The following is a 57,671-nucleotide window of genomic DNA, read 5'->3' on the forward strand; positions in this document are numbered from 1 at the left end:
CACGAGCACCGGTGGGATGAGGAATTCCTCAAGGCTATCGGCCTTTGCGAACTCGCGAAAGACGATTTTGCGCGAATTGGCAGGACGGTTGACGAAATCGGGGCGCCCATCGCCGAGGGCTTGCTTACCGAGGCGGCCGAGGACCTTGGCATCCTGCCAGGCACGCCGGTTGGCCTTTCCGCAATCGATGCCCATGCCGGCGGCATCGGCACAATAGCGGCCCCATCTTTGGCGGACGGTGATGACCTTAGGACCCGGCTTGCGCTGATCATGGGCACGTCCGCCTGCGCCATGACGGTTTCCGCCGAGCCCACATTCATCAACGGCATTTGGGGACCCTACAGCAGCGCCATGCTGCCCGGAGTTTGGCTCAACGAAGGTGGCCAGTCTGCATTTGGTGCCGCACTTGCCTACATCGTTGCGATGCACCCGGCCGCGCACGCAGCACAAGACCAAGCTTCAGCGGAGGGATTAGACCTTCTCGTCATGCTGGAGCGCCTTTCGACAGAAAAGGCAGGCGGCGTTGCTGAGGCGGCACGCCTTGCCAGAAGCATTCATGTCGTCCCGGAACTGCTCGGCAACCGCTCACCGGAGGCTGATCCGTTCGCTACGGCAATCATCGCAGGGCTACGGCTCGACAACAGCATCGATAACCTCGTTGAGCTTTATGTCGCCACGCTCTGCGGACTTTGTTACGGAACCTGCGACATAGTTGATGCTCTTATCGCAAAGGGTCTTCCTCTTCAGTCGATCGTGGTTTCGGGAGGCGCTGCTCGAAGCCCTCTGTTTCGCCAGATCCTTGCAGACAGCACCTTACTGACAGTGCAGCTACCAGAAACCAGCGAACCTGTGCTTCTAGGAGCAGCGATTATTGGCGGCTGTGCGGACAAGCGCGTATCTCTCGCCGATCTTGCTGCCAAGATGAGCAAGATGAAGGAGGCAATCTCTCCTCAACACGGGAAAATCAGCGACTTCCACAAGAAGAAACGCCAAGCTCATCGTGACCTTCGGGATACAAACAAGCACATCCGTCAGATTATGAGCCAATGCTTGGCTTGACGGATCGGTGTTCGCAAACTGACCACTCATTTGGTCGTATATGACAATATCTTACATCAAAATTTTCCAGTTCCGCCCGAGTTCCTCTGTCAGCAGACCATAATCATGAGCGCCCCGGCTGGCGGGTGCATACTCGAAAACAGACTGATGAAAAGCAAAGGCCTCTGCAAGTTTGATGTCGGTACGGATCGGACCCGTCAGACGCCCGGCACCGAATTGAAGGCGCAGTGCTTCGATCGTGCTCTTGTGAATAACCATGTTGGGGTTGGCCTGGACCGGCGTCAGTGCGACAAATTTCAAGGCAGGATTTTCCGAAAGCCTCACACTGAAAAAGACCTTGGCAAATTGGTGAACCCCTTCTGCGGATAGGGGATGCGGGAGAAAGGGTATGACGACGCCATGCGCCGAAGCCAAAGCGTTGACCAGCAGCGCATCAAGAGAAGGCGGCGTATCGATTACGATAACCCCGTAGTTTCGTTTCTCATCAAGCAATGCAATCGCTTTTGCCAACAGCCCCGGGGAAACTCCCTCGCCGGGGTGGAACATTTGCAAATACGCGGGTGCAATGTCGAGACGAGTATCGGATGTGGAGCGGATAGCCTTATCGAGCGCTTCGGGACCGTGCGTAAAGATATCATGGGCGCTTGGTTCGGTTTTAGCCGCGACAACCCCTAGACCGATACCGGCATGGCCTTGTGTGTCGAGATCGATCAACAGCGTTTTGACACCGCGTTTGGCAAAGCCAACCGCCAAATTTACGGCAGTCGTCGTTTTGCCAGTTCCCCCCTTCCGGTTTGCGATAGCGATAACGAACGGAGGCACCTGAAAACACCTGTTTAAACGGAATGGCAAAAAGCGTTGAGCGGTTAGGATCTAAGCTCCAGGCAGCACACGTCTAATGACTTTCAACAGATCCTCCGGATTGACAGGCTTGGTCAGCCAACCGGTTGCGCCGAGTTTTTTGGCCTCGTCGCGCTTGCTAGCCTGACTTTCTGTCGAAACAACCAAAATCGGCGTAAAGCGCAGCATAGGTCGCACGTTCTGGATCAGGGCCAGCCCGTCCATGTTTGGCATATTCAGGTCGGTGATAATCAAATCGGGCTTTAAACCCCCGGTGATCAATTCGATGGCTTTCACACCGTCCTCAGCCATCTCGACTTTGAAGCCTTCGCCCTCAAGCGCGGTTTTCATAACCCAGCGTATCAAATCGGAGTCATCAACAACAAGTATCGTTTTCATGGGAATATCCTAGCTTTATGCAGATCTGACTTGGCGCATACATTCGGCGGCAAAAGAGTCTCGCGGCATCGCGCTAATTTTGTTTTGCGTGATCATGAGGGTTTGCAGTATTGCGGCGTGAAAATGCGTCACCCCGGCAAGGTGAAGTTCGCCTTTCGGCGTTTTTCGCAGCCATTCGAATATCGTCTCGGCTTCTTCCACGGTGCATTCTCCAGAAAACTCGGCTTTCGTCCTCGTAAACTTGACTGGCATCAGATCAACTCCTTGATGTTGAGAACCAACAGAACGCTACCGTCTCCAAGAAGGGCGCTGCCGGCAAAACCCGCAAGCCCTGCAAGCGCACCCTCCAGAGGCTTCAGAATGACGTCGATCGTCTGGGCGAATCCATCGACCACGATGCCGACCGTTTCACCGTGCACGCGCGCCACCAGAACGGCATATTCGCCATCGGCATTAGGCTTTGGGGGATTGTGTGACGCCAGCAGTTCATCGGTGCTGTAGAGCGGTACGATGCGCCCGCGCAGCACGGCGGTACGCCTCTGTTTGAAAATATGGATATCGCTCTGCTTGATCCGCACGGTCTCGACCACGACGTCGATCGGCACGCCGAAATTCTGCCCGCCGATATCGACCATCATGACGTTGGAAACGCTCATCGACAAAGGCAGGGACAGGATGATCTTCGTTCCCTTGCCCTTCTCACTCGTCAACCGAACCTGGCCCCCCACCTTTTCAAGACTGCTTCTGACGACATCCATGCCGACACCGCGACCCGAAAGATTGGAGACGGTTTCTGCGGTCGAAAAACCCGCGGCGAAAACAAGTTGCACGGCATCCGCGTCCGAAATCGTATCCAGACGTTGTTCGTCTATAAGACCCTTTTCGAAGGCCTTGCGTTTGATGACGGCGGGATCGATCCCCTTGCCATCGTCCTCGATCTCGATCAGAACGCGGTCGCCCTCCTGGCTGGCACGAACGCTCAACCTGCCCTCTTCAGCCTTTCCGTCGGCTGCTCGCACCTCCGGCATTTCGATGCCGTGGTCGAGGCTGTTACGAAGGATATGAATCATCGGATCGCCCAGAGATTCGATGATGTTCTTGTCGGCTTCGGTATCTTCGCCCTCGATGACCAGGCGAACCTTCTTGCCCAGCTGCTTGGCAACATCGCGCACCAAACGCGGAAATCGCTGGAAAATCGCATCGACTGGCAGCATCCGGACCTGCATGATCCCGTCTTGCATTTCTTCAGCGATGCGATTGATGATCGCATATTGCGACTTGATCTCGCGCCCGAGTTCCCGTGATCCGAAGACGTCCTCGGCGCGCGCGGCAAGATAGGGAAGCGCATTCTTGGCGACGACCATTTCGCCGATCAGATCCATCAGCCGGTCGACCTTTTCCTGCGGCACCTTGAGAGTCCGAACAGCTTTGTCTGCGGATACTTCGGCAGCACGGCGGGTACTTTCTATAGCGCCTTCGCCAGCGCGACGATCCTGTCTGATCTGACGTTCAGCGGCCAGTTCTACCACCATGGGCACGACCGTCTCCTCTGCGACGATGGCCAGCGGTTCGTCATTACACACGGCAATCGGCCCGTAACCATCCAAAAATTCCAGCAAAGGGGCAAAGCTCTTTTCCTGCTCTGACGTTTCTGCCGCATCCTCAAGCGCCGCCAGCGCCTGGACGTCACCCTTCGCCCTCAGCAGGCCAGTCAACGTATTGTAGACCGAAGCAAGCCGCCCGCCCCATTGGGCCGATGCCGATGGGATTGCAAGGAATTGGCGTTGTGTTTCAAAAATCCGGTCCCAAAGGGCAAGCTCCATGTCGCTCAGAGTGCCAGCGGGCAACTTTGGGTCTTCAACAGCGATTGGTGCTGCCTGCTTGTCAGGGGCATTCAAGGAAGCTGACTGCGTTCGGTTGAACAGAAACCAGTCCGGAATTTTATGGTCGGCTGTGGCTTCCAAGTGGAAGGCCAGCACGGAGGTATCAAATCCCATATCTTGAAGACACAGGCACCAGCGGAGTGCCGACGCCATCCAAAGCGTTGGATTGATCATATCGAGCATGGCATCGACGGCAACACGCAAGCCATCCATATCGCTTCGGCCCAGGCAATCCCTCGCCCTGTCAAAGAAATCCGCATATACACCAGGAACTTCGCTTGCATCGCCGGTTGGCACCGCAAGAGCGAAACGGGGAAGCTGGTAGACAGCAATTTGTTCGGGCACGTAACGCAGGTGCTCGTCCAATTCGGCGCGATCCGCCATGCTCAACGCGTCTATCGCCAGGTTCGCCGTGTAGATGTCCAGTTCATCCAACGGAGACCACGGTTGGGCTGCGCGAATGGAAAATCCGGCGAGGCCGGGCACGTGCTTCAAAAGCAGCAACGGGTCTTCGCCTTTGAAGAAGCATTGCGGCTCGGGCAGGTAAAACAAAGCCCAGATGGCTTGATCGGCAGGGGTTTGCGCGAGTGCCTGCACCCGCTGCTCTTCCGTCAATCGGGAAAGCCAGGACCAGTCCGTTGGCGCGGGCATCGTCTCTTCTGCGCCCTCCTCGTCTTCATGGACGTCACGCTCTGGCAAAAGGCTGCGCAGACGGTCGACCAGCTTCGTCGCGTCGGGCAGATAGGTATCCGGAATAGTGCCACCGTCCTCGATCTCGTCCAGCAATTGCACGACAAAATCCATTGCGGAAAGAAGATCGTCCGTCAGTTCGGATGTGACAGTCAATTCGTGGTCGCGAACGCGGTCGAGCAGATCTTCTGCGGCGTGGACCACACGCGTCAGGATCGGCAGATCGAATAACCCTGAATTGCCCTTGAGCGTATGGACGAACCGGAAAAGCTCGCCGACCACTGCCTCGTTATTGGGCGTCTCTTCCAATATCAGAAGCTTCTGGCCAATCTGCTCAATAAAGTCACGGCCTTCGCTGAGAAACTGTTGCAGCAACGGGTTCATGATGCGGATCCCGTCAACAGTCTTGCAGCGCTTGAGAGTTCGCCGGGCTTGGTTGGCTTGACCAGATAAAAATTGGCGCCTGCCTGCAGCGCAGCCTGCCGGTCCCTTTCTTCGGCCTCCGTCGAAACCATGATTGCCGGCGCTTGGTAGACCTCGGCCTTCGATCGGATTTCCTGCAGAAATGCATATCCGTTCATTTTCGGCATATTGACGTCAACGACGAGCAACTCATACTTTTTCGACAGTATTTTCTCGATTGCCTCGATCCCGTTGATGGCCTCGTCGACGCCAAAGCCGGCTTCCTCCAAAATCTGGCGGTGATACATCCGTACGGTGGCTGCATCGTCTATGATCAGAACCTGTTTCATGCCTGACCTCTCAGGGGTTTTTGATACACGATGGCGTCCTTGAACTTGCGCACGGAAAACAGGCTCGACATCCGGCTCATGGACTCGGAGTGTCCGAGGCAAATGAAGGCGCCTGGGCTCATGGCCTGGTAAAAGGTCTTGGCTGCGGCTTGACGCGAAATATCGTCGAAATAGATGAGCAGGTTGCGGCAGAAGATGACATCGATCCGGCTGAAGCGGCGCGTGTCACCCGCCTCGATCAGATTGACGCGAGAAAAGTCCACCGAATCCCGGATGTCGTCGGATATCTGCCAGTTGCCGCCCGGGAGCTTTCTGAAGTATTTCTTCAATAGCTCCTGGCTCACATTCTGGACGGAACGCGACGTGAAAATACCGCGTCGGGCTGTTTCCAGGATGGCCGTATCAATGTCGGAGGCCAGTATCTCCACATCGTACTGATTGAGCTTTGCCCAGTGCTCAAGGAGATAAATCACGATCGAATAAGGCTCCTCCCCGGAGGAAGACGGTATCGACCAGATGCGGATCGTTTCGCCCGGCTGCTTGTATTGGACGACTTCCTCCAGCATCGAATTGACAAGACAGTCGAACTGATAAGCTTCCCTAAAGAAATAGGTTTCATTGACCGTCATCAAATTGGTCAATATCTGGGTTTCGGCTCCGGATGCCTGAAAGCGCAACATGCTGAAATAGGCTTTGAAATTTGTGCTGCTTGTCGCGGCGATCCGTTCCATCAGCCGTTTATCGACAAAATAGCGCTTCGACTCTTCGAATGAAATGCCGGTTTTACGGTAAAAGAATTCGCTGAATTTAATGAAATCTTCCGCGCTGATCGCATTTTCCGCCATCATCCCGCACTCTGGATTTGCTTCAGAGCATTGTTGACCGCAAATGCAATAAAGGGTTCATCGGGAAACCTTGTGGTGACGCCGCCCAGGGCCGGCAATGCCGCATCAGTACCGACCTCTCTCAGCAGGTCGAGCGCAGTCGCGACGACATTGACATGGGCATCGACGCTGATCACAGCAATCAGCCAATCTTCGACTTTTGGATGCCGCAGCGATTCCAGAACATTGACGACCAAGATGCGCACGTCCGAATCGGGATTGTCGAGCAAGGCCTCCATATGAGGAGCAACCTCGGCCGGCAATTCCTTGAGAATCCCGATGACACTGTTGCGCAGCGTTGCATTGTCGGACCGCAGCAATGGCAGCAGACCTTCCACAGTCTGGGCACCGCCCATTCTGCTCAAGACGACGGCGATCATGTCACGGGTGGCCGCATCCTGCTCCGACTCAAATTGTCGACACAGAACGGCAGCAGCCTCGGGGTATTCTACCAGCCCACTGAGGGCAGATTGCCTTACTTCGGGCAACTCACTACCGAGCATCGACAGGAGATCGGCAATGGGAAGGCTATCGCTTGCCGTGACGTCAGGTGTGTCGGTTCTTTTGACAGGTTTGATCAGCGGCACTTCGGATTTCCTATCTCAACCAACGGTCGATTTGGCTGGCGATCTTGCCAGATGGAAGAATAGTCGTGGCGCCGCCACGGCCGATCAGCTCTTTTGGCATCCCAAAGATGACTGCCGTATCTTCGCTTTCGGCGATCGTTCGCCCTCCCCGCCGTTTCAACTCCGCCATCGTCTCGGCGCCGTCATAGCCCATGCCGGTCAGTTGAACGCCGATCAGCCTGTCTGCTGAAACGTGGTCAAGCGCTGATGCCACCAGCACATCGACAGATGGATGCCACAGGTATTTCGACGATTCCGGCTTGCTGGTGATGATGAGCCGGCCTGCCCGTTCGCTTACGGCCATGTCCGAGCCGCCGCGGGCGATGTAAATCGTGCCCGGCTGAATGTCCTCGATAGCAGCGGCTTCCTTTACATGGAGCCGGCACAGCGAGTTCATGCGAACGGCGAACGGCGCCGTGAACGAGGCTGGCATATGCTGGACCACCAGCACCGGCCATGAAAAGTCTGCAGGCAGAAGCGGCAGGATCTCCTCAAGGGTTCTCGGACCACCCGTCGAGACCCCGATCAGCACCAGGCCGAACGAATTTGAGGCATGCTTCCGGGCATCGGGAATGCGGTTGAGAGCAGGCTTCCGCTGCACCGGCGGCGCCGTAACCTGTGTCCGCGAGCGCAAGCCCTTTACCTGCGCCGTAGCCGCTGCCTTGACCTTGGCAACCAGGCTGTCGGCGATGGTGTCGATCGACAGGGAGATCGTGCCGCCAGGTTTAGCGACATAATCTACGGCGCCCATCGCCAACGCTTCCAGTGTAGCAAGGGCGCCCTTGTTGGTGAGCGATGAAACCATGACAGTCGGTGTTGGTCGCGCCGTCATGATTTGCGATAGCGCGGTCAGTCCATCCATCTCCGGCATGTTAATGTCGAGCGTCACAACATCCGGATTCGATGCGAGGACCATTTCCACCGCTTCCTGCCCGTTACGAGCAAGGATGACGTCGAAACCGGCATCCTTCAGCAGGCTGCCGATATGTTTGCGCATCAGTGCCGAGTCATCGACGACGAGGACTTTCTTGGCCATGCTCAAGGTCACTCGATCGCCGAGATTTTGGCCACTTCGGTATCTGACAGCAGAGCCATTGGATCGAGAAGCATGATCATGCGCTTCTGGTTTTCCAGGTTGGCGATCCGGCCAAGAATGCGTTGCTGTTCTCCCGAAAGGCTTGGAGTCCTCTCTATGGCATTCTTCGGTATCTTCAGCACTTCCGTGACGGCATCCACGATAAACCCGGTGCGCGTATTGTTGAAGGCATAGACCATGATGCGCTGGCGGTCGTTCCGCTCCAGATCGGCCAAGCCGAGACGGCGACGCTGATCGATAACGGGAAGCACCGCGCCGCGCAGATTGATCACGCCTTCCACGAAATGCGGGGCTTTTGGAACGTGCGTGAGTTTTTCAGGAACCCGCACGATCTCGTGAACGGCGGCAATCGGCACGCCGAATTCCTCCTCGCCCAGACGGAAGACGACGACCTGTTCGTCATCCTCGATGCTGTCCAGGTCTTCGTTGTCCTGTTCCTCTGAATCGCTCACTTTACTCTCCGGGCGGGCCGCTTGAGCAAGCACCGATTTCAATGCGGCATTGTCGAACATGCGAGCGGTGTCGAGCACCGATACGAGGCGTTTGCCACCATCAAGACGACAAACCGATGATACCTCTTCAAGCTCGCCGCTCTTCGACAGCAGTGATGGCATCCTCTCCACTTCGTTGTGGGGTATGCGCAGAACCTCATCGACAGAATCCGCGACAACGCCCACGGTCTGGCCGCCGGCAAGCCCCAAAACGACGATGCGCTGGGTTTCATCCACGGTCATGCGCGGCAAGCCGAGCATGACACGCAACGACACCAGCGGCAGCAGTCGCTCGCGCAGCGTCATCAAACCCAGGACATGACCGGGCATGTTGGGAACAAGAACTGTACGGGCCGGCACCTGGACGATTTCCTGAACCGAGGCGATTTCTGCCGCGTATTCCTGGCCATCCACGGTGAAGGATACGAGTTGAAGTTCGTCGCTTGCTTCTTCTTCTGCTTCGTCGGCATTGTGCATCGCTTGTTCGACACCAGCGCCCCCAGCACCTTTCGATCCAGCAACGGCAGACGCAAACTCACCAGCGACCAGTCGGCCGAAATCGAGGATCATGACCATCTCGCCATCGGCGTTCTTGACGACGCCGGTCAGAAGGTCCGTATCGATGGACGAGGAGATGCCCGCCACAGATTCGATCGTCTCCTCATCGACCGCGATCACGCTGGCGACCCGATCGACGACAAAGCCCATTGGGGTGCCTAGATTGATCACCAGCGCGCGCGTCGAATCGGTGTTGGCTATATCCGGTAGGCCGAATATCCGGCGCAGATTGACAATCGGCAAAACGCGGCCGCGCAGATTGGAGAGGCCGAGCAAGCTGGCAGGTGCCAAGGGAACGCGTGCCAGTTCCGGCACCCGGATGATTTCCTGAACGGGTGCCATGGGTGCTGCGAACAGTTCGCCTTCGACCGAGAAGGTGACGAACTGGTTGTCACTTTTTTCGGCCGAGATCGCATCGTCGTTTTCGACGACCGCGTCTTCATAGGACATTGCGATTTCCTTCGATCAGGCTGCGGTTTGCAATTCGTCGGCAAGGGACGCAATTTCCTCGACGGCGCTGGCAAGCTCTTCGGAACTCTGCGTCTGTTGGCGCGCGGCAGTGGCAGCTTCGCTCGCTGCTTTTTCCGCCTGTTCAGAAGCAGTCGCGATCTGCTCCACGCCCTTTTTTGCCTGTGTGATGGCAACCGCTATTTCACTGGCGCTGGTCAGTATGACCTGAGCGCCGCTTTCGACATCGCTGACATCACGCTCGATCGAAACGAGGTTGTCCGTCGTCGCTTTCGCCTTTTCGGCTTCGTTGATCGCCGATTCCACAATCTCGTCGAGATCTCGGCTCACCGTCTGAATTTGATCCTGGACGGCCTTCACAAGGTCCTTGATGCGGTCGGCATTTTCAGCCGAGTCACGCGCCAGATTGCGGATATCTGTGGCCACGACCGCAAAACCCTTACCGAATTCACCGGCGCGAGCTGCTTCGATCGAGCCGTTCACGGCCAGCATGTTGGTCTGGATCGAGACATTGGAAATCGCCTCGACGATCTTGTCGATCCGCCGCGACACGACCGCGAGATCCTTGACCTGCCTGATGCTGCTGCGTGTGCTGTCGGCGGACGTGAAGATTCCCGCAATCATGTCATCTACGGCGATCTTGTTTACCCCAAGCAGACTTTTCATCGATGTCAATTTTTCAAGGCTGCTGGTGGCACGGTTCTGGCCAATTTCGACGCCCCGCTCGATCTGACCCATAGCCGCCGCCGATTCCCCGGTGGCCGCTGCTGCCGTCTGCGATCCCTTTCGAATTTCTTCGAGCGCAGTCATAATCTGGCTGCTCGACCGATTGATTTCCTGAATGGCCGAAGAAAGCTCTTCGGCGGCGGAAGCCACCTCTTCGGCACTTTTAGCAACATCCGTCGAATTTTTGAGATCTTCCGTCAATTCGTTCAACGCTTGTGCTGTCTGCTCGCACTGCGACAAGGCTGTCGCCTGCTCTTCCACCGTCTTTGCGGATTCTTCCGCCGCCGCCGACTGCTCCTGAGCCGCCGCCGCAATATCTTCAGAGCCCTTGAGCGCCTGCACAGCGGCTGCATTAGACTGGATGGCGCCAGTTGCGATTTCGCTCACACCCGTCACGATATCGATCGCATCGAGCCTGATCTGCTCAAGCTGCTTTGTAATCTCCTGCCCACACACGACCTGGGCCTCGACCGCTTTGGCCGACGAATTGATGCTGTCCGTAATGGCCGTCACATCGACCTGGATTTGCCCCACGAGATCGGCGATCTGCTTGGCGCTTTTTTCCGACGTTTCGGCCAGCGTTCGGACTTCGTCGGCGACAACGGCAAACCCCTTGCCATGCTTGCCGGCGCGAGCGGCCTCGATGGCTGCGTTCAGCGCCAGCAAATTGGTCTGGTCGGCAATGCGCCCCACGGCTTTGACGATATCACCGATATTGGCGGCCTGTTTCTCAAGTTCGGAAATCAGTTGAACGGAGCCTGCCTGGCGTTGCGCAGCAACGCTCACCTTGGAGATCAGACTGCCGATATCACCTGCTGTCCGCTGAACCAAAGCCTGCGTTGCCTCCATCTTCGTCCGGCTGAGTTCCGAAGCCTTAAGCTGCTGGGTGAGAGAATCCATGACCTGACGACAGGCCACCAGCGATTCCTGGGCCGCACCGGCGGATTCTTCGGCGCCTGCCGCGATCTGGTCGGCAGCGCGCTTCAATTCTTCTGAGGCCGAAGCGGATTCGTTGATACCGGAGGCGATTTCTGACGTTGCCGCCGCAATCCGTTCTGCCGCCTGCTGCTGTTTTGCCAGCGTCCGCGCCCGCTTGCGTTGAACCTCGGCATCACGCACCGTCCCACCGCTCAGTCGTGATGGGGATGTAAAAGAAACTCGAGCCTCACTCGAAGTAATTCTATTCTTTTTAACAATAGCCATAAAGTTAAGTCCCCGCTCGCCTTGACTTAGAGCACGGCGTCGTACTCGCGCCAACGTTGCAAGAAGGTGGTGGAATTGGTTAGCAAGAAGTTAACAAGGCTCGGACGCCACTACGGCTTGGCTGCGCCGAAATGTCCGTGTCCAGCGTATTGGCTTCAATGTTTGACGTTAGGACAGATTTTAGCTTGGTAGGGCTATACAAATTTTATGCAAATTCTTTTGCACTGGTGAAAATCACAGACGGAATCTATTGGTTCGAAAACGATGGGTTTGCAGCCTAGCTAACCAAAATCGGCGAGAAGAAATTCCTCAAAATCACTTACCGAATCAAAGAATAGAACGCCGGGAAAGGCCTCGCGTTTTAGACGAGCGGAAGACCTTCCCCCTACGAGCAGTCTGGCGCCCTTTGGAACTGCCGTCCGCATTTCATTGACTTGTGCTGCAAGCTCTTCGGGATCATCGATGGAGCTTGCCACGACAAGCAGTTTCGCCTGGGTCGCTTCAACGACATGAAAGAGCTGCGGTACAGGCATCTGGGCACCGAGATAAGTCGCTTTTATTCCACAGTTCTGAGCGACCAATGCGGAAGTTAGAAGTCCCAGCTCATGGAGCTCCCCTTCTGGTGTGGCAAAGACGGCGGCGGCTTTGATGGCCCGCGGGCGGCTCAAGCGAAGCGCTGTAGACAAGATAGATTTTGTAGAAGCCGTGATTATATGTTCCGCGGCGATGGCATCGGGTTCATCTCGCCAACGGTGACCAATCTCCAACATCAAAGGAGAGAGCGCCTGATCCGCGAAAGCTGCGGGACCTAGGCTCATCAACGCCAGCCCAATTTTGGTATCGAGTTCATCGTGTTCCAGCGCCAATGCGTGATGCAATAGAATGCTCTGTTTCGCCGGCCGCTCACGTTCAGATTCCAGCAGGTCTTTGAGGCTTGCCTCGCTCATTCCAGCAATCGTGCCGATGCGGCTACCCTGGTCGACACAGGCTTTCAGCAACTTCAGTCGGAGCAGGTCTGCACGCGTGTATGTACGGCGCCCTGTGCTGGTTCTTGTCGGGACCAGGGCTTTATACCGACGCTCCCAGGCGTAGATTGTTTGACTGGGAATATGAGCAAGTTCAGAAATCTGGGAAAGAGTATACCGGGCCTCAGGCAACTTTGCTCACCTTCACGTCGAATTGGTGGTTTCCCAAGAACATGGAGAATGAAGCGGCGTAGGCCCCTTCGTCACTCCACACTCTGACGATTATAAAAACGAGAAGGAGATGTAGCTATCGTTCCTTTAAAAAAAATGACGATTATCAATTTTATAACCCACTCAAGCAAAGAGGATCAAGCCGTCCTGAAAAGCTGGATCGCTACACCGTCATAGGGTCCTAATCCACCTTCAGCGGTTGGCCCGTCGTTGCGTCAAACAGATGAAGACGGGATTCATCGAACGAATACATAACCTGTCGCCAGCCTTCGGGTTGGATGATGCCATTACCAATGCACCGATTTCCTTTCTGAAACATTTGAAGCTGACAAGTGCGTCATTGCCATGGAATTCGATCCGGTCGGCGATGCCGGCAAGCGTGTTCCTGCCCCTTCGCTCGTAGGAACAAGATCGGGTGGACGAATGCCGAGCGCGGCTTTCTGGCCCTGCCTCAGGTTAAAGCTGCCTCGCGCAGCATTCACCTCGCCTCCTCCGGCGCGAAGGAGCCAACCATTTCATAGCTGTCGACTGTGACGTCGATGAGATTCATGTTCGGCGTGCCGATAAAGCCGGCCACGGACAGCGTTGCCGGCTTCTCGTAGATCTCCACCGGTGTTCCCACAGCGCGTAGTTCTAGAAAACCATGGCAACCCCGCGCTCCCCTGGCTCGAGATCATTGACCGTCGTTCCACCGATCGAGACAGTGCCACCGGAAATCTCCTCAAGCCCGGCGATCATGCGAAGCAGGGTGGACTTGCCGCATCCTGAGGGCCCCAGAAAGACGATGAACTTCTGGTCGGCCACATCCAGATTGAAGTCTTTGATAACATTGATCGCTCCATAACTCTTGTCGACGCTGGAGCAGACGATGTTGGACATGATTATTCTCCCCCGCTTTCCATGAGGATCTGCAGCTTCACATCCGTTGGCCGGGCCGAGGCAGCGCGCTCAAATGCCTTGATGCTGTCCTTGAAATTGAAGGTCTCGGTAATGAGGGGTTTCAGATCGACCTTGCCGGACGCGATGAGCTGCAAGGCGCGGTCGAAGATGTTTGCGTAGCGAAAAACGGTTTCTATGCGCACTTCCTTGGAAATGGCGCCAGACACGTCGAAACTGACCGGCTCGACCGGGAGGCCGACCATAACCATGGTGCCGCCCGGCCGAACAAGATCGAAAAGACCTTGGTAGGCTTTCGCGCTTCCACTTGCCTCGAACACCACATCGGCGCCCCAGCCTTCCGTCTCCGCGTGGAGCACGTCATTCAGAGAGCGCGCGCCTATATTGACAGGAATGATCCCCTGGAACTGACCAGCAATGGCGAGCTTCTCGGCGCTGAAATCCGAAACGTAGACGCGGCTACAACCACCGGCAAGCGCCGCCAGTGCGACCATGATTCCGATCGGGCCACAGCCGACCACAGCTGCAACATCACCTGGTGCGATACGCGCGCGTGCGGCTGCTTGCATGCCGATCGCGAACGGCTCGACCATTGCACCTTCCGCGAAGCTGACATTATCGGGCAGCTTGTAGGTAAAAGCGGCGGGATGAACGACATAAGGCGTCAGGACGCCATGGATGGGCGGGGTCGCCCAGAACCGCACGCTTGGATCGACGTTGTAGAGGCCAAGCTTGGAGGCCCGGGAAGAAAGATCCGGTATACCCGGCTCCATGCAGACCCGGTCACCTAGCGACAGGTTCTTCACATTGGAGCCAATTTCAACCACAGTGCCAGCCGCCTCGTGACCGAGCACCATGGGTTCGCGCAGCACGAAGGGTCCGATAGCACCATGAGTATAGTAGTGTACGTCGCTGCCGCAGACCCCGACCGTATGGATCTTGATCTTGACGTCGTCCGGGCCAAGTTCGAGCGGCAGGTCGATATCTCTCAGGGACAGCTTACCCTTTTCCTCGAGAACGAGAGCTTGCATACGGTTATTCCTCTTTTTCTAAGATGACTTGCGCCTGAAGGCGCTGTTGAGCATCCCGCTCAGCACTCCGATGAAGAGAAGCGGGGGAATGGGCAGAAGGACCACCGAGGCGTTCAGAATACCCCACGGAACATCGCGCGCCATGGCCGTAACCGCCGCCGGTAAGCGGCGACGACTTCTTATCGAGCGCCATGCCGACTAGCGGTATGGATTCAATCAGCATGGCCACCCGCCCGGATGTGAAGGCGCCGATGGCCTCGTCCCAACCGCCCGTCTGACTGCCTGGCGCGGAGGCCCACCAATGAGGCGCTTTTCGCTCCCAACGCACGCTTGGAGGCAGACGGTTTATTGAACCTAAGCATTCGCGGCGGACTCCACAGGGGCGTGAAATGATGACGCCCTCAGACAGATGATATTTTCCACATTATAATGTTACCGCATAGGTGAGAGGCAACGGTGAAATGGCGCTGAAGCCATTCGGAATTTAAAGCAATGCTCTCTGCCCCGCTGGCGTTGGGCTCGAAAGCAGCCTATGCGCTTGAGATGATGAAGTTCGACGGAGCAAAGGAATTTTATACCAGTTCTGGAAGCCGAATGCCTGCCTACTTTACAACGGAATGAGCCTCGGGTGTTTTCAAAACTGAATATTGCAATATGCGCCGAATCTAATTCAATCTCGCTATTGATTGATTAGGACCAATTCCGGCAAGCGCTTAAGCGTATTCTCTGCCGTAGCACGTGAAGGCATGCCCCTCCTTCCCCCGAAGACTTCGCACTTGAGGGCGGCGGTCACGGAGCCGAGACGAATGGCCTGATCAATGCCAAGTTCCTCTGCTACAGCAAGCGCGAAGGCTCCATGAAAGGCGTCGCCGGCTGCCAGGGTATCGACGGGAGTGATCGCCAGCGCAGGCTGATGAAAAACCGTCGTACTTCCCTGTGGAGCCCAGTAGGCTCCGCCCGCGCCGAAGGTCACACAGACCATGGCCTCAGGGAAACGGCCGGACAGCTCCAGAACAAGTTCGTCCTCCTGTTCCGCGGTACTCAATAAACGAGCGGCTGGCTCGGAGAAAATGATGTGGTCGGCCATCCGCGCGAGGGTCTCTAGGATTTCGGGCGGGGCGACATCACCGTCTAGGATTGCCGGGACGCCCACGCGCCGCGCCTCCGCCAGAACACGTCCGGCCAGTGTGGGCCAGCGAACGTCCACCAGAACCGCGTGAAAACCACCGATTTGCTCTGCCGTGAAGGCGGGCGGATCTGCATGCAGCCTTGCATCGTAGAATGGCACGATCAGACGATCGCCACGATCGTCCACGAGAATGGTGGAGAGTGCGGATGGAGCACCCACCACCCTGGTCATCTCGCTGATGTCAATGCCGTCACCGCCAAGCTCGCGGCATATGCGCTCGCCCGTCTCATCGGCTCCCACCGCTCCCCACAGCGTGGCATCTCCGCCAAGACGGACCACGGCGTAGGCGGCGCTGGAGGCCATGCCCTCGGCAATCTGTACCATCTCGTAGGGAAGGATCTTTCCTTCACCCTTCGGCAACTCGCGAACCCGGAAGATGGTGTCCAGGACCGCGGCGCCGACACAAAGAACCCGTTTCTTCATGATGGGATCAGATGCGGCGGCCGGTCTGTTTATCGAAGAGATGTGCCTTGGTCGGATCGATCTCGGCAAAAACCGTGTCGCCGAAACCGATATCCAGTCGCTCCCGGAAAAGGCAGGCAATGTCCTCCCCCTTGGCATCGAGACGGACAAACAATTCGGAGCCGGTTCCCTCTACTAGGATCGCGCGTCCTTCTATGCCTTGAGTGGATGCACGAATATGCTCGGGCCGGATGCCGTAGACGAGATCTCTGCCGCCGGGAATCGAAGGCAAGGTCTGCGGCAATGGAAGGATCAACCCCTTCGACGTACGGAACGCTCCCTCCTCGATCCGCCCATCAATGAAGTTCATGGCCGGAGAGCCGATGAACCCAGCTACGAAGATGTTGGCGGGACGGTCGTAAAGGTCCAGCGGCGCCCCGATCTGCTCGATATGACCATCATGAAGAACGACGATCTTGTCGGCCATGGTCATGGCCTCCACCTGATCGTGCGTGACATAGATCGTGGTGGTGCCAATGCGCTGGTGCATGGTCTTGATCTCGCCGCGCATCTGCACGCGCAGCTTGGCGTCCAGATTGGAAAGCGGCTCGTCGAACAGGAAGACGGCGGGATCACGCACGATCGCACGTCCCATGGCGACGCGTTGGCGCTGGCCGCCCGACAACTGCTTGGGGTAACGGTCGAGAAGCTTTTCCAGGCCGAGAATGGCGGCGGCGCGGCCGACCTTTGATTTGATCTCCGCGACGTCGGCCTTTTTCAGCTTCAGGGCAAAGCCCATATTCTCTTCCACGGTCATGTGCGGATAGAGGGCGTAATTCTGGAAGACCATAGCAATGTCACGATCGCGGGCAGGTATATGCGACACCTCGCGCGGGCCTATGCGAATTTCTCCGCCACTGACCTCCTCGAGCCCGGCGATCATGCGCAGGAGCGTGGATTTCCCGCAGCCGGACGGGCCGACGAGGGCCACGAATTCTCCGTCGGAGATATCGATGTCGATGCCGTGAATGACCTTCACCGCGCCGTAGTTCTTTTGGATGTTCTGAATGTTGACGGTTGCCATGGGATAATCCTGAATTCGATGGGGTCCTTGAGAGTTGAGGGCGTGAGCCTCAGCCTCCCTTGACGGCGCCGGCGGTCAGGCCAGCCACGATCTGTCTCTGCGCGAACATGGTAAGCAACAGGACCGGCAGTGTGACGATGAGGGCGGCGGCGGCCAGTGGCCCCCAACTGACCTGCTCGAAGGAGAGCATGTTGTAGACAGCGACCGGCAGGGTCCTTGTTTCACGATTGGCGAGCACGATACCGAAAACGAAGTTGTTCCAGGAAAATATCAGCGCCAGGATGAAGGACACGACGATGCCGGGCTTGGCGATCGGCAGGGCGACCAGCCGGAATACCTGCCACGGCGTTGCGCCGTCTATGCTTGCCGCTTCCTCCAGCTCGATCGGTGTAGTCTCGAAATAGCCGATCATGATCCAGACGACGATGGGTACGGTCACGACCAGATGGATGATGATCTGCGGCCACAGGGTTCCGATCAGGCTCAGCCACTGGAAAACCAGGAACAGTGGGATGAGGAAGGAAAGCCCTGGGGTCATTCGGGCGATCATGATGATCACCGCCGATTTCTCTGCCTTCAGGCGCGCAATCCCATAGCCCGCCGGCACGCCGATGACGAGAGCCAGAAGCGTAGCGGTGCCTGTCACCAGGATTGAGTTCCAGAAGTAGAGCAGGAAGTTGTTTTCCTCGAACACCTTCAGGTAGTTCGACCAGGCGAAATTTTCCGGGATCAGGATCGGCGGATAAGCGCCGTTGTCGATCTCGTATTTCAGCGAAAGCGAAATCATCCAGAGAAAAAACAGGATGACCGGTGACACCATGACGAAGGCGACAAAGAACAGGCCGAGGCTGTCGAGCGTCTTCCTGCGAATGAGGCGGCTTGCCATCAGCGATCCTCCATATCAGACCAGTTGGCGCGCTGCCTGACCATCAAAAGAACGAAGGAAAGCGCGATGATGATGAGAAAGAACACCACTGCCATGGCAGACCCATACCCGATATCGTAATAGGCGAAGGCGGTGTTGTAGAGATAGATATTGATCGTTTCCGAAGCCGTGCCCGGGCCGCCCTGGGTCATCGCGTAGATGATGTCGAAGCTCTTGATCGCGTCGATGGAGCGGATGATGACGGCAATCATCAGAAAAGGTGCGATCATCGGCATGGTCAGGTAGCGGAATTTCTGCCAGGCATTGGCGCCGTCGATTTCCGCGCTCTCATAGGGTTCGCGCGGCACGGCAGCCAGGCCTCCCAGCACGATCAGCATGACGAGCGGCGTCCATTGCCAGGTCTCGACGATAACCAGCGAGGGAATGACGGCCGACTGGTTGTAGATCCATTCCTGCGGGCCGATACCAACCAGAGAAAGCAGGTAGTTCAGGACGCCGAGCTGGGGATGGAACATCATCGTCCAGACAAGCGCGACAGCCACAGGCGTGGCCATCATCGGCATGACGAAGACACCGCGGAGAAAGCCCCGAAACGGAAACTTCGCATCGAACACGAGAGCCGCCAGCGTGCCGAAGAAGAGCGGCAGGACCACCGAGAGCGCCGTGTAGGTGGTCGTATGCCACAGCGATTCCCAGAACCTCATATCCTGCACCAGCCGCACGTAATTGGCGAAACCAATAAAGGTGCGGGGCTGCCCCAGGGTCCAGCTGTTAAGGCTCATCCACAGGGTGAACAGCCACGGGAAGACGATGACGGCCGAGACGACCAGCAGGGCCGGCAGGACGAACGGCCAGTAGTTGGGAACAAGCCGCGGGGGCTTGCTCCCAATCTGCTCGGCATCCGTCATCGGGTTGTCGATGCTCACGGATGCCATTACCCCTCGCTTCGCGCCAGAACCGGTTCAAATTGGGCGGCGGCCTTCTTGAGTTCAGCTTCAGGATCAGCGCCGCCGATCATGTTGGTCAGGGCGACGCCATAGATGTCGCGAAACTCGGTGACCGGGATGACCACAGGCAAAGCGAGCTTGGAGATCTTTCCGGAGCCGGCGACCGCATCCAGCCACTCGGCTGGCATTTTGACGCCTTCACGAACCTTGGCATCCGTCAGGATCGACTGGCGGAACGGCACGCCGGCACCTGCCTGCAGTAGGCGCGCACCCATGTCGTGGGATATTGCCCACTGGCAGAACAAGTAGGCGGCTTCCTTCTTGGTCGAGGCTTCAGTGACGCCGAGCCCGTCGCCGAACGTCCCGGCTGCCTGCGCTGCCGGCCCTTTCGGCATAACGCCGTAGCCGGCCTTTCCGACCATTCGTGACTTTTGGGGGTCCTCGATCGGCGGTGCAAACCCCACGCCATCGAACCACATGCCGATCTTGCCCTGCAGGAATGCTGACTGCGCTTCGGCCCAGTTGAAGCCTGACACGCCGGGAGGTGCGGACGTGGTCATGAGCCGCTGGTAGAGCTTTGCGGCCTCGATGGCTTCCTTGGACGAGGTATCGACCTTGCCTTGAGCATCGATCGGTGCTGCGCCATAACCCAGCATCAGCGATGTCCAGACCGGAGTGTTGGCGTTCTTGAGGCCGCGAGCCACGAAGCCGTAGGTATTCGAAGAGGGATCAGTGATCTTTTCGGCGGCTGCCACCAGATCTTCAAAAGTTTTGGGATAGGAGAGCCCCTTCTTCTCGAAGAGCTCCTTGTTCCAATACAGAATCCAATAATCGACCGAGAAGGGCAGCGAACGCAGAGTGCCGGCCGCGTCCTTAGCGAACAGCAAACCCGCTTCCGCGAAATCCTTTTCGGTCAACGACGGATCGGTGAGCGACGGATCCTTCACAAAGCCGCTGATGTCGGCCAGCCAGCTGCCCTTTTCAAACTGCCGCTTTTGCACATGATAGCTTAGATGCACCACATCGAAGCTTGGCTTACCAGTGCTCAGCTCGATTACGGTCTTTTGCCGTTGCTGCTGCTCCGGCGTTGCTTCGGCATTGACCTTGATGCCGGTCAGGCTTTCGAACTCGGAGAGATATTTGATCAGTGTTTCGCTGCGCGGGCTCTTGATCAGGTTTACATCCAGGGTCGTGCCGGAAAAGCGTTTCCAGTCAACCGCGGCTGAAGCAGGTCTCCCGCCCAGCATGGCCGCACCACCGAGTGCCGCACTGGCCGCCAGAAAGGTCCGGCGGCTGGGCTTCATGATAGAAGTCGTCATATTGTCCTCCCGTTTGAAACGACCGCATCTCCTCAGAGCGGCCACTGATGAATTCAGATGGCTAGGGCGCGGTCCCTTGCATTGCCGATATGCGCTACCAGGCGCTGAATCGCGTCTTCTACCGAGCGGCTTTCTATGGCTTCGAGAACCGCAAGATGCTCCTTCATCACCGGCGCGACCCGGCCTTCGATGCGGATGCGCTCTTGATTGATGAGGCGCATCTTGATGGCATTCACCCGGTAGGCATTGGAGATGATCGAGTTGCCCATCGCATCGACGAAGGCGTTGTGCATCCCCCAGTCGGTCGCCTGCGCATGATGTTCTAGTTCGGGGGAAGGGCCACTGCTTTCGATCCTGCGCACGATATCCCGGTGCTGACCTAAAAACCGCTGAACCTCCTGATCGCTGGCCAGTTTCGTGAACAGTGCGACAGCCTCCTTCTCCAGAACGATCCGGAACTGGAAGGCCTCCCTGATGAGGCTGAGATCGATATGGGCGATCTGGAGCCCGCGCTGCGGTACAGTTTTGATGAGACCTTCGGTCTCCAGGCGCGGAATCAGCTCACGGATTGCGCCGAGGGTCAGACCCGTGAGCTCGACAAGCTGCCGTTGCGAGATGAACTGACCGGGACGAACGTCTCGAGCAAGGAGATGTCGCGTGAAGCTTTCATACGCCTTTTCCCGCAAACTAACTTGCTCGCCCGCTTCGTCCATGGACGTTCCCCTTTACCGCCAGATCACGCTGCTTTCGTCGCAAAGGTCCGATCGAATGCCTGACTGATCCGTCCCCGATCTTCCGGCGCCACCGTCACCAGCGGCGGCCTGACATTCAACCATATTGGGTTGCCGGTGGTGTGCGCAACCAAGACCTTGACTGCCGGCGTCACAGGGTAATTGAGAATGATGTTGACCAGATCAGTCACACGGCTATCCTCTCTTCCATCGACGGCCATGGCACGAACTTCCTTACCAAGAAGGTTGGCCATCCCCGAGATTGCCCCCTGCCCGCCCAATCTTGTCCCTTGCGCCAGATGACGCTCGTCGCCGATCATGATGGCCAGGTCACCATGCTCCTTCAGCAATCGCTCTGTATGAGTCCAGTCGCCTCCCGAATCTTTTACGCCAGTGACTACCAAAGGAAACGCCTTACGCAGGCGCGCTATCAGTTCGACGGATATCTTGACCATTGTCACCGACGGGATGTTGTAGACGATCACATCACGCGCCTTTGTGCCAAGCTGCCGGATGACAGCCGAAAACCAGTTGAATAGGCCATCGTCCGAGACGTTTTTAAAGTAGGAAGGAGGCGCAAGCAGGATGTTGCGCGCGCCCGCATCGAGCGCCTGAGCCATCTGGTCCGCCGCATCCGCAATGGAATCGACAAGCACCCCTGCCACGATTTGTTCGCCTATGATTCCCGCCGACGCCAGTGCGCTCAGAACCTCGCCCCTTTCGCGAACCCCTATCGAACTTCCTTCGCCAGTCGTCCCGAAAGCCGTGACGCTATCGCAGCCGTTGGCGAGACAGAACTTCGCATGGTCAGCAATGTCGGAAAGCAAGATATTTCCTGCCGTGTCGTACGGTGTTGTCAATGCTGCCGACAAGCCAAACTTCTTCACCAATGCCATCCTTTTCCGAGCTAACATCAATCTATTATGCACGTAACATGTTAGCTGTAAAGTGAGGATGATGCGAATGCGTATTCAAACTTCGTGGATGTTCAGCAACGATAGGAGCCAGCCAAAGATCACTCGAGTATGTCAGGACGTTTGCAGTGGATAGAGACGACCCGCAACGAGATTGAAATCGAGAGGGGCGAAGGGATCATGATCGTTCGTTCCACCTGTGAGACGGCGCATCCAAATTAACGATCTATCGGGTCATCAATGAACCATCCATATTCCGGGTGTCAAGCAAACACACACGGAGTAAAACTCATGACCATTCTCGTTACCGGGGCCACCGGCAATATCGGCGGCCAAGTCATCCAGCACCTTGTCGACCGCGGCGCCGATGTGCGCGCCCTCGTCCGCGATCCTTCAAAGGCCAACTTTCCGGCAGGCGTGACCGTCGCAAAAGGTGACTTCCTCGACGTCGACTCGCTGTGCGCTGCCGTCGACGGTGTCTCTACGCTCTTCCTGCTGAACGCCGTCGCACCAGACGAATTCACCCAGGCTTTGATCACGCTGAATGTCGCCCGTGCGGCGGGCATCGACCGGATCGTCTATCTCTCAGTCATCCACCCGGACATCTACGTGAACGTACCGCACTTTGCCGGCAAGTTCGGCGTCGAGCGGATGATAGAACACATGGGCTTCAATGCCACCATCCTGCGTCCGGCCTACTTCATCCAGAACGATCTGACCATCAAGGACGTCATCACTGGCTACGGCGTCTATCCCATGCCCGTCGGGACCAAGGGCCTTGCCATGATCGACGTCCGTGATATCGCGGAGATCGCCGCCCTCGAGCTTCTGCGCCGTGAACAGGCCGCACAGCCGCTCCCGCTCACGCGCATCAACCTGGTCGGTCCCGACACCCTTACCGGGACTGACATTGCCGCCATTTGGTCGGACGTGCTCGCTCGCCAAATCAACTATGGCGGTGGCGATACTGCAGCCTTCGAGCAGAACCTCAGGCAATTCATGCCGACCTGGATGGCTTACGACATGCGCATGATGGGCGAGCGATTTTTGACCGATGGCATGCTGCCCGAGGGAGGCGATGTCGAGCGCCTGACCACGCTTCTCGGCCGTCCGCTGCGCTCCTATCGCGACTTCGCCTCGCAAACCGTGGCCGCTGCCTGAGGCGCTGACACAATTTCAAACAAGGACCATCATTATGATCTATTCGACCGCAACAGTCCCGGTGAATCCGGACGGCGAAACAAAACTCACCCGGGAGCAGGTCTGGAAGGGCCTGGAGCTGAAGGCGCGCGACGCGCGCCTGTTTCTCCCATCCGGCCTTTGCACGCGCTGCGACGTCGTCGAGGAAAGCACGACCCACTTCGTGCGCGAAGCAACCATTGCTGGCTCCGACATCAGGGAAATCATCACCCTTGAGCCGCAGAGCAAGGTCACCTTCTTCCAGGCCACCGGCCCACGCGAGGGGGCCATCATCAACGAGTTGTTCGAGGACGAAGCTGGCACGCTGCAGCTAAAGTTCTACTGCTATCTGGGCTTGCGCGGCAAGCAGCCGAATGGCCCGGAAGAACAGGCAGAACAGGCCCAGTTCGACGGCGACAAGGGCTACAAATCGGCCCTCCTGTCGACCCTGGAGCGGACCCGCGAACTGCTCGCCGAGGGCCGGCTCTGACTTCTGTGGCGAACAGGCGACTGCCTTCCATTCGAGGCAGTCGCGCTGGCCAATCGCTAAGACTGTCGTCACGACAGCGGCTGCTCAAGGTCGCGCCACACTCGCTTCATGGCTGGTCGCAACGTCAATTTTGAAAGCCGACATCCTCGGCCCGCTGCTCTGCCTGAAAACGAACATTGAGGACGGCCGCAACCCTGGCCCGGGAAGCGGCGTCGCACTCGCAGCTGCGTATCGTCAGAACACGCGAGGAATGACATCCGTTCGCCTCTCCAGTCCATTATCCTGTGCTTAAGCGAACCGGCAATGTGGATGACAATGCGCTTAAGCATCAGGTAGGCCCCATACCCTCTGCATCGTGCCGCCGGTCATCGCGAGGGTGCGAGCTCCGAGACGCAGAATGCCACTGGCACCGGGCTTTTCGGGGGAATGATCTCCGCCACCCTGTTTGCGATGCTGTTCGTTCCGGTCTTTTATGCGATCGTGATTGACGATCCCAAGTCCAAGGCAAAAGCGTTGAAGCAATCGCGTGCTAGTAGCCAATCGATCGGCACAGCGCCAATCGATATAAAATTTTTACCACCTCTGCGTACGAAGACATGATCGACTGTCGTAATTTAATGAAGAAAGAGTCTCGTATGACGAAGTCGGCACGTGCTGGGCAGGTGGAAGAGGATTATGATACGGAGAAGGCACAGGCGCTTGTCCGCATCATAATTGTCGCGGCCGCGATTATTTACGTGGTGCCAATGACAATACTTGGCGCAGCGCGAATTGAATTGCGAGAGCCCGTTCTGTTCATCTGCGGCTATTTCTTCCCGTTTTCGCTCGCTGCGTATTGGTGGATAATCAAGCGTCCCGGGGTAAACCGGCTGCGCCGCACTATAACGATCACACACGACCTTGGGGCGTTGACGTACACAATTGCACTCGGCGGTCCGGCCCTCCTGCCGCTCTTTGCCATCATATTGTGGGTGACGGTCGGAAACGGCCTTCGCTTTGGGCCTGCTTACCTGAAAGCATCTACCGCGACGTCGTTAGCCGGCATCGCCGCGATTACCTATTTCAATCCTTATTGGCGCGCAAACCCATTCATGGTCCTCACATTCGCGGCGACGACCCTCTTGGTACCCGCCTATATCTACGTGTTGCTGGGCCGGCTTCGTAAAGCCTACGAGGCGGCGCAGGAGGCGAGCTTGTCGAAGTCTCGGTTCCTCGCACAAGCGAGCCATGATCTACGCCAGCCGATCCATGCCATCAGCCTGTTCACTGCCTGCCTGCGTGATGCCAACTTGCAGCCCAAGGAACTGCAGATGGTTGAAAACATCGACCGGTCGCTGCAGAGCGTGTCGCGACTATTCAAATCGCTGCTGGATATTTCGACGCTCGACAGCGGTAGAGTCACGCCGAAGTACGAGAAGATCGCGATCGCGGAAGTGATTGAGGATGTGCTGCGCCAGAACTACGAAACCGCCCAGCTGAGCGGCGTTGAATTGCGCGTCGTAACCTGTAGCGCTATCGTTGAGGTAGACCGGGCTCTGTTTACTACGATGCTGCAAAACATCGTCAATAACGCCATCAAGTATGCCGCCGGCCGTATCATCCTCGTCGGCTGCCGGCGCCGCTTTGGGCGCCTTGCTGTCCAAGTCTACGATCAAGGCCCCGGTATTCCCGTCGAGCACCAAACGAAGGTATTCGAGGAGTTCTACCAGGTTCGCGAACGTGGTGACAAAGACGTTGAGGGCGTGGGTCTCGGCCTGCCAATCGTTCGGCGGCTGGGGCGCTTGCTCGATATTGAGGTGGATATGCGTTCGGTGCCAGGCAAAGGAACCTGCATGACGCTGGGGAACTTGCCGATCGTACGCAAGCAGGCCCGCTCCGAAATGAAAACGCTTGCAGGGCAGTCAACGACAGTCAGCGGGCTGCGGGTGCTTCTGGTGGAAGACGACGAGGCCGTGTTAGCCGCAACTGCCAGCCTGCTGCGCAAGTGGGGATGCGAGGTGCAGGCCGAACTGGCCATACCCGAAGAACTGGAGGAGTGCGATTTATTGATAACCGACTTCGATCTGGGCGGCGGCATCACCGGGACGGACTGCATTCGATCTATCCGCGAGCGGAGTGGCAAGGACGTCCCAGTTGTGGTTATGAGCGGCCATGATGAAGCGCGCGTCAGAGAAGACTTAGGCTCGGCAGACATCCCTATCCTGTCGAAGCCGGTCAGGCCGGCCGAGCTTCGATCGATCATCGTGGTCAAAGCGCTGGAAGCTCGCAAGATAATGGTAAACTGAGATTATCCGTGATCGGTGGGTCTGTTTTGATCACGCAGCGCAGCAAACCAGCCAGCCAGACGGCCCGATTAGCGCAGCTTCCCTGTGGCCGTAGCAGCGCCTGCCGCGAAAGCGCCGATAGTACATGTGAGCTAGTTCCTCTTATCGGCGCCAAGGGATACACGAACCTAGAACCATTCATGGGGTATCTGCTCGGATTTAAATTCGGAAAATATTGAGACGTTCAGTTCGATCGCCGGCATGTCGTTGTCTGCGTAAACGCTAATGCTGACGCCAATCTGACCGGACTAATCTCAAAAATGCCAGCCAGTATTTGCGTGCCTGGCAAGACGCCCGAGGAAGAAGTGCGTCACGCTCAAATAAGCCGTCGCCGAACATGTCGGAAGTTTGCCTTGAAAAAACAGGCGTAGTCAGGAAGTGGATTATGCAATGAACTGGCACTTGTTGAACAAATAACTTAATGACGTCAAGGCTGTAAGGCTGCCACATTGGTGGCGCTGCAGGCCGGCGACAATTGCGCAATATGATATTTAGCTTTACCGGATATGGCGCCCGAAAGGACAAATTCCTTGGGAACTGAGTGCATTATTATTGCAGACGATCACCCCGTATTTCGCGACGGCCTGTGCTCCCTGATTGAACGCCTTGTACCGGACGCTACTGTATTGGGTGTGGATTCCTACGAGGCAGCAGTGACGTTAGCGCGGGCAGAGCCCAAGCAACCCAGCATGTTCATACTCGATCTGTTTTTCTCGCGCACGAATATTCGCGAGGAACTTGAAGCTCTCAGGTATGAGTTCGATCGTTCCGCGATCGTCGTCGTTACTATGGCAGAGGATCGCGCAACGGTGCAGACGATCCTTGCCTATGGCATCAACGGGTTTATCAACAAGTCCGTCTCGCCGCAGGAGTTGACCGACGCGCTCCTAGCGGTGCGCCAGGGAGAAGTGGTCGTCCGCCTGCCCGCCAATGATTACGCCGGCAATGGCAAAGTGATTCAACTAAGCGAGCGTCAGGCCGAAGTCCTGAATCTCGTCGCGGCCGGAAAGACGAATAAAGAAATTGCTGCGGCTCTGTCTATATCGCCGTTCACCGTCCGCATCCATGTCTCGGCAATGATGCGGGCACTTGGTGTTTCTTCGCGTGCCGCAGCTGTGACCAAAGGCATTAGTGAGGGCTTGGTCAATGTTGACCTTGGGCAGCTAGAATAGGCGCTGTCCGAGTATCTACACCTAACGCAGGGTATGCCTATGGCACCCGGAGCAGGCTAGTGCATGCGGCGCTCAATAGCGCCCTCATCCCTTTTTAGCTCGCATCCGCTCCGCTTGTACCCGACATCTATCCTCACCCCAAGGCGGGTCACAGCCGGACGCAATTTACAATTCAGCAGAATATTAGACGATCCTCATAACAATTCCCGTTGTAGTTATGCGGCAAACGCAATGCGCGCATAGCACACCTGCACTAATGGCCTCGTTATGGCATATGTGCTTAATGCGACATGGAAAATGCCAAAACGCAAAAAGGGCGGTATCGTTATTTATTATAACTGTATTGCCCTTGCAACTGTTAATGCAATACGGGGCTATACAATGATCAAGAATTCCAGCGATAAGCTTAAGATTTCAAGTTCAAAAAATCCAACTTTAACATATGATTTTTTCTCAAGATTGTCTAAGTCGCTGGTATTTCGGTCTATCACTGTAACGGCAGTTGTTTCATGTGGCGATGTCAGCTTAGCTCAGGACGTAGTGTTAGATAGCGGGCAAACAACATGGACAAACGATACGCTTATCAATGACGATCTTTATGTCGGCTACAGCAACAAGGACGTTGGGCTGACCATTGCCGATGGCGCCAAAGTGTATAGCACAAACGGCTACTTAGGCTATAGGAATGGCAGCTCGGGGACGGTCACTGTTACTGGCCCAGGTTCTTCCTGGATCATTCCGCGAGCCAATTATGTGCTTGCCAATAATATTTATATTAGTCGCGACGGAGCGCTCAATATTGAGAATGGCGGTTCTGTCGACTCAAAATATTTCACCTTCAGCGGCGCGACGTCTTTGAAGGTCACTGGAAATGGGTCCACGCTTACAGGTGATGATGTTTCTGGTCCGGTCAACGTTACCATCGACAATGGCGGTACGGTTAAAACAGTAGACGCAACACTCGACGCTGTTGCGTTTGGCTCAAATGACAGCATTTCTACCCTTGTCATCCGCGGTGCCGGTTCGAAGTGGACAAGCACCGGCACCTTTACAGTCGGATCCAACGCGAGCATCGAAGATGGCGGAGCTATTGTAGCGCAGGATGCGGAAATCGGCATCAGCGGGAGCTTTCAAAATTTTGTCGTTACGGGTTCCAATTCCCGTATGGATGTCAATGGCACATTGACGATTGGCGGTAGCGCTTCCAACGCAAATGTGTCTGTTGCCGATGGCGCAAATCTGAATGTGCAAAATGGCATCATCATGGAGTCCGGCGGTAATCTGACCATTGGTGGAAAAATTGATAGCTGGAATTTAAATCACGTTCCCACCGGTCAGGCTCCGGCAGCGGCCGGCACTGTCAATTCCAGCGCGGTGATTTCTTTTGGGAAATCGGAAGGCGCATATCTGAATTTCAACCATACGCAGTCTGGATATGTATTTGGCGCCACTTTGACCGGCGACGGCAATATCAAGTCGATGTCGGGCGAGACGATTCTAACAGGCGACCTGAGCAAGTTTGACGCTACCGACAATCTTGGCGGAATCATTGTTGATGGTGGCAGTACACTTGTCTTGGCCAGCAATTTAGGCACGGGCGTTACAAATTACGACAATGTCTTCGCATGGGAGACAAATATTCAGGTCCAGAACGGCACCTTTAACGTCAAGGCGGACACAGGCGCTATCCGGAAGAACTTCCTTGGAAGCGAATATTTTTCGTCAAACATTGACGTTTGGGGAGATCGTAATGTTGGCAACGCGTTCGGACGGCTGATCGGATCTGGAGCGGTCGGCGACGTCACGCTTGAAAAGGGCGCGCTGATTTCACCCGGAAACTCTGACAATGCTATTGGCACGTTCACGGTCAACGGGGACCTTATTTTAGGAGAAGGCTCCGCTTATGATGTCGATATCGCCGGAAGCGGCGCCAGCGACAAAATCATCGTAAAAACCTTGAAGACAAGGACCGGGACCGATGCCCAGAACAATCCCACTTATGTCGATGCCGCTGGCAGAACTTTCATAGATAATAACGTGTCCGTACAGGTCACGGCTCTCGATGCTGCGACCAGCTACCAGAACGGCCAGACCTATACGATCCTGTCATCGGCGGGTGGGATCCAGGGGCAATTCGCTCAAGCGATTTCGAAGTCGGCCTTTCTGGATGTCGCATTGGCCCAAACGTCGAATCAAGTTGATCTGACAATCGCAGTCAAGGATACAGGCACGCCCAACCCTGGAACCCCCAATCCGGGCAATCCTGATCCAGGCACCCCCAATCCCGGCAACCCCGATCCAGGCACCCCGAACCCGGGCAACCCTGATCCGGGCACGCCGAATCCAGGCAACCCAGATCCTGGAACACCCAATCCCGGCAACCCTGATCCGGGCACACCATCGACGGGGCTCTTCGATTCGGTCGCCGTCACCAAGAACCAACGAAATGTTGCCCGGGCTTTGAATACATTGGAGCAAAGCGGCCAATCGCTTGCCCTCTATAACAGCCTGCTGCCTTTGAGTGCAGAAGAAGCACGTCATGCGTTCGAGTCGCTTTCAGGCGAAGTGCATGCCTCTGCGATGAACGCATTGATGACAAGCAGCACGCTTGTGCGTGATGCGGTCAACGACCGGATTCGCGCATCGTTCGACACTGTCGGCGCGCGCCCGGTTTCTGTCCTGGCCTATGCGGAGGGTGACGAAAGATTCGGCACCAAAGGCGATGACATCCCACTGTACACGGCCTGGGGACAAGGCTTTGGCCGATGGAACGACATCGATGGCAATGACAACACTGCCGACTTGAATTCATCGACCGGTGGTTTCGTTGGAGGCTTCGATGTTCCCGTCTCCGCGGACTGGAGGCTGGGTATCCTCGGGGGCTACAGCCGATCCAGCTTCGATTCGAACGATCGCTCATCCTCGGGCAATAGCGATAACTATCATCTCGGCATGTATGCTGGCGCACAGTACGGTGAGTTGTCCTTCCGGTCGGGCTTGACCTACACTTGGCATCAGGTATCGACCAGCAGGTCGGTTGCGTTCCCTGGCTTTACGGACCAACTCAAGGCGGACTACGACGCTCAAAGCTTCCAGGCTTTTGGCGAACTCGGCTACCGTATCGATGTCAGTTCAATTGCTTTCGAGCCGTTTGCCAACCTCACGCACGTCAACATCCAGAGAGACGGCTTCAATGAGCGAGGTGGCATCGCGGCCCTGACGAGCTCAAGCGAAAGCCTGGACACGACGTTGACCACACTCGGCCTTCGTGCGTCCTCCGATTTCATGTTGGGCGGCTACATTGCACGGGCCCGAGGAATGCTCGGTTGGCAGCATGCCTTTGGCGACACCGACCCGTCCGCTCGATTGGGATTTGCCGGCAGCGAGAGCTATGTCGTTTCCGGCACTTCGCTAACAAAGGATGCGGCTGTTGTTGAGCTCGGGCTTGATGTTGCGATTAGCGATACAGCCACAATCGGGATTGGTTATTCCGGCGAATTTGGCAACAACGAAACCGCAAATAGCGTCAACGCAAAGCTGGACGTCCGTTTCTGATGAAAAGCGTGATGGTTCTTGCAATCATGGTGGCCGCGAATTTCGCGTCCACCATGGCTTTCTCCCAGGACAGCAACAATGCGTCCAGCACTCCGTCTTCGCTTTCGGAAACCTATGAAGACTGGACGGTTGCTTGCTCAAAGCGCAACGAAAAACGCACCTGCTCTATCTATCAGCGGCAAGTGCAACAAAACGGGCAGCAGGTTCTTGGTATTGAACTCACACCAACAGCTGACAGAGCAATAAAGGGCTCTCTCATTCTGCCATTCGGGCTCAATCTGGATAAGGGAGTCGCATTTGCGATTGACGATACCCCACCCGGCAAGTCTTCGCGGTTCAGCACATGCCTTCCGGTCGGATGCCTGGTATCCCTCGCATTTGCGGACAAGGCAGCTATGGCAATCAGAAGCGGTAAATCCTTGAAACTTGTTGCTTATGCCTATGATGGCGGCGCGGAAGTTCCATTTACCGTATCTTTGAAGGGGTTGGCAGGCGGACTGGACAGAATCGAGGTGCTGCTAAAGTGAGGGCAGCGCAGTAAAATGACATAGCTCGAAGGGATTATCCTCACGGTAGCCGGCGCATCTAAGATAGTCGGCGACCTCGGCCAATTGTCACGGATGCATACAACCAAATCGGGAATAGTTGGAAATTCTGGTCAGAGGAAGAGACGGCTTCCGCTGGGCCGATTGGTATGTCTTCGGACACAATTGACGCCGATAGACAAAATGCCCAACCCATTATTTTCACACAATAATATTTTGGCAATCCGCCCATATTTCGATGCAATTTCGCCACAGTTCGCATCTTTCTGATGATCGTCTTTGAATGAAGATTGCGCAGATAAGCACTATTAATGCAAAACCTTAGATAGAAATAACTTTAACCGCGTTGCGATTCGTCGGGCAATTTTCTCTGAGGCATTGGCATGGCTTTTCAATCTGTCCGGAAAGTCTCCGAGGTCGCTCGATACGTTCAATACGCAATTGCTGTAGCGTTTCTGTATCTGCTGATCCCAGCATTCGGGGTTCAGGCGGCAACTTCGCCTTATTGTACGAATTTGAGCGCGAATGTTACCCAGGGTAGCTCTGTGGTCATCGACGTTTCGAACTGCGACGGCCCAATCGGTCTGGGTATCGGCTGGAACGGTGCTCAGCCAGCGCATGGTACGATCGTGATTGGCAATCAGACGGGGCCGCAGGGCATGCAATCCGTCACCTACACCCCAAACTCCAACAATACCGCTACTAGCGACAGCTTCCCGCTGGAGGATGAGAACGGTGATGTCTTTACTGTCAACATAACCATCACCCCGGCGACATCGGCCAGCATCGCGGTTTCTCCGTCCAGCGCGAACGAAGACAGCGGCGCGACCTTTACCTATACGGTGACGCTCAGCCAGACCAGCAATTCGGCGACCACGGTGAACCTCACCCGCAGCGGCACCGCCACCAGCGGCACGGACTACACCGGCGCGGTCAGCAGCATCGTGGTGCCCGCCAACACCACTACCGCCAGCTTCGTCGTCACCCCGGTCGCCGACGCTGCGGTGGAGGCGGACGAGACCGTGGTCATCAGCGTGGCCAGCGGCAGCGGCTACTCTATCGGCAATCCATCCAGCGCGACTGCGACCATCCTCAACGACGATGCACCCAGCGCCTCAATCGCGGTGTCTCCATCCAGCGTGGCCGAGGATGGCGCCACCAACCTGATTTACACCGTCACCCTGAGCCAGGCGCCGGTGACGGCGGTGTCGGTCGCCTTCAACGTGGGCGGCACCGCCACCTCGGGTAGCGACTACGCAGCGGTGAGTTCGCCGCTGGTGATCGCCGCCGGCCAGACCAGCGGCACCATCACCATCAATCCGACCGCCGATTCCGCCGTCGAAGCGGATGAAACCGTGATATTGACCCTCGCGGCGGGCAGCGGTTACAGTGTGGGTTCACCGAACAGCGCGACCGGCACCATTCTCAACGACGACCAACCGTCACTGACGATCAACGACGTGAGCATCACCGAAGGCAATGCCGGCACCAGTACCGCCACCTTTACCGTCTCGCTCAACCAGCCGGCCGGCGCCGGCGGAGTTAGCTTCGATATCGCCACCGCCGACGGCACCGCGACGGCGGGCGTGGACTATGTGGCTTCGAGCCTCAGCAGGACCATCGCCGCCGGCAGCAGCAGCGCGACCTTCACCGTGCTGATCAACGGCGACACGCTCAACGAGCCGAACGAAACCTTCTTCGTCAACGTCAGCAACGTCACCGGCGCGACCGTGGCCGATGCACAGGGCCAGGGCACGATCGTCAACGACGACAGCGCGCCCTCGCTGGCGATCGACGACGTCAGCGTCAACGAAGGCAATAGCGGCACCACCACGGCCACCTTCACGGTAAGCCTGAGCGCGGCCAGCGGCCAGACCGTCTCGGTCAGCTACGCCACTGTCGACGGCACCGCCTCCGCCGGCAGCGACTATGTCGCGCGCTCCGGTACGCTGACCTTCGCGCCGGGCATCACCGCGCAAGGCGTGGCGGTGACCGTCAATGGCGACACTTCGGTCGAACCAAACGAGACCTTCAGCGTCGGTCTGTCCGGCGCCAGCAATGCGAGCATCGCCACCGGCACCGGCACCGGCACCGGCACCGGCACCGGCACCGGCACAATCAATAACGACGATGCCGTGGTCACGGTCGGTCCGACAACGCTGCCATCGGCGACCGCAGCCAGCGCCTACAACCAGACCCTGACCGCCAGCGGCGGCACCTCGCCTTACGCCTTCCTAGTCAGCGCAGGTGCGTTGCCGTCCGGCTTGACCTTGAGCTCAGCCGGCGTGCTGTCCGGTACTCCTACCGCCAGCGGCAGCTTCAACTTCACCGCGACCGCCACCGACAGCGGCGGCAGCCCTACCAGCGGCAGCCGCGCCTACACACTTGCCGTGGCTGGACCGACAGTTGACCTCCCCGCCACCACCTTGACCGGAGGCGTCACAGGCCAGGCTTATGCGGCCTCCATCAATCCGGCGACCGGCGGCATCGCGCCATATACCTACACACTCGGCAACGGCGCATTGCCGGCCGGTATCGTGGTCGACAGCGCCAGCGGCGCGCTCAGTGGTACGCCGACGGCGGCGGGCACATTTAATTTCACACTGACCGCGACGGACAGCACTGCCGGCACCCCGTCGCAGGCAAGCCGCAGTTACTCCCTGACGGTCGGCCAGCCTAGCCTTTCCATCTCTCCGCCGACACTGGATGCCGCCGTCATCGGAAGCCCCTACAGCAAGGTACTGGTAGGCAGCGGCGGCACGGCGCCTTACAGCTTCGTGCTCGGCAGTGGTGCTCTTCCGGCCGGCTTGACACTGGCAGGTAACGGAACGCTATCCGGGACGCCCACCGCAAACGGCAACTTTTCCTTTGATGCGACCGTCACGGACGCATACGGCGCCACGGCATCGAAAAGCTATACGCTTGCAGTCAACGCCCTGCCCTCTCTGAGTATCGGGGATATTTCGGTCAACGAGGGCAGCAGCGGCACCTCTATTGCAAACCTCACGGTCGAGTTAAGCACGGCAAGTGGTCAAACTGTTACCGTGAACTATGCTACGGCAGACGGAACGGCATCCGCCGGTTCGGATTACGTCGCGGCAAGCGGTGCGCTGACATTCGCGCCGGGCGTAACAACGCGCACAATCGCGGTGAGCATTAACAGCGACACCAATCCTGAAGCGAGCGAGACATTTTCCGTTGCATTGTCGGGGGCAGTTAATGCAACCATAGCGCGGGCCACCGGCACTGCAACCATTGTGGATGACGATGCCCCTGTGACAGTTGGACCGGCGTCGCTGTCTGCCGCCACAGTCAATGCACCCTATAGCCAGAGCTTGACCGCAACAGGCGGGACAGCTCCCTATACATATGGTGTGACGACAGGGTCACTCCCGGTCGGCCTGACGCTCAGTTCCGCCGGTGCACTGTCTGGCACTCCAACGACCACGGGAAGCTTCAGTTTCACTGCCAGCGCGACAGATAGCAGTACGCCTCCGAGCACGGCTTCTCGCAGCTATAGTATAGCGGTGTCAGGTCCGGTCATGACCTTGCCGGCCACTACCCTGGCAGACGCAGTCACCGGCCAGGCCTATTCGGCTGCCATTACCCCGGCGACAGGTGGAACCGCGCCATACACATATGCCGTCAGCGCTGGCACTTTACCTGCCGGGATTATCCTTAACAGTGCGGACGGCTCCCTCTCTGGTACGCCCACCGCCTCCGGCACATTCACGTTCACCCTGACGGCGACCGACAGCACCGGCGGCACCGCGTCGCAGGCAAGCCGGAGTTACTCCCTGGCGGTTGGTACACCTAGCCTTTCCGTCTCTCCGCCGACACTGGACGCAGCCGTCAACGGACGCGCCTACAGCAAAGTGCTAGCCGGCAGCGGCGGTACCGCGCCTTACACCTTCTTGCTCGGCAGTGGTTCTCTTCCGGCCGGCTTGACATTGACAAGCAACGGCGCCCTATCCGGAACGCCGTCCGTCAACGGCAGCTTTTCTTTCAACGTAACGGTCACAGACACACACGGAGCGACAGGATCGCAAAGCTACACGCTCGAGGTAAAAGCACCTGTCGGTTTCGTATTCTCGCCCTCCGGCGGCGCTCTTCCTGAGGCGATGATCGGCGAAGCTTACAGTGCCAACATCTCCGCCACGGGTGGCACGGGAGCCTTGATTTACAGCTTGGCCTCGGGAACGATGCCCGATGGGCTTGTTCTGAATATTTCGACGGGTCAATTGAATGGCCCTCTTTCCGAAGCCGCCAAGTCTGGCGAGTATTCGTTTTCCATTGGGGTACGGGATTCGAATGGGAATACGGGATCGGCCAGTTACGTCGTGAAAGTCATCGAACGTACGGTTACTGTCACTAACAAGGTTGTCGATGTGCCGGCCGGAACAGTTCCACCGAATGTCTACCTCAATCGCGGTGCCACAGGCGGTCCATTTGTTGATGCCGACGTGATCGCAGTCGAACCGGCAAACGCCGGAAGCATCCAGATTATCAGAGGCGAGGTTGCCCAGGTCGGTCCCGTTACTCCCGTCGGCTTTTATCTTAAGTTTATTCCAAACCCTGCATTCTCCGGACAGGTTAACGTCGGCTACAGATTGATCAGTGCACTTGGTGTTTCCAACCAAGGTCTGGTGACATATAACGTGGGACTAAATGCCGCCGCAGTTGCTGAAGATATCGATACCCTTGTGCACGGCTTCGTGCAAACGCGTCAAAATCTCATTGCCTCTACGATTAACGTGCCGGGCCTTCTTGAACGCCGGCGAATGGAAGAGGCGACCGATCCGGTCACGCTTCGTATGAATCCCGATGCCGAAGGCATGACGGCGAGCTTTTCGACAAGCCTTGTTCAATTGCAAGGTGCTCGCGATAATGCTGATGGTCTGAAGAGTGGAGCATCTTCGCCATTCAATATTTGGCTCGAAGGAACAATGATCTTTCATAACCGCGATGAGAACGGGGGCAAGTGGGGGAACTTTTCGATGCTGTCGACGGGTGCCGACTATCTTCTTTCAGACAAAGCGCTCGTCGGTATCTCATTCCATTACGACCACATGACAGATCCCACAGAAGAAGACGCGGAGCTTACAGGTAACGGATGGCTGGCAGGCCCCTACGCATCGTTCGAAATCGGAAAGGGCGTGTTCTTCGACACCAGCCTGCTATACGGCGGATCTTCGAACGATATTGACACGGCTTTTTTTGACGGAACATTCGACACAAGCCGATGGTTGTTCGATAGCGCGATCAAGGGCCAATGGGACATTGATGACGCAACAATTCTCACTCCCAAGCTGCGAGCGATGTACATCAACGAGAAAGTCGATGATTACAGCGTTTCCAATAGCGGGGGCGATATCGTCGATCTTGCCGGCTTCACCGAAGAGCAGTTACGCGTGAGCCTGGGAGCGGAAATCAAGCGCGAATATAAACTGCAAAACGGCGCAAGCCTCACACCGAGCCTCGGCCTTACCGCAGGCTATGCTGGTCTCGATGGTGACGGCTTGTTCGGATCGCTGGCGGCGGGCATATCGCTCTCCACCGACACAGCCTGGACGTTCGAGGCGGGAGTGCTCTTCAACATTGAGGGGGACGGCCAGCAATCGACCGGTGCAAAAATAAGCGCCCGCAGTCAGTTCTGACAGAGGACAAGCTGCGCTTGGGATGAATTTACGGCGATGCCATCATCATTTTGGTGGCGCGTCAGATTGAGCCACGGCTGTACGCGCACGGCGCGCTTCTTGACGGACAGGCGTAGCCAGAAATAAATCAAGACGTTGAACGGAATTAGCGGCTTTTGCCCTACCCTCGGCGCTTTGGCTCCATCCATAACCCTTTGTTGCTTGCTGCGGTGACATTGCTGGCGGTGCGGCGTTTTGTTCACCGAGCGAACAAATTGCCGCGTTGAGAATGGCCGCGGATGACGCTATGTGTTTATGGAACACGGAGTGGGTACTTGAGCCGGTTGTGGAAAATTGAGACATGGATCGTTCAGGCGCTCAGCGTCCTGGCAATCCTGTGTCTCGGCTTTGCGCATCAGCCGCCTTCGCTCGGAATCGATGACGCACGCGCCTCGGATTTTGCCGACTACGTTCTTCCCGACGGCACTCTACCGACCCTATGCCTGACCTCGGCTGAGAACGACAGCAAAGGATCGTCCGGCCACAAGTTCCATTCGCAAGGGTGCGAGGTGTGCCGTATCGGCGCCGCGATCTTGTTGCCGGCCCCAACTGACGTAAGCGGAATATTGGTTGCCTTTGTCGCTTCTGCCGATTTACCGCCGCGGACCGAAGCCATTCATCGCCAGATCTATCCGCCGAACACCGGACCCCGCGCTCCTCCCATCGATCCGATCATGACCTGAACAGCGTTGCGGCAGGCGCCGTGGCGCATGCTGTAACGATGACCGGCTTGCAGAAGCTCCGGTCATGGATCTGGATCGAACACATGTCTTCCATCACCTCTGCTCAACCAGCGGACGCCGCCGCCACAGGCGTCTCGCTCTATCGCGCCATCTGGCGCTGGCATTTCTTCGCGGGGCTCCTCGTCATCCCCTTCATGGTCAATCTGGCAGTTACAGGATCGCTCTATCTGTTCAAGGACGAGATCAACAACACCTTCTTCGGCTACCGGTACATCGTGCAGCAAGGTGCGCAACCGCTCGATCCAGAGACGCTCGTGAATGCGGCCGTCGCCGCCGTTCCGGGATCGACCGCCACGTCGTACAAGGATCAGGCATCCCCCGATCGCTCTGTCATTGTCACCGTATCGCGAGACAAAACGTCAACGCTTGTCTTCCTGAACCCCTATGACGGCAAGGTGCTGGACACGGTCGGCGCAGAGCAGGAGTTCAACTATGTCGTCAAGCGGATCCATAGCCTTGCCTGGTTCGGAGACTTCACCAACAAGCTGATCGAGATCACGGCCGGCTTTGCCATGGTTCTCGTCGCCACCGGTATCTTTCTCTGGTGGCCTCGCCGGCAGACAGGCGGCGTCGTCACCGTCAGAGGCACACCTTCCCGCCGCATATTTTGGCGCGACCTCCACGCGGTGACTGGAGCGTTCGCTGGCATTCTGATCTTCTTCCTCGCGCTCACCGGCATGCCTTGGTCAGGTTACTGGGGTGCGAACGTCAATTCTTGGCTTGGCAGTCACGGCCTCGGTTACCCCACCCAGCTCTGGGACAACGTCCCGAAGTCGCAGAAGGTGTCGTCGGACATCCTTCCCAAAGTCGGCTGGACCGTCGAGAAGGCACCCGTGCCGCTCTCGGACATTGCCGCCGCACAGTCGAAGAAGCCGGTCGGACTGGATGTCGCAGTGGACACTGCGAAGGCTTCGGGGATCAGGCCCGGCTTCGACGTCGCTTTGCCTTCCGACGCATCAGGCGTCTATTCGGCAGCGATCTATCCGGACGATGTCGCCGGACAGAGGATGATCCACATCGACCAGTATTCCGGCAAGCCGCTCGTGGATCTTTCCTACAGCCAGTATCCCATCTTCGGAAAGACCATTGAATGGGGCATCAGCGTGCATCAAGGGCAGCAGTACGGTCGCATCAACCAGTTCCTGATGCTCGCCACCTGCCTGACCATCATCCTGTCATGTGTCACCGGCCTCGTCATGTGGTGGAAGCGGCGTCCCGCAGGACGGGTCGGCGTACCGCCCATGCCGCCGAAACCATCCGTCTATATCGGCCTCTGGATCATCGCGGTGATCTTCGCGCTGGCCTTCCCGCTGACCGGCCTGGCCATCCTTGCCATGGTACTCGTCGATCAGTTGGTGATCCGGTTCGTGCCCCCGCTCAAACGCGCATTCGCCTAAGGAGAACGGACATGAAGACGATCATTTATCTTCTCGCCGCCCTTCTTTCGTCGGCCATATCGGCCGCGGCTGATGGAATTCGCGTCGAGCACGCGGCGTCTCATTCCATGGTTCCCGGCGCCAAGGTTGGGGACGGCTACCTCGTCATCACCAACGATGGAGGAGAGGCGGACCGCCTGATTTCCGCAGCCTCTCCGCGTGCGGCCAACGTCCAGCTTCATAAGATGACGACGTCGAACGGGGTCATGATCATGCGGGACGTAAAGGACGGGCTTCCGATCCCGCCGCATTCGACGGTCAACCTGGAGCCCGATTACCACCTCATGTTCAACGGCGTCGAACATCCTTTTAAACAGGGTGAAAAAATTGAGGCGACGCTGACTTTTGAAAAGGCTGGAGTCGTCGCGGTCAGTTTTGCTGTCGGGCGAATTGCCGGGCCTCTGGATAGCAGCGATCCGCAACCCCATGCCATGAACATGCCGGGCATGGATATGCACGCCATGCAACAGCCGATGCAGGAAGATCCCGCCAAGGCGATCCCCGACGTCCTGAAAGCGATGTTCGAGGTTCCAGAAAAGCCGCTCGCGATCGATCCGGTCGTCGTCGAAAGTGATTGGGCCGTTGCCGGCTGGCAGCAGGACGGCCGCGGCGGACGTGTTCTTCTTCGAAGTTCGGATCATGGCTGGCAGGTTCATGCTCTTGGGGGCGAGTCCCTGCGGACGGCGCCAGGGCTCGAGACTGGCGGAGTGCCCGCACAGACGGCCGGGCAGCTCGCGGCCAAACTGTCGGACGCCGAGGCGGCACTAAACATGGAGGCGGTGAAGGCTCTTGGAAGCTTCGAGGGCATGGTCATGCTTGCCACCAGCACTGCGGAAGCGGGTCACACTAATCACGAAGGCCACTAGCCATGAAGCAGAAAACGCTCCTGGCCATAGCCGCTTCCGGCAGCGGCCTGTTTGTGGCTGCTCTCGTGGCCCTGATGGTTTCCGTCTATATGGATACTCCCAGAGCCGCGCCTTTCAACGCCGACTTCTCCCTGCTCGACGACCGCGGCCGGCCGGTCGACAAGTCCGTATTCAAGGGGAGACCCTCTCTCGTCTACTTCGGTTACACGCACTGCCCGCAGGCCTGCCCGACGACGCTGCTGGAGGTATCGGAATGGCTGAACGCACTCGGGGAAGACGGCAGGCCCCTTAGGGCCTTGTTCTTCTCCATCGATCCAGAGCGCGACACTCAAGCGGTGATGCACCAGTACGTCAATGCCTTCGGCGACCGGATCACGGGTGTTACGGGAAGCCTCAACGACATCAGGAAGGTGTCTCAAGGCTGGTTTATTCATGCAGAAAAGGAACCGTCGGAGAACGGCGACTATCACATGAACCACACGGTAGACCTGCTGCTCATCGGAGCGGACGGGCGGCTGAAAGGACTTATTCCCTATGGCTCCGATCGCGACGAAGCGCTCGCGAAAATCCGCGAGGTCCTGCTCGATCATCGATCCGGTGCCTGAAATTGGAGTTGGTTTGCGTCATGTGGTGCTCCCAAGAAACATGGGCAATCACCTCTCCGGTGGCCTGAGGCAACAACCCGGCCACCGCTCAGCACAGCAATGGTGACAGGACTTCGCTGCACTTATTTCACTGATCTAAGAGCTATCCGATTCTACCTCCGTCCGACTTACGGAAGACGTGAATATCGTTCTGGCGCGCCACCAAACGGATCTGCGCCGGCGCCGTCTGGGCCAATCGATCCCGAACGGCGACCGTGACGTTCTGAGTGCCGACCTTCCCATAAAGATGGGTCTCAGCACCAGTCGGTTCGACAAGAACAAGGTCGAACGACAAGGCTTGGCCATTTTCGGGATTCGCGACTTCGAAATGCTCCGGCCGAATGCCGACCACGACCTCGCTATGATCAGAGATTTCGATACTGCTTGGCAAGGGGAGCAGAGCATCAGCGACTCGCACGAAACAGCCGTTATTGTGCCGCTGCACGACGCCTTCGAATAAATTCATCGCGGGGGAGCCGATGAAGGTGGCGACGAAGAGGTTTGCCGGACGATCATAAAGCTCCAGGGGCGAGCCGACCTGCTCGATTCGCCCCTTGTTGAGGATGACGATCCGATCGGACATGGTCATCGCTTCCATCTGGTCATGGGTAACATAGATGGACGTGGTGCCAAGCCGTCTCTGGAGTGCCCGGATCTCGACGCGCATCTGGACTCGCAGCTTGGCATCGAGATTGGAGAGCGGCTCGTCGAACAGAAACACCTGCGGCCGCCGGACGATGGCGCGGCCCATTGCGACGCGCTGACGCTGCCCGCCGGAAAGCGCCCTTGGCAGACGGTCGAGATAGGGCGTCAGGTTGAGCATCTCGGCAACCTCGCCGACCGCCGTCTTGATCTGCGCCTTCTCGACATTCCGCAGCTTCAGGCTGAAGCCCATATTCTCGGCGACGGTCAGATGCGGATAGAGAGCATAGTTCTGGAACACCATGGCCATGTCGCGGTTCTTCGGCTCGACATCATTGATGACCCGACCGTTGAGTGAGATCGTCCCGCCACTGATATCTTCAAGTCCTGCGATCATCCGCAACAATGTGGATTTGCCGCAGCCAGATTCACCGATCAGCGATACAAACTCGCCGTCTTGGACGCTGAGGTCCAGACCATGAATCACGTCTACTATCCCGTAGTTCTTCTTAAGGCCGGATATCGTCAGGTTCGCCATTGAGAAATTCCAGTTCGAAGGGAATTGGACCGGCCGCAGCCGATCCTCAGAGCGCTCAAGCCAGGACAACGACCTTCGTCAGATGGCGCGGCGCGGTTGTATCTAGCTTCTTCGATCCGGCGATCCTTTCGCCGAAGACTTGCAGGGCCGGCAGAATTTCCGGGATGCGGGCGAGACCCTTGCCCGCAACCGGGATGGACAAGTCCCCCGGCCCGCCAAGACCGATCACCTTGCCGCCCTTCGCCTGGATCTCGCTTGCAAGCTTGCTCTCTTCGGCAAGCGTGTCTTCGCTGTAGAGCAGCACGACCAGTGAGCGCTCGTCGATGAGGCTTATCGGACCGTGCCTGTATTCCATCGGATGGAAGGTCTGCGCATAGCTCAGGCTCATTTCCTGCAGCTTCAACGCACCCTCTGACGCAATGCCGTAAAGCGCGCCCGCGCCGAGATAGACGAAGTGTTCCCGTCCGGCGATGAACTCGGGCTCGATACCGCTGAGAACTTTCAGCGGAGCTTCGGCTGCTTTGGTGATCGCACCGTCAAGCACGTCGTCTGCCATGCGAAGGCCGGCAATCAGCATCAGGCTTGCCGATGAGGTCATCACAACGCCCTCGTCGGCATGTGTCGGCAGATAGACGGTTTCGGCTGCGGCGCGGACGATCGAGCTGTCCTTTTCGCACGTCACGGCGATGGTCCGAAGGCCAGCGGCCCGGCTGGCATCGACTGCCTGCACGGTCTCGGTGGACTCGCCGCTGCGGGATAGCGCGACAACGCAAATGTCGTCCAGCTTCGAGACATAGCTCGAGGGGCGGCGCGCCCATTCTCCGCCAGGGACTGCAAGCGCATTGCGGCCGTTCTGATTGAAGGCGGAAGCGATGGTCTGGGCCAGATAATAGGAGGTGCCGCAGCCAACTACTACGACAAGGGGTGCGTCGATTACCGGCAGATCAGCGCTGAGCGCTCCCGTCCAGAACGGAAACTGTTCGTGGATGACGCGTTCGGTCACATTCATGACTGTATTCCTAGCTGTTTGAGACATGTGATTATTTGGTCGCGCCGGCCATCAGGCCGCTGACCAGGAAGCGGTTGAGAAACAGGACGACCAGAACCGGCGGAATGATCGCGACGATGCCTGCAGCATTGATCAGGCCGTAATCCACATAGTTGCGACCGACGAATTCCGGGATCAGCACGGTCAGCGGCTTGGTCGCCAGAGTTGGCGAAAACACCAGCGGCACGAGAAACTGACCCCATGCATTCAGAAAGGTGATGATCGCCGCAGCGATCAGGCCGGGCGCCGCGAGCGGCATCACGATACGCACCAGGGTGTAGACTTTGCTGGCACCATCGAGCCATGCTGCCTCTTCAAGCGAAAGCGGCATGGCCTGATAAACGCTGCGCATCAGCCAAAGAGCGAGCGGCAGGAAAGCAGAGACATAGATAAGGCTGACGCCGAGATATGTATCGACAAGTTTCAGCGAGATCATCAGCCGGTAAAGCGGGATCATCACGGTATAGGCGGGAATAGCCAGGGTAGCGACCACGAGAACGAAGATCATATCGCGACCTGGAAACCGCAATCGCACAAAGGCATAGGCGCTGAAGGCCGCGATGACGACGGTCAGCACCGTGGCGACGACAGAAGTGATCAGGCTGTTGAGCAGCGCGGCCGAAAACTGCGGCCAGACCGACTGGACCTCATTGCCCTGTGACATGCTGGTACTGCCGAAGAGCCGGGCATAATGCTCCAGCGTCACATGGGTCGGCCAGAAGTGCGGAGTGGCGGACACGAGGTCCGTCGGCGAGGTCAGGCTGGTAACGACCGACCAGTAGATCGGCCCCAACGACCAGACGAGCAGGACGACGACCGCCAGCACGATGCCGAGCTTGCCGCTGATGAATTTCAGGCTGCGCGACGACATCAGTCGAACCTCGTTTCGCGATAGACTTTGAGCACGTAGACAAGCGACACCAGAAGCGAGGCCAGCATGGCCATAAGCGACAGCGCCATACCGAGCGAAAACTTCATGTTCTGGAATGCGAACATGTAGACCTGGATCATCACGGTGCGGGTATCCAGGCTCGATCCGCTGAGAATCCACGCTTCGTCAAAGAGGTTGAAGGCGAATACCGTCGACTGGCTGAGCGCGATCGCCAGGCCGCTGGCGATCAGCGGCAAGGTGATCAGCCGGAAGGATTTGAATGCGCCTGCACCATCCAACTTGGCGGCCTGGTAGAGATCCTCAGGAATGCTCTGCAGCGCGGCGAGAAGGATGATCGCGGTAAGCGGCATCATGCGCCATACATGCACGATCGTGACGAGGAAAAGCGCAAGCTTCGGATCGTTAAAAAACACGACCGGTGCGGACGTTAGGCCAGCAGCCTGAAGAATGCCGTTCAGAAGGCCATAACTTGGATTGTAGATCCACAACCAGACGACTGCATTGACGACCGGCGGCAGGCACCAAGGCAGGACAACCGCTGCGAGAAGCCAGCGGCGGCCATATTTGATCTTGTTGAGAAGCAGGGCGGCAGCAAGGCCGCCAAGCGTCTCAAGAACGACAGCCATCATCACATAATAAAAGGTATTGACCCAGGAACGCCGAACCGAGGTGTCCTGCAAGAGATCGGCATAGTTGCCAAGTCCGGTAAAGGGCGTGCCCGGCCGCATCAGGTTGATGCGATAGAAGCTGTCCACGATCGTCGACAACAGCGGAAAGACGACCAGGCCGCCCATGATGACAATCACGGGAATGACAAGGGCCAGCCCCAGGTTGACCTCGCCGTAGCGGCGGCGAGGTCCTTTTTGTGACAACGTTGCGGTCATGGCCTTGATTCCAGCTATCCTATTCCTGGGTGGTTATTCCTGGGAGGCCGTCTTTGCAGCCTCGGCAACCTGCTGCACTGCCTGATCGACAGTCAGTTGCCCCTTGGCCGCTTGGTTGATGGCGGAGGCGACGGCTGCGGAAAACTCCGGATACCAACCCGGCGTACCCTGGGCAAAAAGCGGCTCGACAGCCGCCGCCTGGGCAAGCAGGACGTCGCCATCCTTCAATCCGCCCTTTGCGTTCAGTTGCTTGAGCACGCTCAATCGCGGTGGCAGATTGCCGAGCGCGTTGAAGCTGCCGATCTCGGTTTCCGGTTCCAGCATCCAGTTGATGAAGGCGGCAGCCGCCTTGCTGTTAGCGGATGCAGCCGGAATGCCGATCGCTTCGGGCAGGCCGATCGTGCGGGTGGAGCCTGTCGTCGATGGCATCAGCGCCGCTGCAACGTCGTTGGCGACCTGCGACTTGGAAGCGTCGGCATAAACGGCAAGATTGCCCGCCCATCCGGCAACATCGAAGCTGATCTTGCCGCTTTTGAACAATTCCTGCACTTCGACATCCTTGAGGCCCGTCATCGCAGGATCGATAAGACCGTCTTTCAGCGCCTGGATCTCGAAACTCAGCGCCTTGTAGCCGCCCGATTGCGGATCGACGAACATCGGCTTGAAATCCTTGTCGAACAGATCGCCGCCAAAGGCCTTGGTCAGTAGATACCATGTCGTGGACGTTCCTTCGGTCGCCGACAACGGCAGACCGATCGGGTAGGTGGCGATCTTCGCCTCCTTGATCGCCTTGGCAGCCTTGAGAAGTTCGTCAGGCGTCTTCGGCGGCGTCTTGATGCCGGCTTTTTCAAGCTGCGTCTTGTTGTAGATCAGTACGCGAAAATCGTTGTTGTACGGCACCGCAAGCAGCTTGCCATCATAGGTGAAGATCTTCGCCGTCGGTGCATCAGCCACCGCATCGGCGGTCACCAAGCCATCCAGCGGCTGATACCATTTCGAAGCGCCGAACTGGCCAACCCAGGACCAGTCCACCTCAGTCGCGTCCCCTGGCGCCGTGTTGGCGACGGTCGAAGTTACGATTTTGGTATGGATGTCGTCCCAGCCGAGCGTCTGCGTATCGAGTATGATGCCGGTCTTTGCTGTAAAGCCATCCGTCATCTCCTTGGGCAGCGTGCCCCAGGGCGGGAGGAGGACCGAAAGGTGCTGTCCGGCCAGAGGTTTTGCGTCTTCGGCTAATGCTAGACCGGCTGTCCCGACCTGCAGCAGCAGTACCGTCGCAATCGTCATGTTCAGATGTTTTTTCATCATTATTCCCCTTTTCGTTGCGTTTTGGATTGAGCAAAGTTTTGCAAGGAAGCACTTAGGCGTCCGACAAACCCGGTATCGACGTCCCAGCCTGCCAGCCGCGCGGCATGCACGAGGGCGCCGCCGACCGGTGGAAGGATCGGATCGACCGGGGCCGTGCCGACACGCCGGCATACGCCGTCGAGAATGGAAGAGCTGCTGAATACTCCCCCCGCATAGCTCCATGCCGGGTGCTGGCCCTCCGGATAGGACAAGAGCCGTTCTGCCGCAGCGACATGGCGTGCGAGATGGTCGCAGGCGCGATTGATGATATCCCGAGCCGGGGAAGAGCCAGATTCGGCCATGGCGGCCGTCAGCGATGAAATACCGGCAATAGCGGTTCGCCGATTGCCGATCGAATAGACCCAGTCGATTAGACCATCCGCTGAAATGGAAAGCACCCGAAGCAACTCATGAGCGAACACATCCGCCTCGGGAAGCCTGCCATCCAGTGCCTGGCTGGCGATTGCCAGGCTTTCTCGTCCAATCCAATAGGCGCTTCCTTCGTCGCCAAAGGCATCACCCCAGCCACCGATGCGGTAATGCCGGTCATTGGGACCGTTAAGGCTTGCCCAGGCCATCGAACCCGTTCCCGCCAGAAGCAGAATTCCGCCTCCGGTAGCAAACGCGCCATCGAAAGCAATACGCACGTCGTTTTCAACGGCAACCTTGGAATGAGGAAGCAAGCTAACCGCCACCTCCTCTTGCATCGTTGTGAACCGCTCGATTTCGTCGTGGAAGGAGAGACCGAGAACAGCTGCGGCAGGCGCACCAAACCCGTTCGAGGCCTGCCCGAGCTGGCGGGACAAGAGGGCCGGCCAGTCATGCGCGGCAGTCGGGTCGAGGCTGGGGCCCCGCACGATCTCGACCACCTCACCGCTCCGATCCGCAAGCGCGGTCAAGGTCTTGGTGCCGCCACCGTCGAGACCCAGAACATAGCTCATCCTTGCCGCCCCTGCTGTAGTGGCACTTCGGTCAAAGGGCAGGACAGGTTCTTCAGGCGCGCTCGCCACTCGGCCGGCAAATTGCTGTCCGTGAAGACCTGCAGGTCGGCGCCCAGAGGCTCCACACGATAGGTCAGCCGGTGGCCGAACTTGGAGGAATCGACCAAAAGCGACTTGTTCGCCGAGCGCGACAGCATAAGCTGGTTCACGCGGGCTTCATGCTCATCGAGACTGTAGATACAGCCGTCTTCGGCAATCGCTCCGCCCCCCAGAAACAGCTGATCGATCCACAGTCGTTCCAGTGTGCTTTCGGCGATTGGTCCGACCATCGAGGCGTTTTCAGGCCGCAACTGGCCGCCGATCAGAGTGATCCTCAAATCGCGCACATCCATCAGGACTTGCGCAACCGTGACGCAATTGGTGAAGATCGACAGCGGCATAGGGTCGAGCCGCAGACGCCGTGCCAGTTGCAGAACCGTTGTACCAGCGTCGAGGAAAACCGTGCTTTTCGGCACAAGCTGTTCGAAGGCAGCATCGGCGATCGCGCGCTTGGCGGCGAGATTGGCCTGTTCGCGCAATTCGAAGGCGATTTCGGTTCCAACCGTGTCCGCGATGCGGGCGCCGCCATGGGTACGCACGATGGCACCTTCCGCCTCAAGCGTCAGAAGATCGCGCCTGACCGTCGGCAAGGACGCTCCGACCGCATCGGCGATCGACTGGATATGGCTGAATCCATGGCTGTAGAGGTGCTGCCTAATGGCAGAGAGCCGATCATCCTTCATGCGCTCATTCCCCTTTTCATGGTCTCATCATGCGCTGAATGCGATCACTGTCAATCTTAAAAATGATTGATTGTGATCATAATAAGCAATATCGTTGAGCCAACACGATTTTATTGATCGGCCAAATTGATAGGGAGACAGGAATGAACGAGCCGAATTATCTCTTGGACATCGCCAGTTGGCACACTCGCTCCAGTGGCTTCCGAGCCATTCCCTCGATTTGCTCCGCCCACCCCTTTGTCATCGAGGCCGCGATGCGGCATGCCCTGAAGACCGGCTCCCCTCTGCTGATCGAAGCGACCTGCAACCAAGTCAATCAGGAGGGAGGATATACGGGGATGACGCCGGCCGATTTCCGCCGATTCACCGAGCAGATAGCGGCTCGCACCGGCTTTCCCATGAAAGATCTGATCCTTGGCGGCGACCATCTCGGCCCCAATCCCTGGAAGTCGCTGCCAGCGGATGAGGCCATGGACAAGGCCTGCGACATGATCCGCGCCTATGCCGCTGCAGGCTTTACGAAACTGCATCTCGACGCCAGCATGGGATGCCTAGGTGAACCGATCGCACTTGCAGACGAATTGACAGCGTCACGCGCCTCACGTTTGGCGGCTGCGGCCGAAAATGCGCTGGATGGATTGGAAGGCATCAAGCCGGTCTATATCATCGGAACTGAGGTGCCGATCCCAGGTGGCGCGATGGAAGAACTTGATATTCTCGAAGTCACAAAACCCGAGGCAGTACTCCGCACCGTCGATATCCATGCGCAAGCCTTCGAGGCGGCGGGCGTGGAGAGCGCATTTGCCCGCGTCATCGGTGTTGTGGTTCAACCTGGCGTCGAGTTTGGCAACCACAATGTCATCCCATATGCACCGGAAAAGGCGCGCGCGCTCAGCGAAAGCCTCGATCACCTTCCCAATTTCGTCTTCGAAGCTCATTCCACCGATTATCAGACGCGGGAGGCGCTACGTCAGTTGGTCCTCGATGGCTTCGCCATCCTGAAAGTCGGGCCGGGCCTCACCTTTGCCTTGCGCGAAGCGCTCTACGGGCTCGACCAGATCGCCGGCTTCCTCTTTCCCGAGGTACGTGGAACGACACTGGTCGCAACGACCGAACGGGTAATGATAGAGCAGCCGAGTCACTGGGACAAATATTACCACGGCAACCCGGCCGAGCAGCACCTGCAGCGGCACTACTCCTACAGCGATCGTATTCGCTACTACTGGCCGGAGGCGGAGATCGCCAAAGCCGTTTCAGATTTGCTTGCCGTCTTCGACGGGCAAGTCATTCCAGAGACATTGGTCAGCCAACATTTGCGCGCTCTTTACCCCGGGGTTCGTGCCGGCCGGATCCAGCCGACCGCGCAAGGACTGATCATAGGGGCAATCGAACTTGTACTCGATGATTATTTCGAAGCCTGCGTCTCTTGAAGAGAACTGACCCTGGCTCCTTCGTCTACGCAGACGTAATTTCCGCGTGGACGTCGAAGTTGCGTCTCTGGCGCCTTGATGTAAATCGAGCCCGCCGCGCTTAAATCTGGACGCTTAGCGATTGAAGATCATCATTTCCTCAGTTGCGGCATTAATGGCTGGCTCGCGGCTGAGCTTGGCATCCCGGTGAGCTTAGTAATACCTTTCTGGAAGTTGGCGTTCACATGGCCGTCGCGCTCCCAGAGGTTGAATGGCTCGAATACTCGCTTCAGAATTTCGACCATCTCGTAGAGCAGCCGATCGAAATACGCGACGGCTTTGCCTACGCGCCAGATCGCCTTGAGCATGGCCTTGTTCTGAGCGAGGAGGCGCGCAAAGATTGGTCTCGCCCAAGGCGTCTGGATCTGTCCGAGTTGGGGCCTGCGCCCTTCAATCCACGGCTATAGGCGAGAACGAGATGACAGTTGAGGAATAACAGCATGACGAAGCGTGGACTTATCCTGGATGGCGGCACCGGCCGCGAACTCGAGCGTATCGGCGCTCCTTTCCGTCAGCCGGAATGGTCGGCGCTTGCGTTGATGGAGGCACCGGAATTCGTCCGCACGGTGCATGACAACTATATTGGCGCCGGCGCCGACATCATTACCACCAACAGCTATGCCGTGGTTCCCTTCCATATCGGCGACGCCCGTTTCGAGGCCGACGGCGAAATGCTCGCGGTCCGCGCCGGGCGCATCGCCCGCGAAGCCGCCGACGCCTCGACGGATCGCAAGATCCTTGTCGCCGGTTCGCTTCCGCCTATCTTCGGATCCTATCAGCCTGACCTGTTCAATCCGAAGCTTGCCGGTCGCTATCTCGATATTCTGGTGAAGGGGATGGCGCCATCCATCGATCTCTGGCTTGCCGAAACCCAAAGCAGCCTTGCGGAAGCGCGCGCCGCCCATCAAGCGACGAAAGACACCGGCAAGCCGCTCTGGATTTCCTTCACGCTTCGCGACGACGCCGCGACCTCCGACATGCCGGAGCCGCTGTTACGATCGAACGAGACCGTCAAGGCCGCCGCCGAACTGGCCGCATCGCTGGGCGCAGAAGCAATGCTGTTCAACTGCAGCATGCCGGAAGTGATGGAGGCTGCCATCAGCACGGCCCGATCGACCTTCACGGCGATCGGCATCGACATCCCGCTCGGCGTTTATGCAAACGCCTTTCCCTCCCAGCAAGGCGACGAGGAAGCCAACGCGACGCTGAGTGAAATCCGAGAAGACCTTGATCCGGTCGCTTATGGAGCATGGGCTGCGCGCTGGGTCGCATCCGGCGCCAGCATCATCGGCGGTTGCTGCGGGATCGGCACGGACCACATTCACAGGCTTTCGGGCGAATATCGCTGCGCGTGATGTCAATAGCACACCGGTATCATCGGCTTGATCCCTGCCTTGAGTGATCCAAGGCATCACCAGCTAGCCCCCTGGCAGGATATCGACCATCCCAGCATGATTAGTCCATCCTCGTCGGCTCGATGGGAAACTCGTTCCCAATTCCAGTTCAACTGGTGCGCACCGATCAAGCGCTTAATTTTGATGCAGGTTAAATCGCCGCAAGATTTTTTTGCAGATAAACAAAAACATAGTTGCAAACGTCCACTACTCGGCTTTTAATGCTTGCGAGGGCAGCGTGGAATGGAGATCTTCCGCCGATCTGTCATCAACTGCCGATCGTGAAGACGGACTAAAGCCGCTCCGGCGGATTCATAAATACTAGTCGATCTGAATACTGAAGATCCAATCCTGGCGAGGCTTGCGTCGCCGGATGGAGTCGGCTGACTTTCGAGGTATCGATGACGCACGAAACCACATCAGCACGCAGCATTACGGTCGCCAATGCCGGATTGGACGTCCTTGAGCATGTTTTAAGCTATTATATCCGCACGCTTAATATTGCTGTGTCCAGGGATCTCGACGACAAGCTCGAAGGGCTTGAAGTGGCCAAAGGAACTGGCAAGATCACCACCCTGCTTCTGGTCGATCGCCACCCCGGCATACGCCCCTCGGTGATTGCGCAGCTGATCCTGCGTGATCGCTCAGCCATGGTCCGCCTCGTCGATCACATGGAGGAAGACGGCCTGTTGACCCGAAAGGCTGACGAGCAGGACAACCGAGCGCAGGGCCTGTTCATCAGCCACAAGGGCAAGCAACTGGCGGCGCAAATCCGGCCGATCGTGGTGAAACAATCGAGAGACTTCTTCTCCGACATAACGGACCAGGAGCACCGGATGCTGACTTCCATACTCGAGCGCACCTATCGGCGCATCGCCGGCTTGAACGGGAATGGAGAGACCGGCAGATGAAGGAAAGTAAGTGTGTTCTGATCTCCGGCGCCGGCCGCGGCATTGGGCTTTCCGTGGCAAGAGCCTTCGCCGCCAAAGGCTGGAGCCTTTCACTCGGCATGCGCAATCCAATATTGCCGGACTGGGCATCCGCTACCGAGCATCAGGCTGTCTTCTATGACGCTACCGATCCGCATAGCGCAGCATCTTGGACGCATGAGGCAATGGCTCGGTTTGGCCGTATCGATGCGGTGGTCGCCAACGCCGGTATTGCAAGCCAGAAAACAGTGATCGAGGCGGAGGACGATGACATCGACGCGCTTTTGACCGTCAATGTGAAAGCTCCGCGTCAGCTGGTGAAAGCAGCCTGGGATCCGCTTTCCCGCAGCGGTCAAGGGCGGGTTTTCATCATTGCCTCCTTATCCGGTAAGCGCGTGAAATCCGCTGGCTCCGGCGCCTATGCCGTCTCCAAATTCGCGGCAGTCGGACTGGCGCATGCCATTCGCCATGCAGGCTTCGCGGTTGGTATCCGTGCGACCGCCGTCTGCCCCGGCTTTGTCGCGACGGATATGGCACGAGGGCTGACTGACCGCGACGATCGTCTGATGACTGATCCTGACGATATAGGGCGCATCGTCGCTATGCTCGCCTGCCTTCCGAACGAGGCTTCCGTTGCCGAATTCGCCATCAACTGCCAGCTGGAGGAATCCTTCTAATGCCCGGCCCTTACGTTGTTCCCGTTCATGGCGATGCGGAATTGCCCAAGGAAGTGGATGTCGTCGTTATTGGCGGGGGCATTATTGGAGCCTCGACAGCCCTTGAACTCGTTGAGCAAGGGCTACGCGTTGCACTTTGCGAAAAAGGCGGCATCGGGCATGAACAATCTAGCCGCAACTGGGGCTGGGTTCGCATCTCGCGGCGAGATCCGCGCGAAGTGCCGCTAATGGCGGAATCGTTGCGCATATGGGCCGATCTCAATCGCCGCACGGGCCGAGAGACCGGCTTCAAGCGAGCCGGCATCGTATTCACCTGCGCGACCGACGAAGCATTCGCCGATCACGAGCGTTGGAACAGAAACCTCGAAGGATACCAGATCGAGTCCCGAATGCTGAGCGCTGCAGAATTCAAGGCAAAGTTTCCAGGCTCGGAAATGAAGCTCGCCGGCGCACTTTATACAGCAGGTGATTGCCGTGCAGAGCCCCAGAGGGCAGCTCCTGCCATTGCCGAGGCCGCCCGGGACAAGGGTGCGCATATCCTTACCGAATGTGCGGTACGAGGCCTTCAGCTATCGGGCGGAAGCATTTCGGGCGTTGTCACCGAAAGGGGCGAGATCGCCTGCAAAGCAGTCGTTCTGGCAGGCGGCGCCTGGTCGAACCTGTTCATGGGCAATAACGGACTTGATTTGCCGCAGCTGAAGGTGATGAATTCGGTGATGCGTAGCGCACCGCTTGAGGGCGGTCCGGAGGAAGCCATCTGGGCGAGCGGCTTTGCCATCCGCAAACGGCTTGATGGTGGATATACTATTGCCGACGGCTTCCAGAATATGGTCGACATCGTGCCTTCCTCGTTTCGGTACGCGAAGGCTTTCATGCCCGCTTTCAAGCATGAATGGCGTTCTCTGCGGTTTAGGCTTGGCGGACGCTATTTTGACGAATTGCGCATACCGCGCCGCTGGTCGCTCGATGAAGCCTCGCCTTTCGAATACAACCGCGTGCTTGATCCTGTGCCATCCAAGGCTATGGCCGATGCAGCGCTTGCCCGCCTGAAGAGAGCTTTCCCTGTTTTCGAGAAGGTTGAAATCCTGCAGCGTTGGGCGGGGATGATCGACGTAACCCCGGATGCCATTCCGGTCATCGACGCCATCGGCGCTATCCCGGGTTTCCATCTCGCTACCGGCTTTTCCGGTCACGGCTTCGGCATAGGCCCGGCGGCAGGACGCCTGATGGCCGATATCGTTACCGGCCGACCAACCATCGTCGATCGACATGACTTCCGTTTCAGCCGCTTCACCGATGGCTCCAAGCTGGAACTAATCAGCGGCTTTTGAACCGCCGGACGACGGCCTGACATACGCCCCGGCAGAGGGCGAGCCATACAACGCAACACAACCAAATGAAGGGGATAAAGATAATGTCTGACGAGCAACACACCATTCTGACCCGTCCCACTCGTCGTCAGGCCCTTGGCCTGATGGCTCTTGGCGGTTCGGGGATCATGTTTTCCGGCCTGCCCGGCATCAGCCAGGCACTTGCCGCCTCCGGTAAGACCATAAGCGGCCAGCTGACCGTCGGCTTCTCCCAGGAACCGACTGTTTTCAATCCACATATGCCGCATATCGAAGTTGATGACGGTGTCCATTTCGCCCTTTACGACTCGCTTTTCAGCGTCGATCCGGAGGGCAAGTTCGTCCCGGGACTGGCGTCGCAGGTTCCGACTGTCGAAAATGGCGGCATTTCCGCGGACGGATTGCAATGGAAGATCAAACTGCGCGACGGCGTCAAATGGCACGACGGCAAGCCGTTCACGGCAGAGGACGTGAAGGCAACCCTTGAATTGCTGGTCGACGCCAATTTCCGCAGCTGGCGCAAAACAGGCCATGACCTGGTGCGCGATCTCACCGTGGTCTCGCCGACGGAAATCACCTGGCGCATGGAGAAGCCTTTCGCCCCCTACCCCTCGATCCTCGCTTCGACCTTCATTACGCCAAAACACCTTCTCTCCGCCACCGCTGACCCGAATAACGCACCGTTCAACAATGCGCCGATCGGTACGGGTCCGTTCAAATGGGTTGAACGGGTTGCTGGCGACCACATCCTGCTTGCCGGCAATCCGGACTATTATGGCGACGGTCCCTATATCGACAAGCTGATCTACAAATACGTTCCAGACCTCAACGTCATGTACACGCAGTTCAAGACCGGTGACATCGACGTGGTCGGCCTGCAATGGATCACGCCGGACCATTACGACGAGGCCAAGGCACTGGAAGGCAAAGTGGTCAATGTCGTGCCGGGCTCGACGGTCGAGTCCTTCACGTTCAACATGGAACGACCGCAATTCAAGGACCCGGCCGTGCGCGAGGCGCTGTATGCCGCGATCGACAAGCAATCCATCATCGACGCACTGTATTACGGTCTGCCGGCGCCGACGGAAAGCTACATGCCGCAGCAGTCCTTCTACTTCAATCCGAACCTTCCCAAGCATGCCTATGACATGGCCAAGGCGAAGGCTCTGCTGGATCAGGCAGGCTGGAAACCGGGCGCCGACGGCATACTGGCCAAGGACGGGACAAGACTTGCCTTCACCTGCTCGACCACTGCCGGCAATCACATCCGCGAACAGGTGCAACAATATATCCAGCAGTCGTTCAAGGAACTGGGCGTGGAAATGACGATTTCCAACCTGCCACCGGCGGTAATGTGGGGCGATTACTGGATGCTGTCCAAGTTCGATACGGTGATTGTCGGGCTCGATTTCCTAACCGGCTCCGATCCCGACACGTCCGACTATTTCCGCTCGACTTCGAGCGGCGCCAAGGGCGGCTCCGGGCAGAACAACTGGCAATATGCCAATCCCGAGGTGGATGCGTTGCTGACCAAGGGCGGAGAAATTTTCGTGCCCGAAGAGCGCAAGGCGGTTTATCTGAAGATCCAGGACATCATGCGCAAAGACCTGCCGTTCCTGCCGCTTTTCCAATATGCGACTGTTCGGGGGCATAAGCAGGGAATCGACAACGTCCTTGCGAACGTCAACGTGCGTATCGACACTTGGAACGTCGCCACCTGGCGTAGGGCATGAACGAAAGCGTCTTCGTTGACGTGATCAAGTACCTGCCGCCGGGAGTGCGGCAGGGCCTGTTTATAACGTGGTCCGGAGAATGGTCATGCTGAACTATCTCCTCAATCGACTGGGGCAGAGCCTTATCCTCCTTCTGCTCGTGTCGATCATTGGCTTTGCGGTCCTCAACCTTGCGCCTGGCGGTCCCTTGTCGCAATTTGCGCTGACTCCGGGAATGACGCGCGAGGCGATGGACCGGATCGCCCATCAGATGGGTCTCGATCGGCCCCTCCCGATCCAGTACTTGGACTGGATCTGGCGCCTTCTGCAGGGAGATTGGGGGAAGTCCTACCGGGACCAGCAGCCAGTGCTGCAGATCATCTCGGGCCACCTCTTTGCGACCTTGCTTCTGATGGGTACGTCGATGGTAATCTCGATCCTGCTTGGCACCTGGATCGGCATTCGGGGCGCCACCAAGCGGTATTCCCTTTTCGATTACACCACGAGCGTAGCTGCGATGGTGGCGCTGTCTATCCCGACCTTCTGGTTCGGGATGATTGCCATCTATGTTTTCGCATTGAGACTGAAATGGTTGCCCGCCGGAAGCATGTACACGATCGGCAACGAATCCTTCTCCGACTATGCCATCCATCTCGTCATGCCGAGCCTCGTGCTTGCGCTGGTCGATATCGCTGTCTGGAGCCGCTACATGCGCTCTGCCACGCTTGAGGTCATCAATCAGGACTTCATCCGCACTGCCCGCGCAAAGGGACTGAGCGAAGGAAAGGTCCTGATGAAGCATGTCGTGCGTAACGCGCTGATCCCGATGATCACGCTTGCCGGACTGCAGCTTCCGACGATATTGGGCGGCGCTCTGGTGACTGAAACCGTCTTTACCTGGCCGGGAATGGGACGGCTTTTCCTCGATAGTCTCGGATATCACGATTACCCAGTGGTAATGGGCCTTTTGATGTTTTCGGCCATCCTCGTTCTTGCCGGCAGCTTGATTGCCGACCTGTTCGTCGCCATCGCCGATCCGCGCGTGCGCCTGGGTTAGAAACGTTGTCCCGCGCTCACAACCGCAAGTTCCAAGGAGAATGCCGATGTCTTCCGCCACTCCTGCCCTCGATGTTTATGAACATCCCCGCTGGTGGAAGGACCGCACCTTGCGCCGGTTCATGCGAAACAGGCTTGCGGTGCTCGGCCTCGTTTCGATCACGCTCCTCGTACTCACTTGCGTGTTTGCGCCATACGTTCTGCCCTACGACGAACTTTTTATCGATCTGAGGGCACGCTTTGCCCCGCCCTTCACCGGCTACCACATTTTCGGGACCGATCCGCTCGGTCGCGATATTGCAGCGCGGCTTTTCAACGCCGGGCGCGTTTCGCTCATGGTTGGCTTCTTCGCCATGCTGATGTCGACCGCCCTCGGCACGCTGATCGGCATCGTTGCAGGCTATCGCGGCGGGATCGTCGGCACCGTACTGATGCGCATCGTAGATGCTTTTCTGTCTTTCCCGTCTATCTTCCTGTTGCTGGCGTTGGCAGCCTTCATCAAGCCAAGCCCCTTCATGATCACCGTCATCATCGCCCTGACCAGCTGGATGGAGGTGGCACGCATCGTCAACGCCGAGATCCGCTCCCTGCGCGAGAGAGATTTCGTTCTGGCAGCTCGCTCGCTCGGCTACCGCAGCCGAACAATCATGTTCAAGGAGCTTCTGCCCAATGCGATCGGTCCGATCATCGTCGCCGCCACGCTCACGGTTGCCCGGGCGATCCTGCTCGAAGCCTATGTCAGCTTCCTGGGATACGGGATACAACCGCCGTTGCCGAGCTGGGGCAATATGCTGAATGGCGCGCAGCAATATCTCGACAAGGCGCCATGGCTCGCCATCGTACCGGGTGTTGCTATCACGCTTGCGGTGGCCAGCTTCAACTTCATCGGCGACGGGCTACGCGATGCACTCGATGTCCGGAGCGATACCCTTTAGGGGTCGTGATGACGAGTTCATCGTGCTTCGAAATCTCGACAGCGCCGGCCACGAGCATGGAATCGAACCCGGCAGGTCGGATAACCATCAGCCTCGTAGGCCTGGGCCTTATCGCAAGGCCTTTCTGAATGGCGCTTTAAACAACCCCGACGCTT

49 protein-coding genes and 1 pseudogene (1 of these 50 running past the window's edge) are annotated in these 57,671 nt (G+C 57.6%); 21 read left to right on the top strand and 29 right to left on the bottom strand.

The genetic code is table 11. The annotated features are described in order from the left end of the window. A protein-coding gene (locus EPK99_RS01310; protein ID WP_128440828.1) for an FGGY-family carbohydrate kinase crosses the window boundary here: on the top strand, window positions 1–1,059 show its 3' portion. Its footprint begins 573 nt before the window's first position; the window shows 1,059 of its 1,632 coding nt (coding positions 574–1,632); its start codon lies beyond the left edge, outside the window; it ends in the stop codon at window positions 1,057–1,059. A gap of 51 nt (window positions 1,060–1,110) precedes the next feature. Here EPK99_RS01310 and EPK99_RS01315 read toward each other — a convergent pair whose 3' ends face one another. From EPK99_RS01315 to EPK99_RS01415, 21 genes and pseudogenes are all read right to left on the bottom strand, one after another. Beyond that, window positions 1,111–1,881 carry a ParA family protein gene (locus EPK99_RS01315; RefSeq protein WP_128440829.1) on the bottom strand — a complete coding sequence of 257 codons (771 nt, stop codon included), beginning with the start codon at window positions 1,879–1,881 and terminating at the stop codon, window positions 1,111–1,113. A gap of 51 nt (window positions 1,882–1,932) precedes the next feature. Then, window positions 1,933–2,298, bottom strand: a complete 366-nt coding sequence (locus EPK99_RS01320; protein ID WP_128440830.1) for a response regulator — start codon at window positions 2,296–2,298, stop codon at window positions 1,933–1,935. A gap of 15 nt (window positions 2,299–2,313) precedes the next feature. Further along, window positions 2,314–2,550 carry a hypothetical protein gene (locus EPK99_RS01325; RefSeq protein ID WP_128440831.1) on the bottom strand — a complete coding sequence of 79 codons (237 nt, stop codon included), beginning with the start codon at window positions 2,548–2,550 and terminating at the stop codon, window positions 2,314–2,316. Then, window positions 2,550–5,255: a chemotaxis protein CheA gene (locus EPK99_RS01330; protein WP_128440832.1), complete on the bottom strand. Its 2,706-nt coding sequence runs from the start codon at window positions 5,253–5,255 to the stop codon at window positions 2,550–2,552. Before EPK99_RS01330 ends, EPK99_RS01325 begins: the two co-directional genes overlap by 1 nt. Further along, on the bottom strand, window positions 5,252–5,623 hold the full coding sequence (locus EPK99_RS01335) for a response regulator (RefSeq protein ID WP_128440833.1): 372 nt from the start codon (window positions 5,621–5,623) through the stop codon (window positions 5,252–5,254). Before EPK99_RS01335 ends, EPK99_RS01330 begins: the two co-directional genes overlap by 4 nt. Further along, window positions 5,620–6,471 carry a CheR family methyltransferase gene (locus EPK99_RS01340; RefSeq protein ID WP_205909028.1) on the bottom strand — a complete coding sequence of 284 codons (852 nt, stop codon included), beginning with the start codon at window positions 6,469–6,471 and terminating at the stop codon, window positions 5,620–5,622. Before EPK99_RS01340 ends, EPK99_RS01335 begins: the two co-directional genes overlap by 4 nt. Next, a complete protein-coding gene (locus EPK99_RS01345; protein WP_205909029.1) occupies window positions 6,468–7,094 on the bottom strand; it encodes a HEAT repeat domain-containing protein in 627 nt (208 codons plus the stop codon). Before EPK99_RS01345 ends, EPK99_RS01340 begins: the two co-directional genes overlap by 4 nt. A 10-nt stretch (window positions 7,095–7,104) precedes the next feature. After that, on the bottom strand, window positions 7,105–8,169 hold the full coding sequence (cheB, locus tag EPK99_RS01350; RefSeq protein ID WP_128440834.1) for a chemotaxis-specific protein-glutamate methyltransferase CheB: 1,065 nt from the start codon (window positions 8,167–8,169) through the stop codon (window positions 7,105–7,107). Window positions 8,170–8,177: 8 nt separating this feature from the next. Next, window positions 8,178–9,728 carry a chemotaxis protein CheW gene (locus EPK99_RS01355; protein ID WP_128440835.1) on the bottom strand — a complete coding sequence of 517 codons (1,551 nt, stop codon included), beginning with the start codon at window positions 9,726–9,728 and terminating at the stop codon, window positions 8,178–8,180. Between the two features lie 15 nt (window positions 9,729–9,743). Next, window positions 9,744–11,591, bottom strand: a complete 1,848-nt coding sequence (locus tag EPK99_RS01360) for a methyl-accepting chemotaxis protein (RefSeq protein WP_245455587.1) — start codon at window positions 11,589–11,591, stop codon at window positions 9,744–9,746. Window positions 11,592–11,956: 365 nt separating this feature from the next. Then, window positions 11,957–12,832 carry a MerR family transcriptional regulator gene (locus EPK99_RS01365; RefSeq protein ID WP_128440837.1) on the bottom strand — a complete coding sequence of 292 codons (876 nt, stop codon included), beginning with the start codon at window positions 12,830–12,832 and terminating at the stop codon, window positions 11,957–11,959. A gap of 517 nt (window positions 12,833–13,349) precedes the next feature. Next, a complete protein-coding gene (locus EPK99_RS25870) occupies window positions 13,350–13,481 on the bottom strand; it encodes a hypothetical protein (RefSeq protein WP_281033431.1) in 132 nt (43 codons plus the stop codon). A 26-nt stretch (window positions 13,482–13,507) separates the two neighbouring features. Continuing rightward, a pseudogene (locus EPK99_RS01370) lies at window positions 13,508–13,750 on the bottom strand (ATP-binding cassette domain-containing protein); the annotation flags it as partial. A gap of 2 nt (window positions 13,751–13,752) precedes the next feature. Then, the gene (locus EPK99_RS01375) at window positions 13,753–14,799 is read right to left on the bottom strand and encodes an NAD(P)-dependent alcohol dehydrogenase (RefSeq protein WP_128440839.1); all 1,047 of its coding nucleotides are present in this window, start codon (window positions 14,797–14,799) and stop codon (window positions 13,753–13,755) included. A 679-nt stretch (window positions 14,800–15,478) separates the two neighbouring features. After that, window positions 15,479–16,411 carry a sugar kinase gene (locus EPK99_RS01385; protein WP_128440840.1) on the bottom strand — a complete coding sequence of 311 codons (933 nt, stop codon included), beginning with the start codon at window positions 16,409–16,411 and terminating at the stop codon, window positions 15,479–15,481. 7 nt (window positions 16,412–16,418) lie between these two features. Beyond that, on the bottom strand, window positions 16,419–17,474 hold the full coding sequence (locus EPK99_RS01390) for an ABC transporter ATP-binding protein (protein WP_128440841.1): 1,056 nt from the start codon (window positions 17,472–17,474) through the stop codon (window positions 16,419–16,421). A 49-nt stretch (window positions 17,475–17,523) separates the two neighbouring features. Continuing rightward, window positions 17,524–18,345, bottom strand: coding sequence for a carbohydrate ABC transporter permease (locus tag EPK99_RS01395; RefSeq protein WP_205909058.1), 822 nt, complete (start codon window positions 18,343–18,345; stop codon window positions 17,524–17,526). Between the two features lie 14 nt (window positions 18,346–18,359). Then, on the bottom strand, window positions 18,360–19,295 hold the full coding sequence (locus EPK99_RS01400; RefSeq protein WP_128440843.1) for a carbohydrate ABC transporter permease: 936 nt from the start codon (window positions 19,293–19,295) through the stop codon (window positions 18,360–18,362). Next, window positions 19,295–20,626, bottom strand: coding sequence for an ABC transporter substrate-binding protein (locus EPK99_RS01405; protein WP_128440844.1), 1,332 nt, complete (start codon window positions 20,624–20,626; stop codon window positions 19,295–19,297). Before EPK99_RS01405 ends, EPK99_RS01400 begins: the two co-directional genes overlap by 1 nt. A 53-nt stretch (window positions 20,627–20,679) precedes the next feature. Further along, entirely contained in the window at window positions 20,680–21,339 is a 660-nt protein-coding gene (locus tag EPK99_RS01410) for a GntR family transcriptional regulator (RefSeq protein WP_128440845.1), read from the bottom strand. Window positions 21,340–21,362: 23 nt separating this feature from the next. After that, window positions 21,363–22,247, bottom strand: coding sequence for a dihydrodipicolinate synthase family protein (locus EPK99_RS01415; RefSeq protein ID WP_128442113.1), 885 nt, complete (start codon window positions 22,245–22,247; stop codon window positions 21,363–21,365). 315 nt (window positions 22,248–22,562) lie between these two features. Between EPK99_RS01415 and EPK99_RS01420 the strand changes: the two genes are divergently transcribed. From EPK99_RS01420 to EPK99_RS01475, 12 genes are all read left to right on the top strand, one after another. Continuing rightward, window positions 22,563–23,432: an SDR family oxidoreductase gene (locus tag EPK99_RS01420; RefSeq protein WP_128440846.1), complete on the top strand. Its 870-nt coding sequence runs from the start codon at window positions 22,563–22,565 to the stop codon at window positions 23,430–23,432. A 34-nt stretch (window positions 23,433–23,466) separates the two neighbouring features. Further along, window positions 23,467–23,940 carry an SRPBCC family protein gene (locus EPK99_RS01425; protein WP_128440847.1) on the top strand — a complete coding sequence of 158 codons (474 nt, stop codon included), beginning with the start codon at window positions 23,467–23,469 and terminating at the stop codon, window positions 23,938–23,940. A gap of 348 nt (window positions 23,941–24,288) precedes the next feature. Continuing rightward, window positions 24,289–24,540 (top strand): efflux RND transporter permease subunit, encoded by a 252-nt coding sequence (locus EPK99_RS01430; RefSeq protein WP_128442114.1) that lies wholly within the window; start codon window positions 24,289–24,291, stop codon window positions 24,538–24,540. Between the two features lie 35 nt (window positions 24,541–24,575). Beyond that, window positions 24,576–26,225, top strand: coding sequence for a hybrid sensor histidine kinase/response regulator (locus EPK99_RS01435; protein ID WP_128440848.1), 1,650 nt, complete (start codon window positions 24,576–24,578; stop codon window positions 26,223–26,225). A 569-nt stretch (window positions 26,226–26,794) separates the two neighbouring features. Next, window positions 26,795–27,436, top strand: a complete 642-nt coding sequence (locus EPK99_RS01440) for a LuxR C-terminal-related transcriptional regulator (protein ID WP_205909030.1) — start codon at window positions 26,795–26,797, stop codon at window positions 27,434–27,436. Between the two features lie 381 nt (window positions 27,437–27,817). Next, the gene (locus EPK99_RS01445; protein ID WP_164901660.1) at window positions 27,818–30,991 is read left to right on the top strand and encodes an autotransporter domain-containing protein; all 3,174 of its coding nucleotides are present in this window, start codon (window positions 27,818–27,820) and stop codon (window positions 30,989–30,991) included. Continuing rightward, entirely contained in the window at window positions 30,991–31,518 is a 528-nt protein-coding gene (locus EPK99_RS01450) for an invasion associated locus B family protein (protein WP_128440851.1), read from the top strand. Before EPK99_RS01445 ends, EPK99_RS01450 begins: the two co-directional genes overlap by 1 nt. 563 nt (window positions 31,519–32,081) lie before the next feature. After that, the gene (locus tag EPK99_RS01455) at window positions 32,082–37,193 is read left to right on the top strand and encodes a putative Ig domain-containing protein (protein ID WP_205909031.1); all 5,112 of its coding nucleotides are present in this window, start codon (window positions 32,082–32,084) and stop codon (window positions 37,191–37,193) included. A gap of 314 nt (window positions 37,194–37,507) precedes the next feature. Then, window positions 37,508–37,915, top strand: a complete 408-nt coding sequence (locus EPK99_RS01460; protein ID WP_245455589.1) for a DUF2946 family protein — start codon at window positions 37,508–37,510, stop codon at window positions 37,913–37,915. Between the two features lie 83 nt (window positions 37,916–37,998). Further along, the gene (locus tag EPK99_RS01465; protein WP_128440854.1) at window positions 37,999–39,372 is read left to right on the top strand and encodes a PepSY-associated TM helix domain-containing protein; all 1,374 of its coding nucleotides are present in this window, start codon (window positions 37,999–38,001) and stop codon (window positions 39,370–39,372) included. Between the two features lie 11 nt (window positions 39,373–39,383). Next, the gene (locus EPK99_RS01470; RefSeq protein ID WP_128440855.1) at window positions 39,384–40,277 is read left to right on the top strand and encodes a copper uptake system-associated protein; all 894 of its coding nucleotides are present in this window, start codon (window positions 39,384–39,386) and stop codon (window positions 40,275–40,277) included. A gap of 2 nt (window positions 40,278–40,279) precedes the next feature. Then, entirely contained in the window at window positions 40,280–40,882 is a 603-nt protein-coding gene (locus EPK99_RS01475) for an SCO family protein (RefSeq protein ID WP_128440856.1), read from the top strand. A gap of 142 nt (window positions 40,883–41,024) precedes the next feature. Here the strand turns inward: EPK99_RS01475 and EPK99_RS01480 are convergent, their stop codons facing one another. From EPK99_RS01480 to EPK99_RS01510, 7 genes are read right to left on the bottom strand one after another with little or no spacing between them, the layout of a single operon-like run. After that, the gene (locus tag EPK99_RS01480) at window positions 41,025–42,101 is read right to left on the bottom strand and encodes an ABC transporter ATP-binding protein (RefSeq protein ID WP_128440857.1); all 1,077 of its coding nucleotides are present in this window, start codon (window positions 42,099–42,101) and stop codon (window positions 41,025–41,027) included. Window positions 42,102–42,156: 55 nt separating this feature from the next. Continuing rightward, the gene (locus tag EPK99_RS01485; RefSeq protein ID WP_128440858.1) at window positions 42,157–43,110 is read right to left on the bottom strand and encodes an SIS domain-containing protein; all 954 of its coding nucleotides are present in this window, start codon (window positions 43,108–43,110) and stop codon (window positions 42,157–42,159) included. Between the two features lie 31 nt (window positions 43,111–43,141). Further along, a complete protein-coding gene (locus tag EPK99_RS01490; protein WP_128440859.1) occupies window positions 43,142–44,020 on the bottom strand; it encodes a carbohydrate ABC transporter permease in 879 nt (292 codons plus the stop codon). Beyond that, window positions 44,020–44,925 (bottom strand): carbohydrate ABC transporter permease, encoded by a 906-nt coding sequence (locus tag EPK99_RS01495; RefSeq protein ID WP_128440860.1) that lies wholly within the window; start codon window positions 44,923–44,925, stop codon window positions 44,020–44,022. The genes EPK99_RS01490 and EPK99_RS01495 overlap by 1 nt, the downstream gene beginning before the upstream one ends. Before the next feature lie 33 nt (window positions 44,926–44,958). Continuing rightward, window positions 44,959–46,230, bottom strand: coding sequence for an extracellular solute-binding protein (locus EPK99_RS01500; RefSeq protein WP_245455591.1), 1,272 nt, complete (start codon window positions 46,228–46,230; stop codon window positions 44,959–44,961). Window positions 46,231–46,232: 2 nt separating this feature from the next. Continuing rightward, complete coding sequence (locus EPK99_RS01505) at window positions 46,233–47,213, bottom strand: N-acetylglucosamine kinase (RefSeq protein ID WP_128440862.1); 981 nt, start codon at window positions 47,211–47,213, stop codon at window positions 46,233–46,235. Continuing rightward, window positions 47,210–47,995, bottom strand: coding sequence for a DeoR/GlpR family DNA-binding transcription regulator (locus EPK99_RS01510; RefSeq protein ID WP_128440863.1), 786 nt, complete (start codon window positions 47,993–47,995; stop codon window positions 47,210–47,212). The genes EPK99_RS01505 and EPK99_RS01510 overlap by 4 nt, the downstream gene beginning before the upstream one ends. 143 nt (window positions 47,996–48,138) lie before the next feature. On the opposite strand from EPK99_RS01510, the gene EPK99_RS01515 reads away from it, so the two are divergent. Beyond that, window positions 48,139–49,425: a D-tagatose-bisphosphate aldolase, class II, non-catalytic subunit gene (locus tag EPK99_RS01515; protein ID WP_128440864.1), complete on the top strand. Its 1,287-nt coding sequence runs from the start codon at window positions 48,139–48,141 to the stop codon at window positions 49,423–49,425. 131 nt (window positions 49,426–49,556) lie between these two features. On the opposite strand, the gene EPK99_RS25195 is transcribed toward EPK99_RS01515, so the two are convergent. Continuing rightward, entirely contained in the window at window positions 49,557–49,772 is a 216-nt protein-coding gene (locus EPK99_RS25195; protein WP_164901661.1) for a hypothetical protein, read from the bottom strand. Between the two features lie 132 nt (window positions 49,773–49,904). On the opposite strand from EPK99_RS25195, the gene EPK99_RS01525 reads away from it, so the two are divergent. The 7 genes from EPK99_RS01525 (at window position 49,905) to EPK99_RS01555 (ending at window position 57,516) form a co-directional block, all read left to right on the top strand. Beyond that, window positions 49,905–50,819 (top strand): homocysteine S-methyltransferase family protein, encoded by a 915-nt coding sequence (locus tag EPK99_RS01525; protein WP_128440865.1) that lies wholly within the window; start codon window positions 49,905–49,907, stop codon window positions 50,817–50,819. A 440-nt stretch (window positions 50,820–51,259) separates the two neighbouring features. After that, the gene (locus tag EPK99_RS01530) at window positions 51,260–51,769 is read left to right on the top strand and encodes a MarR family winged helix-turn-helix transcriptional regulator (RefSeq protein ID WP_128440866.1); all 510 of its coding nucleotides are present in this window, start codon (window positions 51,260–51,262) and stop codon (window positions 51,767–51,769) included. After that, the gene (locus tag EPK99_RS01535) at window positions 51,766–52,464 is read left to right on the top strand and encodes an SDR family NAD(P)-dependent oxidoreductase (protein WP_128440867.1); all 699 of its coding nucleotides are present in this window, start codon (window positions 51,766–51,768) and stop codon (window positions 52,462–52,464) included. Before EPK99_RS01530 ends, EPK99_RS01535 begins: the two co-directional genes overlap by 4 nt. Continuing rightward, window positions 52,464–53,795, top strand: a complete 1,332-nt coding sequence (locus EPK99_RS01540; RefSeq protein WP_128440868.1) for an NAD(P)/FAD-dependent oxidoreductase — start codon at window positions 52,464–52,466, stop codon at window positions 53,793–53,795. Before EPK99_RS01535 ends, EPK99_RS01540 begins: the two co-directional genes overlap by 1 nt. A gap of 83 nt (window positions 53,796–53,878) precedes the next feature. After that, window positions 53,879–55,546, top strand: a complete 1,668-nt coding sequence (locus EPK99_RS01545; RefSeq protein WP_128440869.1) for a peptide ABC transporter substrate-binding protein — start codon at window positions 53,879–53,881, stop codon at window positions 55,544–55,546. Between the two features lie 85 nt (window positions 55,547–55,631). Further along, complete coding sequence (locus EPK99_RS01550) at window positions 55,632–56,582, top strand: ABC transporter permease (protein WP_128440870.1); 951 nt, start codon at window positions 55,632–55,634, stop codon at window positions 56,580–56,582. Between the two features lie 46 nt (window positions 56,583–56,628). Then, window positions 56,629–57,516: an ABC transporter permease gene (locus EPK99_RS01555; protein WP_128440871.1), complete on the top strand. Its 888-nt coding sequence runs from the start codon at window positions 56,629–56,631 to the stop codon at window positions 57,514–57,516. Window positions 57,517–57,671: the final 155 nt, after the last annotated feature.

It is taken from the genome of Neorhizobium lilium (assembly GCF_004053875.1).
Taxonomy (GTDB): Bacteria; Pseudomonadota; Alphaproteobacteria; order Rhizobiales; family Rhizobiaceae; genus Neorhizobium; species Neorhizobium lilii.

Coding starts and splice junctions, on each gene's coding strand:
- EPK99_RS01355 (WP_128440835.1), bottom strand. CDS start 9,728: ATGTCCTATGAAGACGCGGTCGTCGAAAACGACGATGCGATCTCGGCC.
- EPK99_RS01535 (WP_128440867.1), top strand. CDS start 51,766: ATGAAGGAAAGTAAGTGTGTTCTGATCTCCGGCGCCGGCCGCGGCATT.
- EPK99_RS01490 (WP_128440859.1), bottom strand. CDS start 44,020: ATGTCGTCGCGCAGCCTGAAATTCATCAGCGGCAAGCTCGGCATCGTG.
- EPK99_RS01515 (WP_128440864.1), top strand. CDS start 48,139: ATGAACGAGCCGAATTATCTCTTGGACATCGCCAGTTGGCACACTCGC.
- EPK99_RS01325 (WP_128440831.1), bottom strand. CDS start 2,550: ATGCCAGTCAAGTTTACGAGGACGAAAGCCGAGTTTTCTGGAGAATGC.
- EPK99_RS01435 (WP_128440848.1), top strand. CDS start 24,576: ATGACGAAGTCGGCACGTGCTGGGCAGGTGGAAGAGGATTATGATACG.
- EPK99_RS01550 (WP_128440870.1), top strand. CDS start 55,632: ATGCTGAACTATCTCCTCAATCGACTGGGGCAGAGCCTTATCCTCCTT.
- EPK99_RS01495 (WP_128440860.1), bottom strand. CDS start 44,925: ATGACCGCAACGTTGTCACAAAAAGGACCTCGCCGCCGCTACGGCGAG.
- EPK99_RS01335 (WP_128440833.1), bottom strand. CDS start 5,623: ATGAAACAGGTTCTGATCATAGACGATGCAGCCACCGTACGGATGTAT.
- EPK99_RS01475 (WP_128440856.1), top strand. CDS start 40,280: ATGAAGCAGAAAACGCTCCTGGCCATAGCCGCTTCCGGCAGCGGCCTG.
- EPK99_RS01400 (WP_128440843.1), bottom strand. CDS start 19,295: ATGGCATCCGTGAGCATCGACAACCCGATGACGGATGCCGAGCAGATT.
- EPK99_RS01420 (WP_128440846.1), top strand. CDS start 22,563: ATGACCATTCTCGTTACCGGGGCCACCGGCAATATCGGCGGCCAAGTC.
- EPK99_RS01340 (WP_205909028.1), bottom strand. CDS start 6,471: ATGATGGCGGAAAATGCGATCAGCGCGGAAGATTTCATTAAATTCAGC.
- EPK99_RS01540 (WP_128440868.1), top strand. CDS start 52,464: ATGCCCGGCCCTTACGTTGTTCCCGTTCATGGCGATGCGGAATTGCCC.
- EPK99_RS01480 (WP_128440857.1), bottom strand. CDS start 42,101: ATGGCGAACCTGACGATATCCGGCCTTAAGAAGAACTACGGGATAGTA.
- EPK99_RS01320 (WP_128440830.1), bottom strand. CDS start 2,298: ATGAAAACGATACTTGTTGTTGATGACTCCGATTTGATACGCTGGGTT.
- EPK99_RS25195 (WP_164901661.1), bottom strand. CDS start 49,772: ATGCTCAAGGCGATCTGGCGCGTAGGCAAAGCCGTCGCGTATTTCGAT.
- EPK99_RS01450 (WP_128440851.1), top strand. CDS start 30,991: ATGAAAAGCGTGATGGTTCTTGCAATCATGGTGGCCGCGAATTTCGCG.
- EPK99_RS01510 (WP_128440863.1), bottom strand. CDS start 47,995: ATGAAGGATGATCGGCTCTCTGCCATTAGGCAGCACCTCTACAGCCAT.
- EPK99_RS01445 (WP_164901660.1), top strand. CDS start 27,818: ATGATCAAGAATTCCAGCGATAAGCTTAAGATTTCAAGTTCAAAAAAT.
- EPK99_RS01530 (WP_128440866.1), top strand. CDS start 51,260: ATGACGCACGAAACCACATCAGCACGCAGCATTACGGTCGCCAATGCC.
- EPK99_RS01485 (WP_128440858.1), bottom strand. CDS start 43,110: ATGAATGTGACCGAACGCGTCATCCACGAACAGTTTCCGTTCTGGACG.
- EPK99_RS01330 (WP_128440832.1), bottom strand. CDS start 5,255: ATGAACCCGTTGCTGCAACAGTTTCTCAGCGAAGGCCGTGACTTTATT.
- EPK99_RS01405 (WP_128440844.1), bottom strand. CDS start 20,626: ATGACGACTTCTATCATGAAGCCCAGCCGCCGGACCTTTCTGGCGGCC.
- EPK99_RS01555 (WP_128440871.1), top strand. CDS start 56,629: ATGTCTTCCGCCACTCCTGCCCTCGATGTTTATGAACATCCCCGCTGG.
- EPK99_RS01425 (WP_128440847.1), top strand. CDS start 23,467: ATGATCTATTCGACCGCAACAGTCCCGGTGAATCCGGACGGCGAAACA.
- EPK99_RS01410 (WP_128440845.1), bottom strand. CDS start 21,339: ATGGACGAAGCGGGCGAGCAAGTTAGTTTGCGGGAAAAGGCGTATGAA.
- EPK99_RS01500 (WP_245455591.1), bottom strand. CDS start 46,230: ATGAAAAAACATCTGAACATGACGATTGCGACGGTACTGCTGCTGCAG.
- EPK99_RS01525 (WP_128440865.1), top strand. CDS start 49,905: ATGACGAAGCGTGGACTTATCCTGGATGGCGGCACCGGCCGCGAACTC.
- EPK99_RS01465 (WP_128440854.1), top strand. CDS start 37,999: ATGTCTTCCATCACCTCTGCTCAACCAGCGGACGCCGCCGCCACAGGC.
- EPK99_RS01505 (WP_128440862.1), bottom strand. CDS start 47,213: ATGAGCTATGTTCTGGGTCTCGACGGTGGCGGCACCAAGACCTTGACC.
- EPK99_RS01470 (WP_128440855.1), top strand. CDS start 39,384: ATGAAGACGATCATTTATCTTCTCGCCGCCCTTCTTTCGTCGGCCATA.
- EPK99_RS01390 (WP_128440841.1), bottom strand. CDS start 17,474: ATGGCAACCGTCAACATTCAGAACATCCAAAAGAACTACGGCGCGGTG.
- EPK99_RS01385 (WP_128440840.1), bottom strand. CDS start 16,411: ATGAAGAAACGGGTTCTTTGTGTCGGCGCCGCGGTCCTGGACACCATC.
- EPK99_RS01375 (WP_128440839.1), bottom strand. CDS start 14,799: ATGCAAGCTCTCGTTCTCGAGGAAAAGGGTAAGCTGTCCCTGAGAGAT.
- EPK99_RS01545 (WP_128440869.1), top strand. CDS start 53,879: ATGTCTGACGAGCAACACACCATTCTGACCCGTCCCACTCGTCGTCAG.
- cheB (WP_128440834.1), bottom strand. CDS start 8,169: ATGGCCAAGAAAGTCCTCGTCGTCGATGACTCGGCACTGATGCGCAAA.